Annotated in this window: 45 protein-coding genes and 1 pseudogene; 24 read left to right on the plus strand and 22 right to left on the minus strand. The window is 40.5% G+C overall.

Annotated elements, in window-relative coordinates; genetic code table 11:
• The first annotated feature begins 198 nt into the window (after positions 1-198).
• The 5 genes from HUS62_RS17415 to HUS62_RS17435 all read left to right on the plus strand — a co-directional run bounded on the left by HUS62_RS17415 (position 199) and on the right by HUS62_RS17435 (position 7,957).
• A complete protein-coding gene (locus HUS62_RS17415) occupies positions 199-1,287 on the plus strand; it encodes a 6-phosphofructokinase (protein WP_175080599.1) in 1,089 nt (362 codons plus the stop codon).
• Between the two features lie 213 nt (positions 1,288-1,500).
• Positions 1,501-2,664, plus strand: coding sequence for an efflux RND transporter periplasmic adaptor subunit (locus tag HUS62_RS17420; RefSeq protein ID WP_063529955.1), 1,164 nt, complete (start codon positions 1,501-1,503; stop codon positions 2,662-2,664).
• A gap of 12 nt (positions 2,665-2,676) precedes the next feature.
• Positions 2,677-5,808: an efflux RND transporter permease subunit gene (locus tag HUS62_RS17425; protein ID WP_175080600.1), complete on the plus strand. Its 3,132-nt coding sequence runs from the start codon at positions 2,677-2,679 to the stop codon at positions 5,806-5,808.
• On the plus strand, positions 5,808-7,211 hold the full coding sequence (locus HUS62_RS17430; protein WP_175080601.1) for an efflux transporter outer membrane subunit: 1,404 nt from the start codon (positions 5,808-5,810) through the stop codon (positions 7,209-7,211). Before HUS62_RS17425 ends, HUS62_RS17430 begins: the two co-directional genes overlap by 1 nt.
• Before the next feature lie 128 nt (positions 7,212-7,339).
• Positions 7,340-7,957: a TetR/AcrR family transcriptional regulator gene (locus HUS62_RS17435; protein WP_058584303.1), complete on the plus strand. Its 618-nt coding sequence runs from the start codon at positions 7,340-7,342 to the stop codon at positions 7,955-7,957.
• Between the two features lie 8 nt (positions 7,958-7,965).
• Here the strand turns inward: HUS62_RS17435 and HUS62_RS17440 are convergent, their stop codons facing one another.
• The 6 genes from HUS62_RS17440 to HUS62_RS17465 form a co-directional block, all read right to left on the minus strand.
• A complete protein-coding gene (locus HUS62_RS17440) occupies positions 7,966-9,063 on the minus strand; it encodes a HupE/UreJ family protein (protein ID WP_175080602.1) in 1,098 nt (365 codons plus the stop codon).
• Positions 9,064-9,071: 8 nt separating this feature from the next.
• On the minus strand, positions 9,072-10,064 hold the full coding sequence (locus HUS62_RS17445) for a lipopolysaccharide assembly protein LapB (protein ID WP_175080603.1): 993 nt from the start codon (positions 10,062-10,064) through the stop codon (positions 9,072-9,074).
• Positions 10,065-10,103: 39 nt separating this feature from the next.
• Positions 10,104-10,625: an Ig-like domain-containing protein gene (locus HUS62_RS17450; protein WP_309473922.1), complete on the minus strand. Its 522-nt coding sequence runs from the start codon at positions 10,623-10,625 to the stop codon at positions 10,104-10,106.
• 11 nt (positions 10,626-10,636) lie between these two features.
• Entirely contained in the window at positions 10,637-12,229 is a 1,593-nt protein-coding gene (locus HUS62_RS17455; RefSeq protein WP_175080604.1) for a DUF4331 domain-containing protein, read from the minus strand.
• Between the two features lie 121 nt (positions 12,230-12,350).
• On the minus strand, positions 12,351-13,040 hold the full coding sequence (locus HUS62_RS17460) for an anti-sigma factor domain-containing protein (protein WP_175080605.1): 690 nt from the start codon (positions 13,038-13,040) through the stop codon (positions 12,351-12,353).
• A complete protein-coding gene (locus HUS62_RS17465; protein ID WP_175080606.1) occupies positions 13,037-13,567 on the minus strand; it encodes a sigma-70 family RNA polymerase sigma factor in 531 nt (176 codons plus the stop codon). The genes HUS62_RS17460 and HUS62_RS17465 overlap by 4 nt, the downstream gene beginning before the upstream one ends.
• A 335-nt stretch (positions 13,568-13,902) precedes the next feature.
• On the opposite strand from HUS62_RS17465, the gene HUS62_RS17470 reads away from it, so the two are divergent.
• A complete protein-coding gene (locus HUS62_RS17470) occupies positions 13,903-15,525 on the plus strand; it encodes a diacylglycerol kinase family protein (RefSeq protein ID WP_175080607.1) in 1,623 nt (540 codons plus the stop codon).
• Positions 15,526-15,529: 4 nt separating this feature from the next.
• On the opposite strand, the gene HUS62_RS17475 is transcribed toward HUS62_RS17470, so the two are convergent.
• Positions 15,530-15,796, minus strand: coding sequence for a VF530 family DNA-binding protein (locus HUS62_RS17475; RefSeq protein WP_054552185.1), 267 nt, complete (start codon positions 15,794-15,796; stop codon positions 15,530-15,532).
• A gap of 56 nt (positions 15,797-15,852) precedes the next feature.
• Positions 15,853-16,152 (minus strand): DUF1496 domain-containing protein, encoded by a 300-nt coding sequence (locus HUS62_RS17480; RefSeq protein ID WP_175080608.1) that lies wholly within the window; start codon positions 16,150-16,152, stop codon positions 15,853-15,855.
• 77 nt (positions 16,153-16,229) lie between these two features.
• Here HUS62_RS17480 and HUS62_RS17485 point away from each other — a divergent pair, with 77 nt between their 5' ends.
• Complete coding sequence (locus tag HUS62_RS17485) at positions 16,230-16,460, plus strand: TIGR02647 family protein (protein WP_054563059.1); 231 nt, start codon at positions 16,230-16,232, stop codon at positions 16,458-16,460.
• A gap of 53 nt (positions 16,461-16,513) precedes the next feature.
• Here HUS62_RS17485 and maiA read toward each other — a convergent pair whose 3' ends face one another.
• Together maiA and hmgA are read right to left on the minus strand one after the other, a co-directional pair.
• A complete protein-coding gene (gene maiA, locus HUS62_RS17490; RefSeq protein ID WP_063530108.1) occupies positions 16,514-17,143 on the minus strand; it encodes a maleylacetoacetate isomerase in 630 nt (209 codons plus the stop codon).
• On the minus strand, positions 17,143-18,447 hold the full coding sequence (gene hmgA, locus HUS62_RS17495; RefSeq protein WP_175080609.1) for a homogentisate 1,2-dioxygenase: 1,305 nt from the start codon (positions 18,445-18,447) through the stop codon (positions 17,143-17,145). Before hmgA ends, maiA begins: the two co-directional genes overlap by 1 nt.
• A gap of 103 nt (positions 18,448-18,550) precedes the next feature.
• Here hmgA and HUS62_RS17500 point away from each other — a divergent pair, with 103 nt between their 5' ends.
• The 5 genes from HUS62_RS17500 to HUS62_RS17520 all read left to right on the plus strand — a co-directional run bounded on the left by HUS62_RS17500 (position 18,551) and on the right by HUS62_RS17520 (position 23,474).
• The gene (locus HUS62_RS17500) at positions 18,551-19,006 is read left to right on the plus strand and encodes a MarR family winged helix-turn-helix transcriptional regulator (RefSeq protein WP_175080610.1); all 456 of its coding nucleotides are present in this window, start codon (positions 18,551-18,553) and stop codon (positions 19,004-19,006) included.
• A gap of 94 nt (positions 19,007-19,100) precedes the next feature.
• Positions 19,101-19,913: a hypothetical protein gene (locus tag HUS62_RS17505; protein WP_062565497.1), complete on the plus strand. Its 813-nt coding sequence runs from the start codon at positions 19,101-19,103 to the stop codon at positions 19,911-19,913.
• A complete protein-coding gene (locus tag HUS62_RS17510) occupies positions 19,913-20,953 on the plus strand; it encodes an extracellular solute-binding protein (RefSeq protein ID WP_054563064.1) in 1,041 nt (346 codons plus the stop codon). The genes HUS62_RS17505 and HUS62_RS17510 overlap by 1 nt, the downstream gene beginning before the upstream one ends.
• A complete protein-coding gene (locus HUS62_RS17515; RefSeq protein ID WP_175080611.1) occupies positions 20,953-22,452 on the plus strand; it encodes an iron ABC transporter permease in 1,500 nt (499 codons plus the stop codon). Before HUS62_RS17510 ends, HUS62_RS17515 begins: the two co-directional genes overlap by 1 nt.
• Positions 22,453-22,463: 11 nt before the next feature.
• Positions 22,464-23,474, plus strand: a complete 1,011-nt coding sequence (locus HUS62_RS17520) for an ABC transporter ATP-binding protein (RefSeq protein WP_175080612.1) — start codon at positions 22,464-22,466, stop codon at positions 23,472-23,474.
• Positions 23,475-23,851: 377 nt separating this feature from the next.
• Here HUS62_RS17520 and HUS62_RS17525 read toward each other — a convergent pair whose 3' ends face one another.
• The gene (locus HUS62_RS17525; protein WP_175080613.1) at positions 23,852-26,968 is read right to left on the minus strand and encodes a TonB-dependent receptor; all 3,117 of its coding nucleotides are present in this window, start codon (positions 26,966-26,968) and stop codon (positions 23,852-23,854) included.
• Positions 26,969-27,002: 34 nt separating this feature from the next.
• Positions 27,003-27,866: a S1/P1 nuclease gene (locus tag HUS62_RS17530; protein ID WP_175080628.1), complete on the minus strand. Its 864-nt coding sequence runs from the start codon at positions 27,864-27,866 to the stop codon at positions 27,003-27,005.
• Between the two features lie 218 nt (positions 27,867-28,084).
• On the opposite strand from HUS62_RS17530, the gene HUS62_RS17535 reads away from it, so the two are divergent.
• Positions 28,085-28,987 carry a hypothetical protein gene (locus tag HUS62_RS17535; protein ID WP_175080614.1) on the plus strand — a complete coding sequence of 301 codons (903 nt, stop codon included), beginning with the start codon at positions 28,085-28,087 and terminating at the stop codon, positions 28,985-28,987.
• Entirely contained in the window at positions 28,974-29,921 is a 948-nt protein-coding gene (locus tag HUS62_RS17540; protein ID WP_258536808.1) for a hypothetical protein, read from the plus strand. Before HUS62_RS17535 ends, HUS62_RS17540 begins: the two co-directional genes overlap by 14 nt.
• Positions 29,922-29,979: 58 nt before the next feature.
• Here the strand turns inward: HUS62_RS17540 and ushA are convergent, their stop codons facing one another.
• The 3 genes from ushA to HUS62_RS23520 form a co-directional block, all read right to left on the minus strand.
• A complete protein-coding gene (gene ushA, locus HUS62_RS17545) occupies positions 29,980-31,587 on the minus strand; it encodes a bifunctional UDP-sugar hydrolase/5'-nucleotidase UshA (RefSeq protein WP_175080615.1) in 1,608 nt (535 codons plus the stop codon).
• 75 nt (positions 31,588-31,662) lie between these two features.
• A complete protein-coding gene (locus HUS62_RS17550; protein ID WP_054563072.1) occupies positions 31,663-31,860 on the minus strand; it encodes a hypothetical protein in 198 nt (65 codons plus the stop codon).
• Positions 31,861-32,091: 231 nt separating this feature from the next.
• Entirely contained in the window at positions 32,092-32,160 is a 69-nt protein-coding gene (locus HUS62_RS23520; RefSeq protein ID WP_350338400.1) for a hypothetical protein, read from the minus strand.
• Here HUS62_RS23520 and HUS62_RS17555 point away from each other — a divergent pair.
• Positions 32,138-32,845: a peptidylprolyl isomerase gene (locus HUS62_RS17555; protein ID WP_350338401.1), complete on the plus strand. Its 708-nt coding sequence runs from the start codon at positions 32,138-32,140 to the stop codon at positions 32,843-32,845. The genes HUS62_RS23520 and HUS62_RS17555 overlap by 23 nt on opposite strands.
• A 61-nt stretch (positions 32,846-32,906) precedes the next feature.
• Here the strand turns inward: HUS62_RS17555 and HUS62_RS17560 are convergent, their stop codons facing one another.
• Positions 32,907-33,320, minus strand: coding sequence for an MAPEG family protein (locus tag HUS62_RS17560; protein ID WP_175080616.1), 414 nt, complete (start codon positions 33,318-33,320; stop codon positions 32,907-32,909).
• Positions 33,321-33,486: 166 nt separating this feature from the next.
• On the opposite strand from HUS62_RS17560, the gene HUS62_RS17565 reads away from it, so the two are divergent.
• Complete coding sequence (locus HUS62_RS17565) at positions 33,487-36,372, plus strand: insulinase family protein (RefSeq protein ID WP_175080617.1); 2,886 nt, start codon at positions 33,487-33,489, stop codon at positions 36,370-36,372.
• Positions 36,373-36,421: 49 nt separating this feature from the next.
• Here the strand turns inward: HUS62_RS17565 and HUS62_RS17570 are convergent, their stop codons facing one another.
• Positions 36,422-37,804, minus strand: coding sequence for a Na+/H+ antiporter NhaC family protein (locus tag HUS62_RS17570; protein WP_175080618.1), 1,383 nt, complete (start codon positions 37,802-37,804; stop codon positions 36,422-36,424).
• On the opposite strand from HUS62_RS17570, the gene HUS62_RS17575 reads away from it, so the two are divergent.
• The 3 genes from HUS62_RS17575 (at position 37,689) to HUS62_RS17585 (ending at position 38,989) form a co-directional block, all read left to right on the plus strand.
• Positions 37,689-37,991 (plus strand): hypothetical protein, encoded by a 303-nt coding sequence (locus HUS62_RS17575; protein WP_175080598.1) that lies wholly within the window; start codon positions 37,689-37,691, stop codon positions 37,989-37,991. The genes HUS62_RS17570 and HUS62_RS17575 overlap by 116 nt on opposite strands.
• A 98-nt stretch (positions 37,992-38,089) precedes the next feature.
• The gene (locus HUS62_RS17580; RefSeq protein WP_175080619.1) at positions 38,090-38,494 is read left to right on the plus strand and encodes an NUDIX hydrolase; all 405 of its coding nucleotides are present in this window, start codon (positions 38,090-38,092) and stop codon (positions 38,492-38,494) included.
• Positions 38,495-38,497: 3 nt separating this feature from the next.
• Entirely contained in the window at positions 38,498-38,989 is a 492-nt protein-coding gene (locus HUS62_RS17585; RefSeq protein ID WP_175080620.1) for a GNAT family N-acetyltransferase, read from the plus strand.
• Here the strand turns inward: HUS62_RS17585 and HUS62_RS17590 are convergent.
• The 3 genes from HUS62_RS17590 to HUS62_RS17600 are packed head-to-tail and all read right to left on the minus strand — an operon-like array spanning position 38,972 to position 42,473.
• On the minus strand, positions 38,972-39,583 hold the full coding sequence (locus HUS62_RS17590) for a membrane integrity-associated transporter subunit PqiC (protein WP_175080621.1): 612 nt from the start codon (positions 39,581-39,583) through the stop codon (positions 38,972-38,974). The genes HUS62_RS17585 and HUS62_RS17590 overlap by 18 nt on opposite strands.
• The gene (gene pqiB, locus HUS62_RS17595) at positions 39,583-41,238 is read right to left on the minus strand and encodes an intermembrane transport protein PqiB (RefSeq protein ID WP_175080622.1); all 1,656 of its coding nucleotides are present in this window, start codon (positions 41,236-41,238) and stop codon (positions 39,583-39,585) included. The genes HUS62_RS17590 and pqiB overlap by 1 nt, the downstream gene beginning before the upstream one ends.
• The gene (locus HUS62_RS17600) at positions 41,235-42,473 is read right to left on the minus strand and encodes a PqiA/YebS family transporter subunit (protein ID WP_175080623.1); all 1,239 of its coding nucleotides are present in this window, start codon (positions 42,471-42,473) and stop codon (positions 41,235-41,237) included. The genes pqiB and HUS62_RS17600 overlap by 4 nt, the downstream gene beginning before the upstream one ends.
• Before the next feature lie 140 nt (positions 42,474-42,613).
• On the opposite strand from HUS62_RS17600, the gene HUS62_RS17605 reads away from it, so the two are divergent.
• Positions 42,614-43,390, plus strand: coding sequence for an ABC transporter substrate-binding protein (locus tag HUS62_RS17605; protein WP_282658489.1), 777 nt, complete (start codon positions 42,614-42,616; stop codon positions 43,388-43,390).
• On the opposite strand, the gene HUS62_RS17610 is transcribed toward HUS62_RS17605, so the two are convergent.
• Positions 43,379-44,179 carry a thioesterase family protein gene (locus HUS62_RS17610; protein ID WP_175080624.1) on the minus strand — a complete coding sequence of 267 codons (801 nt, stop codon included), beginning with the start codon at positions 44,177-44,179 and terminating at the stop codon, positions 43,379-43,381. The genes HUS62_RS17605 and HUS62_RS17610 overlap by 12 nt on opposite strands.
• Before the next feature lie 239 nt (positions 44,180-44,418).
• On the opposite strand from HUS62_RS17610, the gene dnaK reads away from it, so the two are divergent.
• The 3 genes from dnaK (at position 44,419) to HUS62_RS17625 (ending at position 48,257) form a co-directional block, all read left to right on the plus strand.
• The gene (gene dnaK, locus HUS62_RS17615) at positions 44,419-46,341 is read left to right on the plus strand and encodes a molecular chaperone DnaK (RefSeq protein WP_055021216.1); all 1,923 of its coding nucleotides are present in this window, start codon (positions 44,419-44,421) and stop codon (positions 46,339-46,341) included.
• Between the two features lie 233 nt (positions 46,342-46,574).
• Positions 46,575-47,714, plus strand: a complete 1,140-nt coding sequence (gene dnaJ / locus HUS62_RS17620) for a molecular chaperone DnaJ (RefSeq protein ID WP_175080625.1) — start codon at positions 46,575-46,577, stop codon at positions 47,712-47,714.
• Positions 47,715-47,828: 114 nt separating this feature from the next.
• Entirely contained in the window at positions 47,829-48,257 is a 429-nt protein-coding gene (locus HUS62_RS17625; protein ID WP_345894731.1) for a transposase DNA-binding-containing protein, read from the plus strand.
• A 248-nt stretch (positions 48,258-48,505) separates the two neighbouring features.
• On the opposite strand, the gene HUS62_RS17630 is transcribed toward HUS62_RS17625, so the two are convergent.
• Positions 48,506-48,742 (minus strand): hypothetical protein, encoded by a 237-nt coding sequence (locus HUS62_RS17630; RefSeq protein WP_130167504.1) that lies wholly within the window; start codon positions 48,740-48,742, stop codon positions 48,506-48,508.
• Positions 48,743-48,892: 150 nt separating this feature from the next.
• Here HUS62_RS17630 and HUS62_RS17635 point away from each other — a divergent pair.
• Positions 48,893-49,045, plus strand: a pseudogene (locus tag HUS62_RS17635) (Cys-tRNA(Pro) deacylase); the annotation flags it as partial.
• Positions 49,046-49,126 lie beyond the last annotated feature (81 nt).

Raw genomic sequence — 49,126 nt, forward strand, 5'->3', positions numbered from 1 at the left:
GTTGAATCAGCTCGTGAAAAACTTGAGAGGGCTTATGGTGCCCTCAACTAGTCAGAACTTGTGTGATGGAGTACTAGTGCTATTTGTGGCGCTTTTTTCTACGCATAAAAAACCAAGTTTTAGTTGATGTAAGTCATACGCGAAACTTCAACATATAAGCTAATCTGTAATTAATCAGTGAATGAAGTTGGTAACACAATGAAAAAATTACTGCTATTAACAAGTGGGGGTGATTGCCCTGGGCTCAATGGGGTGATCAGAGCGGTGGTTAAAGCAGCCGAGCATGATGGCAATTGGCAGGTGTATGGTAGCCGAAGAGCATATTGTGGTGTGCTTGAAAAGCCAAATGATATTATACACTTAACTAGTGAAGTTGTGGCGGGTATTCATGTTCGTGGTGGAACAATTCTCGAAACCGTTAATAAAGGGAACCCAACCGCATTTCCTGCTGAAATAGCGGGCGAACAAGTGTTTATTGACCGCTCTGATGAGTTAATCAGTATTATTAAGCAACTTGGATTTGATGCCGTAATTAATATTGGTGGTGATGGTTCACATAGGGTATCTCAGCACTTATTGGAACATGGCTTAAATATCGTAGGCGTGCCAAAAACTATTGATAATGACTTATATGGCACTGATTACACAATTGGTTTTCAGACTGCTGTCGACACCGCCACCGAAGCCATTGATCGTTTAATACCAACAGCGCAAAGTCATAACCGGGTAATTGTGACTGAGGTAATGGGGCGCGATGCCGGTTGGATTTGTTTGCACTCTGCTATTGCAGCTGGCGCAGAAGTCGCACTTATTCCAGAAATTCCTTACGATATTGAAGCGATTAAAGCCAAATTAACATCACGTTTTGATAAAGGCCATGGATTTGCCAACATTGTCATTTCAGAAGGAGCAAAACCTGTTTCTGGTGGTGTTGTTAGTAAACAATCAAATGAACTTGGTTACGAAAACCCAGTGCTTGGTGGCATTGCTGAGCAGCTTGCTTCACAAATACGTGTGGCGCTTGATCTTGATGTAAGAGTAACCGTATTAGGGCATATTCAACGTGGAGGCACACCTAATGCGTTTGATAGGGTGCTTGCAGCAGAGTTTGGGGTGCAAGCATTCGAGCTAGTAAAGAAAGGCCAGTTTGGTTTTATTCCTGTCAGTAAAGACGGTGAAATTAAACCAATCAGTTTAAAAGAAGCTACTTCTGAATATCGCGTCATCCCTCTAGAACATTCTTTAATAACAAGTGCCCGCGCAATGGGCATGTGTTTAGGCGAATAATCTGCGAATTGATATAACTTCAATTCGCATAACTAATAGTTTTAAAACAACTTTCTCAGTTACGTTCGTAATAATTCAATTAGCAATTTATTTATTGCACAACATTCATGCGTTAAAGCAAGCATTTTATTTAATGTAAAGTTCTTTAAAGATGGTTGATCTGTGCCTTTTTTAGTTTAGAATGATCGTTCACTCTAAACTAAGGAACTACACATGCAGCGCTCTCGCATTCCATTTTTTGCAGTGTCAGCTTTGGCTGGTGCTGTTTTATTATCAGGCTGCGGCCAATCAGAATCGGCTCAAGGGCAAACGCAGGCAGCTCAAGCTGTTCCTGTAGGCGTTATTGAGATGCAAAGCAAACCACTTACACTAACTAAAGAATTACCGGGTCGTGTGGCTGCTTCACGTATTGCGCAAATTCGTCCGCAGGTTAACGGTATTATTCAGTCTCGTATGTTTGTTGAAGGTGCTGAGGTTGAAAAAGGCCAAGCTTTATATCAGATTGACCCATCTACATTTGAAGCTGAAGTAGCAACTAGTAAAGCCGCTATTACTAAAGCTCAAGCAAGTATTGCAAATGCCAAAGCAAAAGCAGAACGCTATAAAGAGCTATTGAGCATCAAAGCAGTAAGCCAACAAGATTACGACGAAGCTGATGCAGCATACAAAGGTGCAAAAGCTGACTTACTGACAGCTCAAGCGCAGCTTAAAACCGCTGAAATCAATTTAAACTACAGCAAAGTGTTAGCGCCAATTAGTGGCCAAATTGGTAAATCAGATGTCACTGCCGGTGCCCTTGTGAGTGCAAATCAAGCAACTGCATTAGCAACCATTACTCAATTAGACCCAATCTATGTTGATTTAACCCAGTCAAGCAGTGAACTAACACGTTTGAAAAAAGCCATTGCTGCAGGTGATCTTGATAAAGATGCCGCTTTGCATTCAAAAGTTGAATTAAAGATGGAAGACGGCAGTACTTATCAACATAAAGGTACATTGCAATTCTCTGAAGTGACTGTTGATCCAAGCACAGGCTCAGTAACCTTACGTGCTGAATTTCCTAACCCTGAAAAATTACTGCTGCCAGGTATGTATGTTCGTGCAGTGATTGTTGAAGGTGTGAAAAGTGATGCGATTTTAGCACCGCAACGTGGCGTAAGCAGAAACACAAAAGGTGAGCCTACTGCCATGGTTGTAAGCAAAGACAATACCGTAGAAGCACGTGTGCTTAAAACTGATCGTACTGTTGGCTCAAATTGGTTAGTGACAGACGGCCTAAACAATGGCGATAAGTTAATTGTTGAAGGTTTACAGAAAATCCGCCCAGGTGCACCAGTCAATGCAATGCCTGCAGAATCAGCAGCTAACAGCCAGTAACGGAGAAACTTAATGTCACGATTTTTTATTGATCGGCCCATATTTGCATGGGTGCTTGCTATCGTTGTGATGCTGGCAGGTATCTTAGCAATTAGAAGTTTGCCGGTTGCGCAGTATCCATCAATTGCACCACCTGCAATTAGTATTCAAGCCACATACCCTGGTGCGTCGGCCCGTACTCTAGAAGATACGGTTACACAGGTTATTGAACAAAAAATGAAAGGGCTAGATGGCTTGCTCTACATGTCGTCAACCTCAGAGTCTAACGGCTCAGCGACGTTAACCTTAACCTTTAGTGCAGATACAGACCCGGATATCGCACAGGTTCAAGTACAAAACAAATTGTCGCTTGCAACACCGTTATTACCAGAAGAAGTACAACGTCAAGGTGTCTCGGTTGCAAAATCGGCTCGTAACTTCTTAATGGTTGTAGGCTTTGTATCTGAAGACGGCAGTATGAACAACATCGATATCGGTGATTATGTTTCATCAAACGTGCTTGATATTATTTCTCGTGTAAACGGTGTCGGTGAAGTGCAGCTGTTTGGCTCTCAATATGCAATGCGTATTTGGTTAGACCCAGCTAAATTACTGAAGTACTCATTAACTCCTGCTGATATTAGTGCTGCAATCAGTGCTCAAAATGCACAAGTTTCAGCAGGTCAATTAGGTGCGTTGCCAGCAGTAAGTGGCCAACAATTAAATGCAACGGTAACTGCACAAAGCCGCTTACAAACACCTGAGCAATTTAGAAATATTTTTGTAAAAACCAATGCTGATGGTTCAGTTGTTCGTTTAAGTGATGTTGCTGATGTTGAATTAGGTGGTGAAAACTACGGTGTTGTTGCGCGTTTTAACGGCAAACCGGCATCAGGTTTAGGTGTTAAGCTTGCCAGTGGTGCTAATGCACTTGATACAGCTGATGGCGTAAAAGCGGCCCTTGCTGAACTTGAGCCTTTCTTCCCTGAAGGTTTAACAACAGTTGTTCCTTACGATACGACGCCATTCGTCTCACTTTCGATTGAAAAAGTTGTCAGCACTCTAATCGAAGCTGTTGTGCTGGTGTTCTTGGTCATGTACTTATTCTTACAGAACTTCAGAGCAACACTTATTCCGACTATTGCAGTACCTGTTGTATTGCTTGGGACGTTTGCCATCTTGCAAGTGTTTGGTTTCTCAATTAATACCCTAACCATGTTTGCGATGGTACTTGCCATCGGTCTACTGGTAGATGATGCAATCGTCGTGGTTGAAAACGTTGAACGTGTAATGACAGAAGAGAACTTATCTCCTCTTGAGGCTACACGTAAATCAATGGATGAAATCAAAGGTGCCCTTGTTGGTATTGCGATGGTGCTGTCGGCAGTATTCGTGCCTATGGCGTTCTTCCCTGGCTCAACAGGGGTTATTTATCGCCAGTTCTCAATTACCTTGGTAACTGCGATGAGTTTATCAGTACTGGTTGCATTGATTTTAACACCAGCTTTGTGTGCGACAATGCTAAAACAAAGTCATGTACATAATGATAAATCTTTATTTGGTCGTTTCTTCCTTGGCTTTAACCGTGGTTTTGACAGAACGAACTCGGGTACACAAGGTTTTGTGTCTCGCATGATCAAACACAGTAAACGCTATTTACTTATTTACGGTTTAATCGTGGGTGGCATGGTGTTTATTTTCTCACAATTACCATCGGCATTCTTACCAGATGAAGACCAAGGTATTTTGTTTAACCAAGTAAGCCTACCTGCCGGTGCAACAACAGAGCAAACGTTAAAAGTTGTTGAAAAGATGGAACATCACTTCTTAGAAGAACAATCAGAAGCGGTTAAGTCTATCTTTACGGTAACAGGTTTCAGCTTTGCAGGTTCTGGTCAAAACGCGGCAATCGGCTTTGTGGGTTTAAAACACTGGGATGAACGTCAGCGTCCTGATCTAACCGTCGGTGCGGTTGCGGGTAAAGCCATGGGATACTTCTCAACGATTAAAGAAGCGTTCGTATTTGCATTCCCACCTCCTGCGGTTGTTGAGCTTGGTACTGCAAACGGTTTCACCTTGTTCTTACAAGATAGGGTTGGTCTAGGTCACGAAAAACTACTTGAAGCACGTAACATGTTTTTAGGTATGGCTGCACAAAACCCGGTGTTATCAGGTGTGCGCCCGAATGGTCAAGAAGATAAACCTGAGCTAGAGCTTGATATTGATTTAGCGAAAGCCGAAGCATTAGGTCTTACTCAAGCAGATATCAATAATACGTTATCAACGGCTTGGGGTAGTAGCTATGTAAATGACTTTATTGACCGTGGTCGTGTGAAAAAAGTGTACTTACAAGGTACGCCTGAATCACGCATGGTGCCAGAAGACTTAGATGAGTGGTATGTACGTAACGCCAATGGTGACATGGTGCCATTTACAGCCTTTGCTCATTCTTATTGGACATATGGCTCACCTCGTCTTGAGCGTTATAACGGCTTTTCAGCGATGGAAATCCAAGGTGCGGCTGCACCGGGCTACAGTACTGGTCAAGCGATGGCTGAAGTTGAGAAAATGGTTAAGCAGTTACCACCGGGTGTATCGTTCGAATGGACAGGTATTTCATATGAAGAACGTTTAAGTGGTGGTCAAGCGCCATTACTTTATGCACTTTCATTGTTGGTTGTATTCCTTTGTTTAGCGGCGTTATATGAAAGCTGGTCAGTTCCTGCTGCAGTTATGCTAATTGTACCGCTTGGTGTATTTGGTGCGTCGATTGCGTCATTTGTATTTAATTTATCAAACGATATTTATCTCCAAGTGGGTCTATTAACCACCATAGGTCTGGCATCAAAAAATGCCATCTTAATTGTAGAGTTTGCTATTCATAAAATGGATGAAGGTATGAAACTTGTCGATGCCGCGGTAGCAGCTATTCGTCTACGTTTACGTCCAATCTTTATGACATCAATGGCATTTGTGTGTGGTGTACTACCATTGGCAATTGCATCAAGTGCAGGCTCAGGTGCACAAAACGCACTAGGTATTGCTGTTATTGGCGGTACTCTTGCGTCATCGACAATTGTGGTAATTTTTGTGCCGCTGTTCTTTGTACTAGTGCGCCGAGTATTCCCAGGCAAAACAAAATCAACTAATGAGGAGCAGGCATAATGAAAGCTAAACTTATCTCAGTGTCTGTTGCTGCACTTATGTTATCTGCCTGTAATATGGCGCCAGATATGGAGCAACGTGAATTACCCGTTGCTCAAAACTATGATATCCAAGGTACAGCGGGCGATATAAATGCGCTCAATTGGCAGTCATTTTTCAGTAATGCGCAACTTCAACAGTTGATTGCGCTCACACTTGAAAACAACAAAGACATAAAAACTGCTGCACTGAATGTGCAGCAGGTTAGAGCAATGTATCAGATTGAAGATTCAGCGCTTTACCCAAGCATTGATCTCAATGCATCGGGTACCCGTCAGCGTCTTCCGGCAGATTTATCTGGTACTGGTCAAGCAACTATCTCTGAAAACTATACAGCAACTGTAGGCCTAACCGCTTATGAGATTGATCTTTGGGGCAAAGTACGTAACCAATCAGAGCAAGCATTACAAAACCTATATTCGGCTGAATACAGTTTAACTAGTGTGCGAATTAGTTTGATCTCCGAATTAGTAAATGCATGGCTTAACTATGCGACGGATAAAGAGCTTTTGGCACTTGCAAACGAGACTTTGAAGTCTCAGCAGGAGTCTTTAGAGCTAACTCGTAAGACATTTGCTCTAGGTGCTGCTTCTCAGTTAACGCTATCGCAACTTGAAAGCACAGTAGCAACCGCTAAAGTCGATATTGCAAACTATCAGCGTTTACTAAAGCGTGATAAAAATGCCCTCGATTTTCTAGTAGGTAAAACCGTCACTGCAGATTTATTACCAAGTGAAAGTATAGATGATGTACTTAATTTGCCTGATGTGCCAGTAGGGTTACCGTCTGAGCTATTGACTCAGCGACCTGATATCAAAGCTGCAGAGCATGATTTATTGGCTGCCAATGCAAACATTGGTGTGGCAAAAGCGGCATTTTATCCAAGCATCAGTTTAACAGCGAATGCGGGGACAGCTTCAGCTGACTTGAGTAATCTTTTTGATTCAGGTTCTGGGACTTGGAGCTTTGTGCCTTCGGTAAACTTGCCTATTTTTAACATGGGTCGTAATCAAGCTAATCTCGATGTTGCAAAAGCTCAACAAGAAATGGCTATAACCAGTTACGAGCAAACCATTCAACAGGCATTCAAAGAAGTATCTGATGCCCTTGCTGACCGTGAAGGTTATATGCATCAGCTAGATGCCCTGAATGACTTGTATCAAAGTAATGAGCTATCTTTTACTTTATCGGATGCACGTTTTCAAAAAGGCGCCGACAGCTACTTGCAAGTATTGGATGCACAGCGAAATTGGTACAGTGCAGGACAACAGTTAATTTTGGGTAAGCAAGCGTATCTGGCGAGCCAAATTAATTTGTATAAAGCACTTGGTGGCGGCTGGAATGCACAAAAATCTGTGCAATAAATCAGCAAAAGCATAATTTATTTAAGGTTTTGCAGGTTCTTAGTTGTTTTGACTCTCCTCAAAGATTAAGATCCTGTAAACCTTGTTTAAATTAAAGTTAACCCTAGTCAGTAAAGCTTGGAGAAACCATGACGCAAAAAACGAAAAGACACAATGATCCTGCGCTTGCTGAGGCAAGACGTAATCAAGTGCTTTGTGCCGCAGCGGATTGTTTTCGACGTAAGGGTTATCATGGCGCGGGAATGGCCGAAATTTCTAAAACCGCGGGTATGAGTGCTGGCCACATCTACAATTATTTCGCCAGTAAAGAAGCGATTATAGAATCGATTGTTGAGCGTGATATGGAAGAAATGTTCTCAATCTTTAAAGAGTTTGCTGATAAACCCGGCGATCGTGTCACTGTATTACTAGATGGTCTAGGCAGAGGGGTTGAGCGCCATACCGATTTGAATCAAGGTGCGCTTGATTTAGAAATGCTCGCCGAAGCTGCTCGTAACGAAAAAGTGGCTAACTTATTACGAGAGTCAGATAGCCACGCTCGTGATTCTATGCGTGAATTATTAGTGGGTGAAAGAGGGCCATTACAAGGCACAGCACTTGAAGAAGTCAATGCCCGTATTGAAGTGATGTTTTCAGTAATGGGTGGCCTGTTACTGCGTAAAATGCTCAACCCAGATTTAGATATTCATGAGTTACTTAAAGCGCTACGTCCAACAATGAAAACCTTATTGTTACCATTTGAATAAAGCACTTATTAAAAGCGCTCTATAGACCATTGGATTGCCATAATTGCAATTACCACTGAGCCTGCTGGCATAATAGCTTTTTTGTACCAAGTGTTATTTCTAAGTAGCATTAGCAGTGGTAAACAGATTGCTAAAATAACCAGTTGACCAATCTCAACCCCTAAATTAAAGGCTAAAATACTCATTAGCTGGTATTCATTTGATAAACCAAGCTCACCTAAAACACTCGCAAACCCCATACCGTGTAGTAGACCAAAACAGAATGTGATCCAGCCTAAGCGCACAATCATTGGCCAAATATTATTTATTGCAGCAAATAATACTGAAAGCGCGATACCTAATTCTACCCATCGGGTGTTTGGCGATATGATATTCATAGCAGTCGCTGTGAGGGTAATTGAGTGAGCAAGTGTAAAAGCGGTGATGATCCAAGCTGTATCAATTAGAATTTGTTTTTTAGACTCGACACGTTGCCACTCGCCTTGCTTACGAACTAACACACAGCCCAGTAATAGCGCGATTAAAAACAAGATATGATCTGTGCCCATCCAAATATGTAATATGCCTTGATGTACATATTCAACAAACGTTTCTGAATAGCTCGTTTCATCAAAACTAAAAGTTTGGGTTTGTTCATTTAAAGTAAAAACTCGGCTTATATTTCCAATTGAAGAAATGGCTTTGTGATTAGCATCGACTTCGAACAGTGCGCTGTAATTTATAGAAAAGCTTTGGCTATTTGGGCAGCTAATTTGTATAGGGGTTACGATATATGATTCATTAAAATGTGAGTCAACCTTTAAATCCCCCTCACTGTTAATTGCACATATTTCATTATTTTGCTGTGCGCTAATCTTTTCAACTAGGTATTGATGAATAGTTCCTTTTTGATTTTTAATTTCTTGCCAAGTGATCACGTCATCTGCATTTTTATCAAATTCGACAACGTGTTCTAAGTCCATCACAGCCACTTTCCATTGACCATTTAAAGTTAATTGTTCATTTTCGGACTTCGTTAATTCTAAGTATGCCGTACTAAGTTGATGAGCATTTAGTTTAAAACTAAAGACCAAAAGAATTAAAAAGACAGATGATAAGTGTTTCATAAATTTCCTCAATTAATGAGCCCTGTGAGTTCAAGCAGACGTTTATCGCTTTGTAGTTTCGCTTGTTGCCAATTTATTCGAGCCCAATATTTGGCCTTGGTCATATTTCTATTTATAGTTAAATAATACCAAGCCAAATCACTTGCGTGATAGGTGTCTTGTCTCAATTCCCTTAGTGTTACTCGCTTTGTCATCTGTTCTTGCCATTTAGTCGATTTGCTTTTAACTTTTTCAGCTTGTGCTAAACGCAGTAAAATAGCATCTTCAAGGTTGGCATTTTCAGCTGTTAAAACGGCTAAAGTAGAAAGCACTGCCGAGCCATTTTTTTGAGCTAATTGTGCATCAGCCCAAAGAACCACTAGACTTACTGGTGCCGTTTTTAAATCAACGTTACTAAGATACGATAAAGCTTGTTCTGAGTAGCCTAATCTATATGCCATTTCAGCGAGTACATGACGAGTATTAATACTCATAGATGAAGAGCTCGCTATTTTTTGAAGCCCTTCATAGCTTTGTTTTAGTTCTCCATTTTGACTTTTAACATCTAGAGAACATGTCGATATTGTTTCAATGCTTGCTAAGCCAAACAATGATAAGCACTGACCTAGCGCTTCATCAAATTTACCCTTTACCATCAACAAATTAGCTTTAAGTAAAATAGCATTAACGTGCTGAGGAGCTTGTTCGGTTACATCCGTGAGGATCCGAATTGCCTCGTCAAATTGATGTTCACGTTGTAATACTCGTGCATAAAAGTAATGTATATCAGGATCATCGGAAAGTGTAACTTTATGCTCTAAGTAACGCTTTAAAATACCTTGATTGCTTTCGGTGTTACCAACATGTTGGCTTTCTGACAAAAGCTTGTTCAGCTGCGCTTTAGTAAAGTCGGTTTTGATCTTCTTGCTGGAAACGGCTATGACATCTGAATCTTTTGGAGTATAAGGTTCAGCATGAACACAGACACTAATAACCATCGCAATGTAAAATAAATATTTCATGATTTCTCCAAAGAAAAGCCATCCGTGGCCAAGATTTAACTAATTCCCGTTCACCAAATCATCAAAATTTGCTTCATTACCCGTATTTATAAATTCACGGCCATTGAGTCTTAAAGGCTGCGCACTAGAGTCCTGACTAAATGCGGCCCGTCCTATTGATGCAAAATCAACTTGCAATGTTTCTATGGTGATACTAACAGTCGCTGTAGCCTGACTATTAACGCCATCACTGACTGCAAATTGAAAACTATCCGAACCTACGGTCTCAGGGTTAGGTGTGTAGCTATAGCTGCCATCAGAATTAACATTTACGGTGCCTAAATTTGGTTCACTCACTAAACTGTACGTTAATTCATCGCCATCAGGGTCCGAGCCTTCAAGCATGTCGTTAATGACGACTTCAGTTTTGGTAGTAACCATTGCATCAACAGCGCTTGGTGCATTATTGACAGGTTCAGGCTTCATCGTATTTTTGTCATCTTTGTCATTATCACTACAGGCTGTTAATAATCCTGTGATAATAATGAGTGTGATGCTTGAGAATTTAAAATTACGCATCATTAATTTCCTCATTACTTAGAGCCGGCAATCGGGGTAGCAAGATAAGGAAAACTGCTCTCCATCATACTTGCATCAAGTGGTGCACCATCTGTAAATGGAACATTACCTACACTTGCATCCTCTGCTGTACACAAGCCAAGATCAGTATCTGTGCCATTAACTGGGATTGGGTAACATAAGCGACCCATTACTACACGTAATGCAATGTCGACTACGTCATCACCAGGTCGACGACCATTAGGGAAACCTGCTAAATCATCACCAGCTACACCAAAAGCTGATTGCTCACTTTGTGGAGTTGCAGCGATAGCTGTATTTAAACGCAGCATTTCAGATGGCGTAACAGTTGAAAGTTGATTAACACCAGGGAAACCCGTTAAAAATGCTGTAACTAAATCATTTCTTGGGAAGTTAGTAGGCGCCAATGTTTCAATATTGGTACCCAGCGTTGAATTCACAGCATCTTTAAATAAGATGTTTAAAAGCTCAGGTAGTGAAGGGTGGGTTACATAATCAGCAAATTGTGTATCATCAGATGGCGCTGATGTTGAAAATGTATCTTTATCTTTCAAGCCAATAACTAACTCATTGACCAATGGGTTACCAAGGCGAGAAACCTGTGTTAACGCACCGCCATTTACTGCTGGTTTAGCAAATGATGCATTCGGGTTTAATATACGTGCTTGTGGTAAGCTTGCAGTTGTCCAACTACCAATTGTGCCATTACCTTCACCTGTTACACAGGCTTTTGGTACTTCGACAGCAATTGAAGTGACATTTTTCATTGCTAAATCATCATTATCGGCTGATTGCGTGATACCTCCAGGGAACCCTTCACCATCGCCCGCGCCAGGCGAACTGTCACCTTCGACTGGAACATAATTAACAAGGTCAAATGTTTTGCCCAGATTCACTACAAATGGGTCTTTTCTTTGACCTACAAACACTTTACCCATGCCATCACAGCCTGGAAGTGCGACATTATAAATAAATTGATCAGCGTATTCTTGGTATGAAGCCATCGATGAGAATGTCTTATTACCAATGTAATCGAGTGGTTTATAAAAATCATTGCTGCTATTTGAGGTGTTAGTCAGCATGCTTTTTGTGCCAGAACGTTGTGGGCCAGAAATAACACTCACAGTATATGACTCACTGAAATTAACGGCAGAATTATTACCTGCAGAAACTCCACCGACATTTTTTAGAGGAACAGCAACTGTTCTTTGATTACCTTCAGGTCCAACAGTAAGTGCTACACCCATATTATTGTTTGGCAACATACTTTTGAAATTAAATGCAAATGTCATATCTTCAATAGCATCACCATCGTTATCAATATGGATGCTATAAGTCGCGTCTGGATCCATCGCAAAGTAGTTTGGCCCGCCATAGGCATCTTGCAAAGGAATATAATTGGCAATAAAGGTTACGTAGTCACCTCGGCCTTCTTCGTAACTATTAAAGGCATAAAAGTCTGTCGAATCTAACGTTGGAAAGCGCGTAATATTTGGCGCTTCACGATGGCTAGATGCTTCAGATATAGAAGTAAATAAGGTACTACAAACTGCAATCGTAATTAGAGATGGTATTACTTTCTTCATGACTTTTTCCTTAGTTTTAATTTAAGTCATTTCTAGTAACGTACTGGCAATCTTATTGGATGCAAAAAAGTTAATATTTTCTATAAAAAGTAAAAAGCCGTGTTTGAACACGGCTTTTAATTTACAAAATAATGAGTTCTGCAGTGAAAAGTACCTCGGTTGGAGAGCCATTTGGCGAGCCTCCTAGAGGCTCTAAACTGATAGCCAGTAGTGAAATTTCTGTCGCATCAAACTCTATGTGTTTTGATAATTCAAGTGTTCCCGATTTTGGAAGTAAACCTAAAGAAACCGGCGCATCTTTACCTTTTAAGATCATCCATAGCTCATAATCTTTATCAGTGCGCGGAACAAGTGCTGTTGCAGCTCGAATCGATAAGTTTTCATCTTTTACATCAATAAACCAAAGGGGTTGTTCAGCCTCATTTTTAAAAAGGGCTATTTGTTCTGATTTAACTTTCGTTATTTCCTGAGGTTGCCAAATAATTAAAGCTAACACTATACATGCAGCCGAAGCGATGAGTGACCAAGCTTGTAATATCGATGATTTAGATTTATTTGGCTTGTTTGTTATAGGTATTACCTGAGGATCGATCCTGCTAACAATTTTCTGCCAAACATGTTCATCTGGAGGCACAGATTCTATTGAACTTGCAAGATTGTTCAAGTGTTGTTCCCACATCCAAGTTGCTTCACGTGCCCGCGTTGAAGTTAGCATTAACCGAGTGAATCTATCTCTTGCTGAACCACGTAATGTCCCCAGTACATATTCAGCCGCTAACATATCAATGAGTGTTTGATTTTCATAATTCATAGCGTTAAGCACCTTTGTAGTTGCTGTAAACCACGTCGGATCCAGCTTTTGACTGTTCCAAGCGGTGTCGCGATGTGGTCAACTAATTCGTGATGAGTCAAACCTCTATAGTATGCTAAATGAATAGCCTGTCTTTGCTGAGGATCAAGCTGTTCGATACAATCTACCAATTTGCTGTTGTCTTCATAATTAACATCAATATGTAAATCATCTAAATCCTCATTTTCATCAACAAGAGTTTGTTCTTTACGGACTTTGTGATGGCGAATCATATCTAGGCTTCGATATCTAACTATGCTGATCATCCAAGACATAACAGCGCCTTTAGATGATTGATATTCACTTGCGTTATGCCAAACTTTAACAATTGCATCTTGTAAAGCTTCCTCGGCGTGCGCACGATTGCCAAGCATCTTAAGACTTATTGCGAAAAGTGTTGCGCTGGTCTTCTGATATAAGTGACCAAAAGCAATTTTATCGCCTTTAGCTGTAGCACTTAATAGGGTTAATAATTCATCGTTTTCCATAGATTTCCTTTGTTATTATTAATAACGATTAGCTGACAGTTTTAGATGCAATTCATTTATGTTTTTACAAAAAGAATGGTTTAATTTTGTAAAAGTAATTCTTTTCCATTAGTTAGCGTAGCAGGGTTGCAAGACAAGGCAAACTTACATGTGAATATTATGTAAATTTGTGTAAGTTATTCATAAAATTGTGAAAAAATGTCCTAAACTAAAATAGTAAGCTTTTTTATAAATGCTAAGTTACTGATTTTAAATAGCTAGTAGGGTTAATTTAACGGCTTTTACTGGAGTGAAACTTGCAACGTAGTATGCAATTAGAATAACAAGGAGTGATTATGTGGGCAGCATTTAGTTACTTAGCTTTAGCGATTGTATTTATAATTGCGGCTATTCGGGTAGAAACTGTTTACTTTGCGCTGTTTTTTTATTGGACGGCTTTGTCGTTGCTATTGGTGAGTGGCGCATACTTTTTTAATATCGCACGTATTTTCAGAAAACGTGAAAATGGCGTTATTCCTATCTATATTCGTTGGGCTTTTATTCCATTTTTATTGGGTGCACAACTTTACAATGCTTGGTCGAGAAAGCACGACAAAGTGCCACCATTACAACAAATTAATGAGCATTTATTTTTAGCTTGCCGTTTATTTCCTTCAGATATAGACACCATGAAAGAAATGGGTATCACGGCTATTCTAGATGTAACTTGTGAGTTTGATGGCCTTGAATGGTCTTCTACGCAAGAGAATATTCGTTATTTAAATATCCCTGTACTTGATCATAGCGTACCTACACGTGCGCAATTACACCAAGCGATTAATTGGATTGACCATCAAGTAAAAGCAGATAGACGTGTTGTAGTTCATTGCGCTTTAGGGCGTGGCCGTTCAGTATTTGTGATGGCAGCTTACTTACTTAGCCAAAACAAAGATGCCGATGTGCACCAAGTACTCGCACAAATTAAAGAGACACGAGAAACTGCAAATTTAAACAAGCGCCAGCTGCGTCATCTTGTGCGTCGCCATCGTAGAGGTGACTTACTAATCAAAAATAAAGCTGTGCTCATTGCTAATCCTGTTTCTGGCACAAAACTGTGGGAAGCTAAACGTAAGCAAATTACATCTCGTTTGTCTGAGTATTACGATTTAACTGTTTACACCACGTCAGAACAAGTAAATGGTACTGAGTTAGCCAAAGAAGCACTTGAATTGAACCCTGATGTAGTCATCGCATGCGGTGGCGATGGCACAGTAACAGAGGTGGCAAGTGTACTTGTTAATACAGACTGTAAACTGGGTATTATTCCTTTAGGTACTGCCAATGCCCTCGCTCATGTGTTGATGGGTATACAATCGAAGCTTATTCCGGTAGAGCAGGCGTGTGAGCTAATAATTGAAGGGCAGGCGAGTCGGATAGATACCGCTGTATGTAATGGCGAGCGTATGTTATTACTAGCAGGGATTGGTTTTGAACAAAAGATGATTGAAAAAGCCCATCGTGATGCTAAAAATGAGTCTGGGCAATTAGCGTATTTACAAGGATTTTGGCAAGCATTAGGTGAGCATGAAGCTCAAGAATACGTTGTTACTCTTGATAATAACGATGAGCAAACAATCAATACCACCAGTTTAATCATCGCTAACGCAGCGCCATTTACTACTTTACTTGCTCAATCTGCAGGGCAGCCAGATCATCAAGATGGTTTACTCGATGTAAATTGGCTAACACCTAGTGCCGATTCTAAAGCGAGTACTTTAAGTATTGCGGAGTTAGTGTTCTCAAGTATTACGCAAACTAGTTTTGCCATTAACAGTCACCACACAAATGCTAAACGAGTGACAGTAAGCGCAGAAAAAGGATTGAGCTATGTTATTGATGGTGAAGTGAAAACCGCAGATAAACTAGAGGTAGAGATATCACCGAAATCGCTTTCGGTGATGGTAGCAGCTGAAGATTAAGTGGTTACTTTTTGATGCTTTTCCATTGGAAAGTGCCATCATCAGCTAGGTCATTATTGATAAAGGTATCAATATATAACTGCTCTACTTTTTCTCGTGCCCAAGGGGTCTTTCGTAAAAATTTAAGACTCGACTTTACACTTGGGTCATTCTGAAAGCAGCGTACATCTACGTGCGCTGCCATACCTTCCCAACCAAGTTTTTCTTCAAGTTTAGTAACGATGTCGGCTAATTTAACGCCATGTAACGGATTATTTGGTTGATTGTCCATGATAAATCTTAGGTTATTTGCAACAGCGCAATAGTACTCTATCTGTGCGTTTTAAGCTAATTGACGTGAATCGTTTTCGCTTGTTTAGGGTAAATAATCTCGCCATTAGCACTTAGTCTGAGCCAAGCCAAATCACTGTTTGAAAAATTAGGCTGTTTGGCAGTGCAAATTAACCTAATATCGCCAACGGCAATATAGGCACCTTCGGTATAGCGTTTATTTTCATACCAACACACTTTTTGATTGTTTAATGCCTCTTGACCATCAAGCACGATTAGTGGTTTTTCCTTTGCTAGCGCTTGGTTTAGAAACGCTAAAGTAAACAAAGTACTTAACAGTAAAATTTTCTTTAACAAAATACGCCTCCCGTTGGGCAGATCTGTATAACTACACTAAGCTTATGACAAGGAATAAATAATAAAAAGGTGAACACATGCAATTTGATAAAAATATGATCGACGAACTAACCCTGCTTGCAAAATTTCCTCGCAACTCTCAAATGCAGGGAATTAAAATTCACTCTGATGCCGAAAGCTCAATTAAAGATGCAGCAAAACGTCTTTATGATAAAGGTATTACAGATAGTCCTGATGGTGGCTACTTAACCGACTTAGGGCTCGATTTAATTAACCATGTGAGTGTGATTAACTCAGCGCTTAGATAAAAAATAAAAAAGGCCCGAAGCGTTCGGGCCTTTTTAACTACAAATCTTAAAGCCTAAATTGCATCTGGCTGATTTTGTGGTGCAGCATCAATAAAGGCATCAAGCTTATTACATTGCTCATATACAGCAGCAATTTTAGGGTACTTGGTCATATCAACCTTAAAGCGCAAGGCATTAAATACTTGCGGCACTAAGCACACATCAGCAAGCGTTGGTTTGTTGCCCACACAAAAAGTATTCGCTTCATCAAGTAGTTTTTCGATACTCTCAAAGCCAACTTCTACCCAATGCTTATACCAGGTCGTTTTTGCTTCTTCATCAACACCAAGATCGTTAGCCAAGTACTTTAATACACGCAAATTATCGATAGGGTGAATATCGCACGCTACGGCATAACATAAATTACGGATCTGAGCTTTTTGCCATGCATCACCCGTTAAAAGAGGCGTTTCTGGATGAGTTTCTTCTAACCACTCTAAAATAGCCAGCGATTGCGCAAGTACACCTTGCTCAGTTTCAAGTGCAGGCAATAACCCTTGTGGGTTTTTAGCTAGGTACTCGTCGCTTTGTTGTTCTGATTTTAATAAATTAACCGTCACCAACTCGTGATCAATGTTCTTTAAATTAAGCGCAATGCGAACTCGGTATGCAGCTGATGAACGAAAATAGCTATAAAGTTTCATTATACGTCCTGTTTACCTGTGAAATGTTTTTTAATAGTGCGCCAACAGTCTGTGTAGTTAGGCTGACGCTCTTTACCTTCAAGGGCATATTTAGTTGGTGAAATAACGTAACGCGATTCGAACATAAATGCCAAAGTGTTTTCGTAGCGTTGTGGTTCAAGCTCAGCATTTGATGCTTTTTCGAATACATCTGCTTCTGGACCATGTGGCGACATACAGTTATGTAAGCTAGAACCACCAGGTACAAAGCCATGCTCTTTGGCATCGTACACACCTTCGATTAAGCCCATAAACTCACTCATAATATTACGATGGTAATAAGGTGGGCGGAAAGTGTTCTCAGCCACCATCCAACGTGGAGGGAAGATAGCAAAATCGATATTAGCGACACCTTCTGTACCCGATGGTGATGTTAATACAGTAAAGATTGATGGATCTGGGTGATCGTAACTTACTGTATTCATAACATTGAATCGAGCAAGGTCATACTTGTAAGGTGCACTGTTACCCGTCCAAGCAACCACATCCAATGGCGAGTGGCCAATATCACAACGGAACATATTGCCATTGAATTTAGCAACGAGTTCGAAATCACCTTCTACATCTTCGAAAGCCGCTACAGGGTAGTGGAAGTCACGGTCATTAGCATAACCATTTGCACCCACTGGGCCGCGCTCTGGTAAAATATAGGCATGGCCATAGTTTTCACAGATGTAGCCACGTGCTGTATCAGTAAGCAAATCGACAGCAAATTTAATACCGCGAGGAATTACGGCAATTTCTCCAGCACGAACGGTGAGTTTTCCGCACTCGGTTCTAAGTAATAGCTCACCTTGTTGCGGCACAAATAACATTTCACCATCAGCATTATAAAAGTAACGGTGTTGCATTGATTTATTAGCGACATAAATATGAATACCAATACCTGTTTGTGCATTGGCACTACCGTTGGCAGCCATAGTGACTAAACCATCTATAAAATCAGTTGGCTGTGCTGGAATTTCAATTGGATCCCAACGTAGCATTGTCGGTGGTGTTGGCACTTCTGTGATAGGAGCTGTACGAATAAGGCCATTATCAATTGGCGTGTAATCACCTTGTATTACTGACGGGCGAATGCGGTAAAACCAAGTACGACGGTTATCAGCACGGGGCGCTGTAAATGCCGTTGTGCTGAACTGCTCAGCATATAAATCGTATTTAACTTTTTGCGGGCTGAATTGACCGATAGGTAATGCACCGGGTAATGCTTCGGTTTCAAATTCATTACCAAAGCCTGTCATATATTGTAATTCGTTATTCATCACTAGACTCCTGAAAGGTTTTAGGTAAGATACTCTCATGTGAGACTAAATTCAAACTACACTGAATTTACTTGTGTAAATATTCTTTGACAGTAGTGCAGCCATGACGACAGATAATCAAACAACGCTCGATTTAAAACAGTTCTTACCTTATTCATTAACCAATATTGCAATGCAAATGAGTGAGCAGTTTAGTGAGCTATATCAACAGCAGTTCGATTTAACCGTGCCACAATGGCGTATAATTGCGAATTTGGCCCAATATGGCGAGCGTACTGCCAAAGAATTATGTGATATGGCACAAATGGATAAATCAACGGTGTCTCGTGCAGTAAAGTCGCTATTGACCAGAAACCTTATAATAGCCAAAGAAAACCCTGAGGATAAACGCGCAAATTTATTATCACTATCCGTTGAGGGGAACCGTTTGCATGAGCAAATTGTGCCATTAGCAAACGAGTGGCAAGCCGGTTTAGTGAGTGACTTAGATAGCCAAGAACTTAAACAATTTATGAACACTCTTAGTAAGCTTTCCAATCACTTAAATAAAAGTGTGTAATTCTGTAATCAAGGCTTTATAGCAATTGATTTAGACAATCGATACGTATATGATAATGGCTATCATTTACAATTAGAAACTTGGATGTCCCCCTATGAAATTAGCGTTAAACACCGTTAAAACACTAGGTCTTAGCCTAGTATTAGCATCTACTTTTATTGCCCAACCTGTATTGGCAAATGGCCCAATTGGTGAGCACGTTAATCATCTAAAAGAAAATTTAAAAGATTACTCAGAAGACGTTGAGTGGATGATCGGTAAAGTTGACACCATGGTTACCGATTATGAAACAAAAGGCGCAAAAGCAGTTAAAAGCGATGATTTAATTGAATACTGGGAATCAGTAAAGTTTCACAGTGCGATTGAAACGAATTATGTACCGGTTTATGCATCAATCTGGCAAGGCATTTATGGTATCAAAATGGCCATTGATGACAAAAAACCAGCAAGCGAAGTACGTGAGCACCAAAAGGCCTTAAATGCTGCCTTGTGGCAGGGTCTTGGAGCTGTTAAACTTGCTGCCGACTTCCAGCAAAAAGGCTTATTAAAAGCTGTAAAAGCAACTGCTTCTGAAACAATGACGCAAAGCGCTACTATCGATGAGATCAAACATAAATTAGACCGTGTTGTTGCAAAATACGCAGAACGTTTAAGCGATGAAGCAACGCAAATTGTACACGATACTTACCTTCACTTATTCGAAGGTGTTGAAGGTACACTTATCGAAAAAGATGCGAAGTTAGTAGAAGTTCTCGAAAAAGATTTTAACGTAACCCTGCCTAAAGCTATTTCTGATAAAGGGTCTGTTGACCAAGTACGTGCAGTGGTTGTTGATATGCAAGAAAAACTAGATCGCGCTAAGGTGTTACTAGAAGAAGCCGAAAAAGCACGTAAGGATGTATTTTAGTGAAGCGTAGGACCTTTATTCAAGGCCTGGCTGCGTTTGGGGTAGTGGGCGCAATGCCACTACCTCTTTCTCGTGCCTTTGCAGCCTCTGCTGCAAGCCCAATTTCAGTGAAAGACTTACCCGCCCTAGAGGGTGACTTAACCTTATATTTAGGCCGTGGTGAAGGTGGTTTGTACGAAAACGTACTGCAATCAATCCAAAAGAAAAACCCAAAACTTAATTTATCAATTCGTCGTGGCCCAACTGCTGCACTTGCCAACATGATTGTGGCTGAAGCGAAAGCGGGTGTTAAACGTGCTGATTTATTTTGGGCCGTTGACTCAGGCGCGATTGGCTTAGTCACAGACGCAGGTTTAGCTAAACCGCTACCAAGTGACTTAGAAGCGCAATTACAACCGCAGTTCCGCTATCCGGGCTGGGCACCAGTGACAGGTCGTATTCGTACATTACCTTACAACACTAAGCGTTTATCAAAAGATCAGATCCCAGATAGCATAATGGCCATTGCTGATAGCGATTTATCAATTGGTTGGGCACCTGCTTATGCTTCTTTCCAATCATTTGTCACGGCAATGCGTATTCTTGAAGGTGAAGATAAAACCGCTAAATGGCTTAAGAAAGTTCAAAAACGTTCGAAAACCTATGCCGGCGAGCTTGGTGTAGTGATGGCCGTTGAACGTGGTGAAGTGGATATTGGTTTTGCAAACCACTATTACACGTTACGTCTTAAATCAGGTAAACCAGATGCAAACCTTGATCTTGCTTTCACCAATCAAGATGCCGGTTGCTTAGTTAATGCATCAGGTGTGTTATCGCTGACAGACAACCCGAATGCAATGAACTTTATGCGCTACTTACTAAGTTCTGAAGTACAAAGCTACTTAGCACGTGAAGCCTACGAAATTCCATTGATCCAAGGTATTGACCAGCCAGCTGGATTACCAGCCTTAACGGATGTGTCACCGCCGAAAATCGATTTAACTCAATTGGCAGATTTAAGGCCAACACTCGACCTTATGCGCAGCAGCGGTGTTTTATAATGCGCATACCTGCTTCTTATCCCATGGCGCTGCTTGCAGCACTTTTGGCGTTAGTGCCAGTTTATATTCTGATCACTTTAGCTAGTGATGCGACGGCTGTTTTTGATAGTCACAATTTAAAAATTCTTGGTAACACTTTATCACTTATGGTGTTAACTGTTTTAGGCTCTATTTTAATTGGCGTGCCTCTGGCGTTTATTAGTGCCTATGTTCAACTTCCTTTTAAAAAGCTTTGGCTTGTTTTGTTTGCATCTCCACTTGCTATTCCAAGTTATATTGGCGCGTTTACTTTATATGCAGCTTTTGGCCCCGGTGGTGAAATTAATCAACTGTTAGGCTTTGAAACCCCGCCTATGTATGGCTTAACGGGGGCCGCTATTGTAATGACGCTGTACACGTTTCCATTTGTAATGCTTACAACGCGTTCGTCTTTACTTAGTCTAGATGCCAGCATGGTAAACGCGGCTCGCACTTTAGGTATGTCGATGCCGATGAGTGTGTTTAAAGTCATATTACCGCGTGTAATAAACGGTATTGCGGCGGGCTCATTACTGGTTGCACTTTATACTCTATCCGATTTTGGTACACCGGCGATGATGCGCTTAGATACCTTTACTCGCGTGATCTATGTTGAATATAACGCCTTTGGTCTAAGCCGAGCAGCGATGTTATCGCTACAATTAATGGTGATAGTAGGCTTTTTACTGTTCATCGAATCACAAATTAAAACTGCTTCTGAGCGCCACGGTAGACCGCTAATGTTATTTCCATCAAACGGGCAAAAGTTAGCCATGCTAGTGACTTTTCTACCGGTTTTATTACTTGCTATTTGTTTACCGTTAGCCATTTTTACCCTTTGGCTTGCCCGGGATGGTGTTGCTGATTTTGATTTCAGCATTGCGTGGAATTCTGCTTATGCATCTGGTATTGCGGCTATTGTTGCTGTTGTCGTTGCTGTGCCTGTAGCGCATGCTGCTTTAAGCGGTAAAGTAGGGCGCATTATGGAACGAGTCACTTATTTCGGATTTGGTATTCCGGGTATCGTAATGGGGACGGCGCTTGTTTATGGTAGCTTGCAATTACCTCTTTTATACCAAACTCTGGCATTATTAGTGATAGCCTACGTGCTACGCTTTTTACCGCTGGCAGTTGGCTCTGTGCGTACCAGTACAGAACACTTAGACTCGAGTTTAATCAAATCGGCACGTGTATTAGGTGCCAGCCCTCGTGAAGCATTTATGCGTATTACCTTGCCTTTAACACTACGCGGTATCATTGCTGGTGCAGCCTTGGTATTTTTAGAATCAATGCGAGAGCTTGAAGCGACCTTGTTACTTGGCCCAACAGGGTTTGAAACCCTATCAACTTATTTATGGCGAGTTTATGAAGCAGGTTATTTCGGTCGCGCAGCCATTCCTGGCCTATTGTTGGTAGTGATATCAGCATGTGGCTTAGCTATAATGCTCTCAGGTGAAAAGCGCAGTCAATTAGAACATTAAGGATCAGTTTAATGCTATCAGTTAGTAAGCTGTCTATCGATTATGGTAGCAATCGTGTGGTAAGTGAACTTAACTTATCACTTGGGGAAAGTGAGATCCTCATGCTAGTTGGTCCAACTGGCTGTGGTAAAAGTACAATTTTACAAGCGTTAGCTGGGCTTATTCCTATCAGCGAAGGCGAAATTAATTTAGGCTCATGGCGTGCAACACCCAAGTTAAAAGTACCACCAGAAAAGCGTAAAGTGGGTATGGTATTTCAAGACTTTGCGTTATTCCCGCATTTAACAGTGCAGCAAAATATTTGCTTTAGATTAACAGATACCTCAAAAGCAGATCACTGGATTAAGTTACTGGGTCTTGAAGCATTTCGTGATAAAAAGCCCGCTACCTTATCAGGTGGTCAAAAGCAGCGTGTAGCTCTTGCCCGTACACTCGCTCACGAACCTGACTTCGTATTACTTGACGAGCCGTTATCCAACCTAGATGCCGCTTTAAAAGACACCCTTCGTTGGGATATACGCAATGCATTAAAAGATGCGGGTGTACCTGCAATTTGGGTAACCCATGACCAAGAAGAAGCCTTATCTGTCGGTGACCGAGTTGGTGTACTTAAAGAAGGCATTATTCAGCAAATCGATACTCCTGAACGCTGTTTTAACTTACCAAGCAATCGCTTTGTAGCTCGCTTCTTAGGTGAAGCAAGTTTCATTGCCGGTAATTGTGAAGGTGATATTGCCACAACTGATTTAGGTAATGCACCAGCGATTAGGGTTGATCATGATACTGCGAAGGTTGATGTATTACTTCGCCCTGATGATATTCACCTTATTCAAAATGCAGCTACTAGCAACGGTAAAGTGACATGGGTACGTTACGAAGGTGGCAGCCGCTTATGCGCTGTAAAATTAGCGTGTGATACTGTAGTGACAAGCCGAGTAAGCCATGAAGTGATGGTACGCCCAGGTGATGCAGTGCATGTTTCTATCAATACAACACACCCACTTGCGGTTTACGCAGCTTAAATAAAAATATCTGTGCAGGTCTTACTGGCCTGCATTTTTTAGAAAGCTTTCGGCCCTCAGACGCGATGTAAAATATGTTACCTAGTAACTTGCTTCCTTTCCTCTTAAAGCTCGTAACTACTATTTTTCCCGGCTAAAGCCAGTCCTACGAAAGAATTTTTCAGGTTTTAGGATTTAGGCACTAGTTTCAGATACAAGGACGCGATGTAAAATCGCGGCTATTAGTAACTTGCTAACTTTACTCTTGAAGCTTTACTCTTGCTAACTTTCCCTTAGTAGCTTTACTCTCTTAACTAGTAACTCGCTAACTATCTCCAAAACGTATAAAGCCCGCCAGTAGGGGCGGGCTTTTGCTTTATAACAAGGTTAACTCGTTATTAGAATGTGTAACGAACACCTACACGCATTTCCCAAACTGATGCACCGCTTTGAGTTGCAGTTTTACCATTGTTAGGGCTGAAGTCAGAGTATACGTAACGACCTTGGTCATCGATTGATGTTTTGATCATACGGTTACCAACGAAGTTACCTTTCTTAAGTACACCCCAGTCATCGTTTAACATGTTTGTTAAGTTATCGATAACGAAGAATACTTCACCTTTGTGACCAGGCATGAAACCAGGTAACTCTTGAGTCATCTTAAAGTTAACTTTAGTGAACCAATCAGCATTTTGGCTGTTACGACCAACGATTTCACCGCGTTCAAGGCCTTGAGCAGAAATCCACTCGTTAAACTCAGTTACTTCTTCAGGAGTCATGTCGTAAACAACGTTAGGGTCATTTACCTCAGGGATATACATTAGCTGACGGCTACGGTTTGAGTTGCTATCACCCCAAACACCATCGCTACCGTTATATGTATAGCTGTAAGGAAGACCTTTGAATGTTTCGCTGAATAGGTTGAAACGTGTGTTGTAACCATCAAACAACTCAGTTGTGTAACCTAATGTCATAGTAAAGCGATGCGGGATCTCGTAATCAGATGTGCGTGCACCCGGGTTAGTTGGATCGTATGTCGCCATGTTACCGTAGTTAGAGCTCGCTACAGAGCTAGTCATTGGGTTAACATCTGTTGAATCTGTGTAAGCGTAAGCTAGTTGTACGCTAATACCGTTATCAAAACGCTTACTCATTGCAGCAGAAATGATGTGAGATTCACCACTGTCGCCACTCACATTAGTAAGTAATAAGTCACCGCGACGACCTTCTTTAGACTCAAGAATTGGACGACCATCAAACGTTGTGTTGCCAGAATCTTGCAACGCGATGTCTTGGATAATTGCAGCATCTTTACGTTTAGTGAATAAATAATCTAGTGAGAATACATACTCATCTTCAGTTGTGTATGTTGCACCTACTGAGTATTTCCACTCTGAAGGCATATCGAAGTCAGGGTCAACAGCATTTACTGATGAATCGCCTGCACCGATAGTTGTATTAGCAACTTCATCAAACATATCTTGTGGCACTTCGTAACCTGGTGTACCACCATTCACTGTCGGTGTATTGAATAAATCAACATCTTCACGATAAGTACCAATGTTTGTGATACCGTCGTTCGAGTAAGAGTTAGATAACCAAACATTCGGATTACCACCAGAGAATAGGCCAACACCTGCACGTACTTCTAATGCATCAGTTGCATACCATTCAAAACCAACACGTGGTTGAATTAAATCGATACCGTCGAATGTTGATTGGTTGCTGAAACCGTAGCGGTTAGTGAAGTTTTCATTGTAGTTAGGATTGTCGTCACTTGTGTATTTGTCGTAACGAAGACCAAACGTTAATGTTGCATCCAAATCTGTAAAGCTGTACTCATCTTGAACATAGAAAGTGTGTTGAGCATATGAGAAGCTTGCAGCAGCATCAGTTGGATCGTTAGTACCAGCAGCATTGTTATAGTAAATACGTGCAGCTTGACCAGCTTCAAAATCATCTACAGAATCAAAACGCCACTCACCTTGAGTGTGCTGTACGAATTGGTTAAATACGTCTAGCTTTTCGTACTCATAACCACCTGTTATCGTGTGTTGATCAAGGTAGTATGTACCTGCAAGTTTTACAGTCGTTGTTTCATAGTCTAGGTCATTTGATTGACGCGAGTCATCTGGACCGATATAGATAGTACCACCGCCTGCAGCATCAATTTGCATTTCACCAAAGCCGCTCGCTGCATCTAAAGATTGTACTGTTGCATCTAGCTCAGATTTACCAATACGAACTTCAGTTGAGAAGCTATCTGACCAATCTGAGTAAAGTGAACCGATGATTGATGTAAACTCAGCACCTTGCTTGAAGAAGTGATTATCTAAAGCTACTGTATCGCTGTATGCATCTGATTGAGATAGCGTGAAAGCGTCATTGTAGTTATAGATTAAGTTTGCACGGTGATCGTCATTAATGTTCCAATCAAGTTTAACTAAGATTTTTTCATCTTCAACTGGTGCGCTTGATGGCATGCCACCTGCGTCATAACCGTAAACGTCTTGTGCGATTTGTTGTACACGAGCAACGTCTGCAGCTGAAACACTACCTGTATTTAAACCGCCGTACTCGTACTGTTTAACACCTTCAACTTTCTCATAAGATGTGAATAAGAAAAGGTTATCTTTGATTAGTGGTAAACCAACGTTGAAGCCGTAACGTTTTTCAGTGTAATCACCGTTATCGTAGTCTTCGCCTTCGATTTTGTCGCCTTTCATTGAATCATTTGTGTAATCGAAGAAAACACCACCGTGTACTTCGTTACCACCAGATTTAGTAACTGCGTTGATGTTACATGATGTGAAACCACCGTATTGAACATCAAAAGGTGCTAGCTCAACTGCAACTTGCTCGATTGAATCAAAAGAGAAAGGAGCGCCAATAGTAGGGTAACCGTTTGAGCTCAAACCGAAGTTATCGTTCATACGAACGCCGTCTAGCGTTAAGCTGTTGAAACGTGGGTTACCACCACCACAGTTGATTGAACCGCGGCTATCATCGATTGTTACACGTGGGTCGATACGAATGATATCTTTTAAGTCACGGTTGATAGCTGGTTGGTTTTCTAAATCTTCAAGTGTGAACGTTGCAGCTGGGCCTGTACCACCAGACATACGGCTGATTGGACGACCAGTAACTACGATTTGTTCTACATCAGATTGTCTCTCTAACGTAACATTAACTGGGTAGTCAGCACCCACTTGTAGGTTGATGTTGTTGAATGTTTGATCTGCGAATACGTCAGAATCTACAACAACGCGGTAAGGACCACCTACACGTAGGCCTTTTGCTGTGAAGTAACCCGCATCGTTCGTTTCAGTTTCTTTAGTTGAACCTGAAGGTAAGTGAACGATAGTAATCTTAGTTCCTGCAGCAGGGTTGCCGCTAGGACCTTTGATTTGACCCTTGATAGCAGATGTTGTTTCATTTGCTAACGCTGCACCACTCACACCAACACATGCTGCAATAGCAAGTGATAGAGCTGTTTTGCGGAGTTGGATTTTCATTATGTTATTTCCCGTGTTAGAGGTTATGTTTCATTTATAGTTTGCTGTCAGTTGGCATCTTAAGTGCCTTTACTAACGGTTTTGCTGATTTATCAAATAGACTATTTAATAAACCTGCCAATCTTATACCGCCCTGTTGTAGGCGAGTTTTAACAACTGGTAAGTTTTTATAGATATAACTATAACTTACGTTTGTTTCATTTTCTTTATACAGAGAGTTTGCAATGTTATTAGATTCGATTAACCAATCGCTAGGTGAACTGGCAAGATAGTCCTTTATTAACGCTTGATTTGTTGTATTTATAAATTGCGCAAACTCAGTATAGGACAAATTTTCATTTTCAATGAGTTTTGTGTCCCACAAGCTATGTAAATTGGTATCTTGACCGAAGAATGTGACAGAAATATTGTTGCCGCCACGATCTTCACCACGACCAGCATGAAAAGGTTGATGGCTATCACCAACAAGATGAACTAAAAAGCGCAGTGCGAACTGTTTTTCACCTAGAGAAGCTTTTTGGTTTTGTAATACTGAGATTGAATATTCCATGCCTTCGAGGATATCTGACACGGTTTCTTTGTTATGGTGGGCATGTGAGTCGTAATGAGGTTTAGCATCGCCTTCTTTAAAGTTAATGTAATGCCAGCGCGAAGATTTCTTTTGCCAGAATTTTTCTGGAGCAGAACGCATTTCATCAGCCCACGTTGCTACCTGTGGTAAAGAATCACCATCAAGTAAAGGAACTAATGCTTGCTTGGTGGTGTCTGTAATATGCTTAGATGCAATTTCACCAATAATACGGTGACCATTCTGACCCCATGCATTAGCCGGGTTACTTAACACAGCTGAAATAACTGGTGTCGATAACAGCAACATTTTTATTGTTTTTTGTAACATTGACTCAGTGTCCAAAATGAATGTGCCCTGAAGCACGATTTCTTGATGCATATTTTCCTGAATTTAAAAGCAAATAGAAAGGACTCAATAAGATTCATAATTTCTTGTTCATATATGTTATTTATCAATAGCTTAAAATATTTAGGTAAAATTACTTGTTGTAATAAGTAAGAATAATTGTTCAAATAGAGACAACGGAGCATTGTTGGCTATTAAAATTGAATTTAAGAACAATACTAATAAAAAAATCGTCGATTGTTACATTTTTGTTTCTAGCAGTTATTTTGTTTTTTTATATCGGAATTTTGCAGGGTAAACCGGCTGTTTCTGACATCGATGCATTTATTGAAACGTCTTTCCAATGTGATACTAAATCAGAGGTTAATCTCAACGAGTTGGTGGTGTATTCATCTGGCAAAGTATTGGCTGAGGATGTTGCTAAAACTTTGTGCGCTGATGACATCATTAGTAAACAATACGGCAAGGTCACCTCTTATTGGGGTTATAAAACATCTGACACAATTGAGTTTTTAGGTAAAGGGATTGCAGATTTGATCCTGGCTAAAGAAAACTTGATTAATGCCTTTATGGCCGAGTCAACCTATAACTACCAAGCGGTTGTTGGCTTTCCTGACTACACAGCTTATTTAATTTCTAGTAAAGAAAAGCCACGCATTGAAAAAAGCTACTTTTTAGATAAACATATTGGTTTGCTTGATTACCCAACGAGCCGCTCTGGACACATTTTACCTAAACAATTATTTAAAAAATTAGATATCAACCTAGAAAACCTTAATATCACTTACGCAAGTTCCCATACTGAATTAAGAGAGCTGCTTGCAAGTGGTAAGGTCGATTTAATTTCTTCTTATTGGCAAGACAGCGACCAGCAACGTTTTTCTAAAAACTACATTACGCCTATACGTGACAATATAAGTGGTAGTCGTTGGTATTTAAAAATGCAGGATGAAAACACAGACCTTTTATGTGCAGTTCAAGCGCAGTTAACCCAATTAGCACACAATCAAAATTCTCATTACTTTAATCATGTTGAGTCTTTTTGGGAATGTGAGTCGACTCATCAAACAATGAAAGTAGGGGATAGCAATGCTGCCAATTAGAGTAAAACTTGCTTATGGCGGAGTATTTATAAGCTGTTGCTTGGTTTTATTTGCCAGCTTTATTACAGCAAAAGCTTATAAGACAACAACTAATGATGCCCTGACTCTAGCAAAAGTTGAAAACCGCATTGCCCTTGATTTAAACCATTTAAATTTACCTGATGATTTTTTAAAGCATTCAGGTAGTAAAGATATGGTACTCAATTATATCGCGCGTCTTAATGCACAATTAGCTGACTCTGGCGTGATGGTTTACTCCATTGAGGGGATCTCTGATTATCCTGCTCGTGCAGATTTAATCACTAAGCAATTGCATGCACCACAAAAATCATTAACTGTTAGCTTTGTTGTGGCTTCGTCTTTATTTGCTAAAGATGATATCGCTGTGTTGATTTTGGTGTGTTTATTTGCAGCTGCATTTACTTATTTATTATTTATAAGTGAACGCACTAAAATCCAAATTGCTAAACATGAACCAGAAGTTGCAATTCAGGCAGAAGAAAAGCCTAAATTGATAGTCGATCTTCAAAGTAAGACTTTAGCTGCTAGCTGTGCTGTTGATAAAACAGTGGCGCTTGCTAATAAACCGCTGTGCTTTTACCTTGCATTGGTTGAGTTCTGTATTGAACATCCGGATGTAGTGCTTAATCAAAATAAAGATGTACCAGAAGAATTACTGACTTTAGCAAACAAGTATTTTTACCGGTTAGTAGAGCTTGGTCACACAATACGTAAGCGCCCAAACTTTACCAATAGTTTAGAAAAAACATTAAGTGAAATTCGGGCAGCACTTGATGAAGTTTGGCAAGAGCAGCCTGAGATAAAAGAAACCTATTATCCACCTAAGGCCCATGGTGAAGGCTCCCGTTCTAGATTACATCATTATGGATTGAAAGCGATTGAGATTGCCGATATTGAAGTCATTGGGAAGTAATCTAGTTTAAAAGTAAAAAGGGAAGTCACTGACTTCCCTTTTTCTATTTAACTAGTCTTTATTTAGGAGCGTATTCAGCCGCTTTAACAGGACTATTTTGCTCAAAGAAACGTTTTAATGCCTGTGCATCTGTATCATCTGTACTCACAAAGCCTTTTTTATTGGTAAGAGTAGGGTAACCATCACCACCAGAGGCATTATAGCTGTTAATGCTCATACGATAAGTTTTAGCCATATCAAGTGGTTTACCGGCAATTTTAACATCAGATAAAGTGTCGTTATCGCGCTTAAAGCTTAGCTTATAGTATTGTAAGTAAGCACCTGAATCAGGTGGGAAAGAAGTAACAACTTGTAAATAGTCAAATAGCTCTTGGCCTGTCATATCAATATAGGTGATACGGTTTTTAAAAGGATGAACTTTTAAAATATCTTTATAACTTACATCGCCTGCTTGAATGCTATCGCGAATACCGCCACCGCTTATCAAACCAAAATCAGCACCCACTGACTGCATTTGTGCAGCAATAATAACGCGTGCTAAGTTTACTTGCTCATAGCGTACTTTATTGCGGTCACCTTCAAGTTTTGCATCCACGTTACCTATTTTACCAGCAATTTGTGCTGCGCCTTTTTGCTGATAAACCGCAAGGATGTCTTGTAAGTTTTTGTTTGGTTCAATGTATTCAGCCGCTAGCTTTTTATTACCGTTTTCATCATCGATATAAAGATTTACAGGAATAAGTGAGTAATTGAGCAAAGTTAATTCATCGTTTTCTAATTTGAATTCAGCTTTACCAACATATTTACCCCACTCATGGGCTTGCATGATCCAAGTACCATTTTGTTGGTCAGGCTTACACTCTTTACCTGGCATAAAGCTTTTGTCAGCAACATTGGCTTCTTTCATACACACAGGCTCTTGTGAATGACCGCCAACAATAATATCAAGCATTCCTTTTGGTAAGTTGCGTGCCATAGTTACATCACCGGGTGCATTAATACCAAAGTTAGCATCAACATAGTGACCCATGTGAGTAACAGCGATGGTAATATCTGGGTTGTACTGTTTATCAATTTCTGGAGCTAACTTTGCAGTAACGTCTGTAGGGTCTTTAAATTCTAGGCCACCGATATATTGCGGGTTACCGATTTTAGCGGTATCTGTGGTAGTTAAGCCGATTACAGCAATTTTAAGCCCATTCTTTTCGAAGATTTTATAGCCTTGGTAACGAGTTTCACCAGTTGTTTTATCGATGATATTAGCTGATAGAAAAGGGAAGTTTGACCATTTTTGTTGTTGATCAAGTACTGCCAGTGGATTGTCAAACTCATGGTTACCAATTGCCATGGCATCATAACCAATTAACGACATACCTTTAAAATCGGGCTCCGCGTGTTGTAAGTCAGACTCTGGAATACCCGTATTGATATCGCCACCAGAAAGCAGTAAAACAGCATGGCCTTGTGCTTTAGCTTCGGCTTTTAGTTGATCAATTAAAGTCTTACGAGCAGCCATGCCATATTCACCTTGTTCGTTATGCCAAAAACGACCATGGTTATCATTAGTATGAAGCAGAGTTAAATATTGGGCTGAATCAGTATTATTAGAAGAGGAGCTACATGCGGTTAGGGTAACCAGTAGCGATGTTAGTAAAAAAAAGCGCATAATTGTTTGCCTGAATAGAGCAGTAGGTTAATTATGCGCTTAGTTTAAACGACTTAAGTTTAAATTAAATGTATTTTATAAACTTTTGTCGCTATTTTCTGTATTTAGTTGTCCTGTTGCGGCAAGTTGTCTGCGTTGTAGTTCTTGTTCTGCGTAATGAGACTTTTGATGATTATTGCCGACCATCCAATTTAAAAAACTAGCGGGTAACTTACTATAAGGCTCACCTTGGTGTAGGCCAAAATCGCATATTGCGTTCTCTTCATTCGCCATGGTTCATTCCTGTGTGTTCATTATTGTCGTGCTGATACTAACAAACTGAGCCTATTTGATAAGACGATTTTGATTTATTCTTTAAATTTTTTATAACCATAATGAATACATGGTGTAAATTAATGTAACTGAGATGTAATTGCTTTGGCGCGTTTTGTGTAACTGTTTTGTTTGCTATTTAAGCGTCTGTCTATTTTGTTTAAGCTTCTTGCAGTTTTATAATAAAAATTATCAGGAAAGATAAACAATGAAAAAACATCTACTTGCAACTGCTTTATTGGCTAGCTGTTTTACAGCCAATGCTACTATTGTTGAAATGCAGACAGATCTGGGCAGTATTACTGTTCACCTTTATGACCAACATACACCTGTTACCGTTGAAAACTTTTTAAACTATGTTGCAGATGGCAGCTACGACGGTACGGTTATCCATCGCTCAGTTGATAACTTTGTATTGCAAGGTGGTGGTTTTAAATTTGATACTGATTTTGAGGCGATAGAAACTGCTGACGCTATTACCAATGAGCCAGAGCTGTCGAATGTTAAAGGTACCATTGCAATGGCCAAGCTTGGTGGTAATGCTAATAGTGCGACAAGTCAGTGGTTTTTTAATTTAAAAGATAACAGCGCTAACCTCGACTTACAGAATGGTGGCTTTACTGTTTTTGGTGAAGTAACTGTACAGAGTATGGATGTTTTAGAACAAATCACCTCTTTAGTTCACTGTGGAGAAATCCCAGTAGTAAACCTTAATGAAGAGCAGTGCCCAGATACAACATCAGGTTTCAGTGGTGAAAACTTATTTTACATTAACAGCGTGACTGTGATTGATGATGATCCGAATTCGTCTGCTTCTTTGTCACCAAAAGAGAACACGCTAATTGATGAAGATAACTCTTCAGACAATGGCGGTGGTAGCTCAGGCGGGAGTCTTGCGTGGATGCTATCTTTATTAGCTCTTGCAGGCTTTAGTCGTCGTAAATAATTCCAATCAATAAAGTTAATAAGGCGCTAAAAAGCGCCTTATTTCTTTGTATTGATGTTTATTAGAAGATTCTAACTAAAATCAGCACCCACATTATTAGCATTATAAAGCTACTGACAACAAAACTATAATAGCGCGCCTTCAAGGTGTTTGAAGTTAAGTGTATTACGCTATGAATAATTCTTAATGCAACATAAACCCAAGCAAGGGCAACAAATACAGTACCTACAGCATTGACTTGCAGAGCTGTTAAACAGGCAATAAAAAACAGCACAGGCATTTCGAATTGATTGATAAAGTTACGATCTGCTACGCGAACATTATCCCCAGCCTTTTCAAGCTCCATTGTTAAGAAGTCTTTCATCTCGATGGTTTTTTGTTTTGCCGCACGAAAACGACGCTTACCCATAATGTACATGACTGCAAAAGTCAGAAAGACCTGAGTGAACATTGCTACAATTAGCCACTTTTCCATAGCTCATCCTTTGTTATAGTTATTGCTATTAATCTTAACCGTAAGTATTACATTTTCACAATGTGTTACAAAGTTTTACTGTAACTTAGCTGAAAAGCATTGAATTGCGGCGTTCGAAAACACATGATAAATAAAAATTTATTCAATTTCTAATGGATACAAAATAATGAAAAAAATAATGGGACTCAGTGCAATCGCTTTTGCAGTGTTAGCAGGTTGTTCTTCTACTTCTACCACAACGCCTCCTGCAGCTAATACTAACCTTATTCCTGACTCGTTAGTTATCAGCCCAAACGACACCCGTGAGTACAAAACATTAAAACTAGATAACGAAATTGATGTAATTTTAATTTCAGATCCTAGTGCTGAAAAATCAGCTGCTGCTTTGAGTGTAGGCGTTGGTTTATTGCACGACCCTATGTCGCAACAAGGCATGGCGCACTACCTAGAGCATATGCTGTTCCTTGGTACAGACCGCTACCCAGACACTAAAGGTTACAGTGATTTCATGACCAAAAATGGTGGCGCGCATAACGCTTACACCTGGTTAGATATCACAAACTACATGTTCAAAGTGAACAATGATGCTTACGATGAAGCACTTGATCGTTTTGCGGATTTCTTTAAATCTCCAAAGCTTTATCCTGAGTACACAGACAAAGAAAAAAATGCGGTAAACGCAGAGTGGTCAATGCGCCGTGAAATGGACTTTTTTGGCCAATTTAAACTAGCGCGTCAAATGATGGGCTCACACCCTGCAAACCGTTTCTTAATTGGTAACCTAGAAACTTTAGGGGACAAAGAAGGCAGCAATCTGCATAAAGAAACCGTTGCTTTCTATAACAAATATTATTCATCGAACATTATGAAAGTGGCGATGATCTCAAATCGTCCACTGGCTGAAATGGAAGCAAAAGCTAAACAGTATTTTGCTGATATTGAAAATAAAAAAATCGAAAAACCAACGGTGACTGATAAGTTAGACTTTTCTGTTGCTGGCGGAAAGCGTGTTTACTACTCACCAAATGAAGATGTAAAACAACTACAGTTAGAGTTCACAATTGCTGATAACAGTTCACAGTTTGCGGTTAAACCAAATCGTTTTGTTTCTTACCTTTTAAGTAACGAAATGCAAGGTAGTCCTGCGCAAATCTTGCGTGATAAAGGCTGGGTGTCACGTTTATCTGCTTCTGATGCTCCAACACAATATGGTAACTACGGCAGCTTAACGGTAAATATTGAATTGACTGATGCTGGCATGCAAAACCGCGAAGAAATTGTGGCTATGGTTATGCAGTACATTGCGCTTATTAAAGAGCAGGGTGTTGATAGCAAATACTTTAATGAAATTCGTACATCGTTAAACAATGAATTTCAATTCCTAGAAAAAGGCGATGAGTTTGGTTATGTAAGTAACTTAACTGATAGCATGCAAAAGTTCCCTGTGAACAATGCAATTAATGCACCTTATTATTATGCTAAGTTTGATGCAGACGCGGTGCAAAATGTGCTGTCGCAATTAAACGAAGATACGCTACGTATTTGGTATATTTCAAAGCAAGAAGAAACAGATTCACAGCTGCATTTTTACGATGGTAAATACCGCATTGAAGATATCAGCGAAGCAGAAGTTTCTAGCTGGAATAAACCAAGTGAATACGCTTTAGCATTACCAACAGTAAACCGCTTATTACCTGAAAGCTTCTCAATTAAAACCGCTGAGTTTAAACAACAGGCGCACCCTGAACTAGTATTTGATAAGCAAGGTGTAAAAGTTTGGCGCCAAGCAAGTCAGCAGTTTGCTGAACAGCCAAAAGGCCTTGTTGAAGTTTACATTAATACGCCGGATGCCCTTGTGAATGTAAAATCACAAGTTCTTTATGCAGTGTGGGCTGATCTTTATAACTTACAACAAAGCAAACTTAGCACAGAAGCAGCTGTCGCTGGTATGAGTTTAGGGCTACAGCCAAGTAACGGTCTTGTGTTATCGCTAAGTGGTTTCACTGATAAACAAGATGTACTTTTAGCTCAGGCGCTTGAAAATCTAACGTTAGATGTGTCTGAAGAAGGTTTTGCCCAAGCAATCGACCGTTTTAAGCGTGATTTACTCAATCAACAAAAGCAGTTCCCATTCTATCAAGCATTTGGTGAGTACTCTAAGCTTACTCGTAGTGGTAAATTTGACACTGAAACCTTGATTGCAGCGGCAGATACACTAACCCTTGCTGATTTCGCGGCTATTAAACAATCTACACTTGCTGCAAATGATTTACGCGTATTCACTTTTGGTAACTATAACCAAAACGATGTTGAATCTATTGCGAGTAAGCTAACCGCTATACTACCTAAAGGTCATCAAGCGACTGAGTTTGCCAGAAGCAAAGCCTGGTTACCTCAGCCTGGTGAGCGTATTGTACTGCAAAAAGATATAGATGTAGCGGATGTAGCAATTATTGATATGGTTGTACACCCAACCCCTGGCTATAAGCAAAAAGCACAGGCACAAATTTTACAAAGCCACTTTAGAACCGTAGCGTTTGATAAGTTACGAACTGAAGAGCAATTAGCTTATGCGGTTGGTGCATTAGCGCGTCCTATCGAAGACTACTCTGCATTGGGTCTTTATATTCAAACACCGGTTAAAGGCCCTAAAGAAATGCAAGCGCGTTTTGATGAGTTCAAAAAGCAATACGCTGTTGAGCTTGATAACATGACAGAAGAAACATTTGCACAACTTAAAAATGCAACGCTTGTGTCTTTAAAAGAGCAACCTAAGAATTTAAGTGATGAAATGTCACCGCTTATTTCTGATTGGTACCGTGAAAACTTCAACTTTGACTCTAAAGAAAAGCTTATCGCAGAAGTTGAAAAAGTAACCTTGGCTGATCTGAAAGATTACTACAAGAAAACCATGCTCAATAGTGAAGCTGCACGTTTAAATATTCAAATGCGTGGTAGTAAGTTTGCAGATAAGCCATTTGCAGATCTGAAAAACCAAACAAAAGTTGAAAACTTAGAGAGTTATTACAAAGGCATTAAATTGCAAAAGTAACCTAATAGTTGATAAACAAAAGCCCAAGCAATTGCTTGGGCTTTTTAATTTATGCGATAATCAAAAACCCTATAAATGCAGCGCTTGCTGCAAGTAAGGTATAAGGCAGTTGTGTGATAGCATGGCCGACTAAATCACACCCTGAGCCTTGTGCAGCAAGTACCGTGGAGTCAGAATAAAAGCAGGCTTGACTACCAAACGATGACGCCGACAACAAAGCACCAATCACTAAAGGAATATTGGCATCAATTGCGTAAGCCAGTGGCATTACTATAGGAATCGTTACCGCGAAAATCCCCCAGCTTGAACCCGTTGCAAAAGCAAGGACTGCCATTGCTAAAAACACCACGGCAGGTAAGTACTGTGCTGTCATATAAGGGCTTAATGTATTAATGACATATTGCGGAAGCATTAATTGGTCACACACATCTTTAAATATAAATGCAGCAACCACAGTCCCAATAGCGGGGATCATACTTTTAAAACCATCGAGCATACGCTCAACGAGTTCTGACAATGTCATTAACTTTTGTAACATGTAAAAAGGTAAAACAACGGCAAAAGTTGCAAGCAACCCTTTATATACGTCAATGTCAAAGTAAACAGTAAACGCAACAAGTAAAACTATCGGCACTAAAAAGTTATAGAGTTTGCCGTTTGATGCTGCTGTTTCAAAGTTTTCTTCCGCTGCTTTCACTGCGTATTCATCTGCTGTTTGAATATCTGTGTATTGGCTATTCGAGATCTCGATTTGATTATTCATGGCACGTAGTTGTGCTTTTTTCATCGGACCAAAAGCAGGGATCACATTTAAGCTAACCAGTAATACCACAATGACTGCAAACCAAGCGTATAACATATAAGGGATTGCTTGAATGTAGACGGCAATACCTTGGCCTTCTGGTGCAACATTATTATCAACTAACAAGCCGCCAAAAAAAACGGCCCATGTAGAGAGTGGTACAAGCACACAGATAGGCGCAGCAGTTGAGTCAACAACATAAGCGAGCATTTCACGGCTAATTTTAAACTTATCGGTGATACGCTTCATGGTTTCACCAACGGTTAATGCATTTAAGTAATCATCAATAAAAATAATCACACCTAGCACAAAGGTCATCACCAACGATGAGCGCTGGCCTTTTGCAAATTTTAACGCTAATTCGGCGAAGGCACTTGCACCTCCGGTTCTCACTAATAAAGCGATTAATGCACCAAACCCACCACAGACTAAAATTAGCCAAGCAATGGTTTCGTCTTGCATTACTTTTAATGAAATATCAGCAAAATTGGCTAACACAGCGGTTGGGCCTAGCATGGCTAAACCAAACAAAGATCCAATTAGTAAAGATAAAATAGGGCGGCGTAAAAATACGGCCAAAACCACCACCAATACTGGCGGCAGTAAACTTAACGCAGAAGGTTCTTGCATTATATTTTTCACACAGTTAAGCAATGCGAGATTGCTTACAGAAATCAGAAGTCTATCGACTCAAGTAACTGCTTTACGCGAACACACTTTTATGGACCCATTAGGGAAAGTGCCTGCGTTGGCTGGCGCCAGACAGTATAGAGGGTATACTGCTTTTGTTTTGCCCAAAACATCGCAAGAAAAATAATCCTGAATATTAATTTAGTCAATAACAATTTTTATTGCGATGATAATTATTTTACACTCATCAATAACGTCACTTTTTATTAAATGAGCAAAGGGATTATGGCATTTTCAGATACTTACAGACTCAGTAGCCATGCGGTTATCACCAACAACCAAGGGCAAGTGTTATTACTAAAAGCTGATTACGGTCAAAAAAGTTGGGGGTTACCTGGCGGCGCTTTAGATAAAGGTGAAACCATTCATCAAGCGTTACTTCGCGAATGCCAAGAAGAACTTAATTGTGACGTAGATATCGCTTATTTAAGTGGTGTTTATTATCACACAGCGTTTAACTCTCATGCGTTTATTTTCCGTGCTCATATGGCTGAGGACGCTGAGATAATGTTGAGCGATGAGCACACAGAGTTCGGCTACTTCGATATAGACGAGTTATCTAAAGTACAAAAAGAGCGTGTTCTTGACTGCCTTAATTTTAGCAATGATGTCGTTAGTAAGGTGTTTTAATAAATGTTAGATATATATTTACGTGCCGGGCAGCCTGATGATGCGACTTTTATCGTTGAGCTTTTAAACCAAGCAACATTTTTAGAGCACATTGGTAATAAAAATATTAATACGCCCGTACAAGCTGAGCATTATATTCAACAAACGTTTATAAATAGCCACCAGCAATTGGGCTTTGGCAGTTATATTGTTTGTTTAGCTGATGATACACCGGTTGGAATGGTGGGGCTCTTTCAGCGCGATGCGTTAGCTATCCCCGATTTAGGATTTGCATTGTTAGCTAAATATGAAGGCAAGGGTATTATTACAGCTGCTGCTCGGTTATTGATGGCAAAAAAACACGTATTAGAGCTTGGTGTGCTTGCTGCAATAACCTCGCAAACAAATATTGGTTCACAGAAGGTGTTACAGAAACTTGGTTTTGAGTTTATAGGCGATGTCATCATTAATGATGACAATCAGCCTCTAAAACTCTTATTAAAGAGCAAGCTTTGATACTTCGTTTGCAACCTGTTTGTTGACCTTTAGCCACGTTGACTCAAGTGTTGCGACAAGCCCTTCGTAATCACTGTCTTGAAGTGGTGTAAGCTCATTAAAATAATTGACCGCCTTTAACTTTCGGCCAGATTCAGGGTTTGTATAGTACAAACGCCAAAGCCCGGCAATGTTGGCATTGCCTTGTTCATCGCCGTTGAAGTGATGTAGCTCATATTCTAATTCATAGAAACTTTGCTGATCTAAATCGGTGATCACTGGCAAGCCGTTTATTACCATCCAATTATCAAGTTCAGTGTAAAGCTGTTGATGGGCACTGGCGGTTAACATTAAATCAGGTGATTCGCTCCATAAATGGTAGTTAGCAGCATTGACTCGGTTGTTGTCGAGAACCATAGCAATGCCACGATTATTAAGCGCACCACGTAGCTGTACGGTGTTAATTCTGAGCTGAGCTTGCGTATTTTCTGCTAAGCGTTGCATCGCAGTAATTGGCTGCGAAAATTGATAATACTCAATGGTCGAGAATGACGTTTGACTGCAGGCCGAAAGTAACAGCACTGATGCCACTGAAGCACAGAGTTTATAGTTCATTATTGTTTCCTCGGCGTTGGATCGGCAGGTAGCTCTTTATCAAAGATCAACATATTAGGTTGCTGGTTTAAACCTCTTGTGAATGGCTGTAGCTCTTCACTTAAACGTTTAAATTCAGATAAAGTCGTTTGTAACTGCTGGTGGAATGTTGAACCTTGCTCATAACTTGCCATGGTCTTTTCAAATTGTTTCATGGTTTTATCGAACTGTTGCATGCTCTTAGTCATTTCTGCAAAGTTGCGATTTATATCACCCGGTAAGTCTTGTGTATCTTGCTTATTTAGTAACTCTCTCATGTCATGAGCAAGCGCTTGGTACTCGGCAAAGGTGGTCTGCATTTGTGCCAAGCTATCTTCAATTTTAAGGTTATTTACTTTATTTAGCACATCAGAGACCTGGTCGGCTATGACTGTAATACCGCTTGATACACTCGGGAATACAGTGTACTCGGCTATTGTCTTTAATTCGGCAGGCTCTGCATTATCGTAAATATCTAAGTCAACGTACACGGCGCCAGTGAGTAAGTTACCCGGCTTTAAAGAAGCACGAAGACCATTTTTGATCCAACCATCTAAACTCGAGTACCAAAACTCGCGTGCTGCTGCACTGTCGTGGTAGAGGCGCCCATATTCAATTTTTATCAGGGCAGGTACTGCGGTATTATCGGTTCTAAAGTGTGCGGGCTTACCATCTATTATGACACTTGCAGGTGCTTCAACCACACTACCGATACGCATACCTCGGTATTCTACAGGAGCGCCAGCGCGTAAGCCGCGAATTGATTGCTCAAAGTCGATTAAGTAATAGTCAAAATCGTAAAAGCGTTCTTCTAAGGCGGCTTTGTAGCTATTACTTAAAGAAAAGCTATGGCCGTTACTGGCAACTTCACCGGGAGCTTGTTGCTCAGGAATACCAACAGAAATACCGCCTTTGAGCAATTTACTTAAGGAGCCTGTATTAACATTAATACCATCTGCAGAGAGGTCTATTTCGATGCCCGAGTTTACCCAGAAAATAGAGTTTAAGGTGATCAAGTTTTGGTATGGCTCATTGATAAAAATGCCATATTTCATCGCTTGATTCTTCCAATCAAAGGTGGCGGTTTCTATTTGGCCAATTTTGTAATCTTTAAAGTAAATACCGGTACTCACATCAAGCACTTCTGCGTTATAACTTAATAGGGTGAAGCGCCCACCTTTTACATCTTTACCAATTAGAGCCGGTTCATCTTGTAGCTCAAATCTTTCGGCCAGCTTTTTACTTTCACCCGGTGCAAATTCTAAATACACACCAGAGAGTAGGGTGCTCATGCCGCTTATGCCGGTATCGTCAATCCGTGGTTTTACAACCCAAATTTTCGCATCATCTGTGAGTAAATCGTCGTAATGTTTATCGATTTGCGCCCGTGCGATAACGCTATTTTGTTTATCTGATAAACGAACATGGTCGATTTGGCCAATCTTCACGCTACGTACTTTTATTTCTGTTTTACCCGCCACAATACCTTCTGCATGAGGCATTTTGATGAAGATGGTGGTGCCTTTATTTGCTTGATACTGGTACAACATCCATGCGCCAATTAATAAGGCAATAACTGGAATGATCCAGATGGCCGATATATTTGGCGCTGTTTTTATTTTAGCGGTTTCGCTCATGCCAAGGTCTCTTGTTTCGCAGTACTTAAGTTATCTGGGTTATCCCACAATAAACGGGGATCAAACGCATGGGCTGCCAACATTTGGCAAATAACCATGGTTGTAAAAAATATTGTGCCAATGCCAGGTGTTACTGACATTAAGTTTCCTAGTTGTACTAAGGCTACTAGAATCGCCACAACAAATACATCGATCATTGACCATTTACCAATAAATTCAGTCAATTGGTAAATACGTGTATAGCTTTTAGTTTGTCTGTTTGCTGGCCTCATCACCATAAAGCATAAAAAACTTAATATTAGCGCTTTGGCAAGGGGTACAACCACACTCGCTAAAAAGATGATCATTGCGATAGGGTACGAGCCACTATTCCATAAAATCATTACGCCACCAATAATGGTCGATGGAGTTTCATCGCCAAGGCTTGTGGTGTACATAATAGGATAGACATTAGCAGGAATATAACAGGCCACTGAGGTTAATAACCATGCTGCGGCTTTTTGCACACTAAAAGGGTTACGACTGTAAGTTTTAGAGTCGCAGCGTGAACAGATTTCGGTCGTACACAGTTGTCCACAAACATGACATGCTCTTAATCCTTGATCAATAGCACGCGTATTTGGCTGTGTTTGCTCTATATATTCTGGTTCTTTTAATTGTTGCCATAAGGTGTGCTTATTTAATTTTGCTGTGGCTGCCACATAACAGATAACAAAAGCGCTATAGGCCCAAAAGCTTACACCAAATTCAATATCGGCCATCGACATGATTTTAACCATACTGACCATCACACCAATTAAAAAAATCTCAGACATGATCCAAGGCTCTAACGCAAAGGTGGTTTTTAACAGTCTTTTTCCCCATTGATACGGCAGCGCTTTTAGTAAGCCTAAATGCAGAGGAATTATGAGTACTAATAAAAGTAGTGGCAGACCAATAATACTGGTGTCGATGAACAAACCTAAAAAGTCGTTGTCGTAATTAAAGAGAATACGTGCGGCATCTGGTAAGGTGATTGTTTGGGTAATACCACTACTGGTAAAAGACAGAAATGGGTAAAACATACTACTCAGTAGCATAACAATAGCACTTAAACTTAGTGCGACCACCATACTATCTTGGTTAGCTTGCGATGCCGAAAGCTTTGTATTGCAATGAGGGCATATTGCCACTTGTTTTGCACTTAAGTGTGGGATCTCAATGACAAGATCGCAGCTAGGACAGGCTGTTTGCAAACTTAGGGTCTCTTAAACAAGAACTTAGTTAAGTTTGCATCAAATAGTGTATAAATTCAAATGCACCTTTGTTTAATATAAGCTAATATTTGTACAAAGCGATAACGCTTTTTAATACATTTAATTCTTTAAGGTGAGCAGTGAAGCAATTATTTATCCTTTTAATGTTGTTTGTTAGTGCTAAAGGTGAGTGTTTATCTGAGCCAAATACGCAAAAGCCTATAGTTGTTGCTGCAAGCGCCTCTTTGCCTCCTTACGTCATTCAAGACACTAACAGCGGTATTCAACTCGAAATATTGAAAGCTGCTTTTAAATCGCAAGGCATATCTAATATCGATATCCATTACATGTCTAATAAGCGTGCTGAGCAGCAGCTTATGCAGGGCAAAGTAGATATTGCATTAAATTTTCCACCCGTACTCACGCCGCATGTTTATAAAAGTGACGAGCTACTGAGCTACCAAAATGTGGCGGTTAGCCTTGCCAATAAAGAGCTGAAAATTAATAGTATTTACGATTTAGCAGGTAAAAGCGTGCTTGCCTTTCAAAATGCGACGAATTTCATTGAAGCACCTTTTAAATCGGTTACCAATATTTTGCGTTCTTACGAAGAAGTAGTTAACCAAGAAGCACAAGTTGATCACCTTATGAAAGGCTGGGTCGATGTAATTATCCTAGAGCGCCGAGTGTTTTTATATTATTTAGAAAAATATAAACAAAGCGCTGAGGTAAAACCTTTTATTGTGCATGCAATCTTTAAAGAAGCACCAAGACCTGCGTTTTTTTACAGTAAAACTTTAAAAAACACCTTTAATTTGGGTCTTGGTGAGATCATTGAGTCAGGCCAATACCAAGCAATTATTCGCCTTGATGGTACTGAGTACGCGCAACTTTCAGAGCCCGAGTTACGCGAATAACGCGACGGTTTGGCGGCTTAGCGCAATTAGCTTACCATCTTCACTCCAAATGCAGCCATCTTCTAGCCCATAGCCATCCTTACTATGGTGTGTAACCGCTTCGTAGCCAATCCAAGCATCATGGGCAATTGCAGGCTCTTCTACAAATTCTATGTACCACGACATACTACTTGCTGGTGCAGGTTGCTTATACATTTGTAATAAGGTTGGTGGCCATGCATCTGTTAGGGCGATGATATGGGCTTCAGTCATTTGCTCTGGCACATGTTTGAATTTCATCCAGCCACCTAAATGTGAGGTATCTGCTCCAGAGAAAGGCATATTGCCGTCTTGTAAACACAATGCCACATGCTGGAAAAATGCCGGCATGACGCCTTCCTTATAAGGTAGAGTGAAACGCTCATCAACCGGTTTTAGCTGCATGGTCTTAGTGACATCTACACGAACATCGGACTGTCTCTGTGCACCAAAGCAGGCTTGTGTAATAACACAAACATTGCCATTTTGAATCACTTTTGCTAGTACCTGCGCACTGTTTTTACCTTCACGTAAGACTTCAACGTCGATTGAAAAATCATTGTCAGCGATTAACGGGCCAACAAAGTTAGTGCTTAAAGATAATAAACGGCGAGAGCTATCGATATGCTGACGTATTGCTTGATATAATAAAGCTGCAGATAATCCACCAAACGCTGTGCGACCTTGGCACCAGTTTTCTGGAAACTGCATTACTTTTGTTTTGTCTTTGCCTAGTTCAGCTGCCATGACGAGTAATTGTTCAAAATGCATAATTTTCCTTAACATTTATTGTTATGGTGTTTGTTATAGCATAGCTAAAGTCATCAGACCAGTTTGTTTATCCTGCAAGCAGGCTGAGAAAACAGCTCTTTTTGTGGAAAAAACGCCCATTTCGAAAATATTTCAAAAAAAAGTAATTTTTTTTCATTTTTACAGTTGAATTCAGTTTCCTGCACCCCTATCTACTAGTCATCGAACGTTTTAACGAATTTTGAAGTTGGAGAAGATTCATGGGTAGAATTATTGGAATCGATTTAGGTACTACTAACTCTTGTGTAGCAGTACTAGACGGTGATAAAGCACGCGTTATCGAAAACGCGGAAGGCGATCGCACAACACCATCGATCATTGCATATACGCAAGACGGTGAAACATTAGTTGGTCAACCTGCAAAACGCCAAGCAGTAACTAACCCAACTAACACATTATTTGCAATCAAGCGTCTAATTGGTCGTCGTTTTGAAGACGAAGAAGTACAACGCGATATCGGTATCATGCCTTTTAAAATTGTAAAAGCTGATAACGGTGATGCATGGGTTGAAGCACGTGGCGAGAAACGTGCTGCACCACAAATTTCAGCAGAAGTGCTGAAAAAAATGAAGAAAACAGCAGAAGACTTCCTAGGTGAAGCGGTTACTGAAGCAGTAATCACTGTACCTGCATACTTCAATGACTCACAACGTCAAGCAACTAAAGATGCTGGTCGTATTGCTGGTCTTGAAGTTAAACGTATCATCAATGAGCCAACTGCCGCTGCACTTGCATACGGCATGGACAAAAATAAAGGTGAAAACGTTGTTGCAGTATATGACTTAGGTGGTGGTACTTTCGATATCTCTATCATCGAAATCGACGAAGTTGAAGGCGAGCACACATTTGAAGTTCTAGCAACTAACGGTGACACTCACTTAGGTGGTGAAGACTTCGATAACCGTGTTATCAACTACTTAGTTGAAGAGTTTAAGAAAGATCAAGGTATCGACCTTAAAACTGATCCACTTGCAATGCAACGTGTTAAAGAAGCTGCTGAAAAAGCGAAGATTGAACTTTCTTCTGCACAGCAAACAGAAGTTAACTTACCGTACGTGACTGCTGACGCAACTGGTCCTAAGCACATGAACGTTAAAGTTACTCGTGCAAAACTTGAGTCACTTGTTGAAGACTTAGTAACTAAGTCAATCGAGCCACTTAAGCGCGCACTAGCTGATGCTGACTTATCAGTAAGCGACGTAAATGACATCATCCTTGTTGGTGGTCAAACACGTATGCCTTTAGTACAAAAAACAGTTGCTGAGTTCTTTGGTAAAGAGCCTCGTAAAGACGTTAATCCAGATGAAGCAGTTGCAGTAGGTGCAGCGATTCAAGGTGGTGTACTAGCTGGTGACGTTAAAGACGTACTACTACTTGACGTATCTCCGTTATCACTAGGTATCGAGACTATGGGCCAAGTAATGACAGCTCTAATTGAGAAAAACACGACGATTCCTACTAAGAAATCACAAGTTTTCTCAACAGCTGAAGACAACCAATCAGCGGTAACTATTCACGTACTACAAGGTGAGCGTAAGCGTGCAAGCGATAACAAATCACTAGGTCAATTTAACCTAGAAGGTATACGCCCAGCACAACGTGGTACTCCACAAATCGAAGTAACATTCGACGTAGATGCGGACGGTATCTTACATGTATCTGCTAAAGATAAAGATACAGGTAAAGAGCAGAAGATCACAATCCAAGCTTCTTCAGGTTTAAGCGATGATGAAGTAGAAAAAATGGTTCGTGATGCTGAAGCGCACGCTGAAGAAGATAAGAAATTCGAAGAGCTAGTAGCGACTCGTAACCAAGCTGATGCAATGGTTCACGGTACACGTAAGCAAATCGAAGAAGCGGGTGATGCATTACCTGCAGAAGATAAAGAAGCTATCGAAGCTGCGCTTACAGAGCTAGAAGCGGCGATTAAAGGTGACAACAAAGAAGAGATTGAAGCGAAAACACAAGCTCTTGCCGAGAAGTCACAAAAGCTAATGGAAATTGCACAAGCTAAAGCACAGCAGCAACAAGGCGGTGCGGATGCAGGTGCTGAGCAATCTTCTGCAAAACAAGACGACGATGTTGTTGATGCAGAGTTCGAAGAAGTGAAAGACGACAAGTAATTGCTTGTTTCGCTTCTGCCTAACGTAATAATGGCTGCTTTGTTTAGCCAATTAAGTTAGGATGAAATGATTGAGGCGCGCCAGCGATTTCGCTTGACGCGCCTTTTGCATGTATATAAATGGTAAATTGATAAGTTGCTAATCTTCTTAAATGGTCATGACCATTATACGATTTGTATCAGTCGATTTACCTTACGCAGTGTAGCTGCAGTAAAAAGAGTAGTGTGATAGATATGTCAAAAAGCGATTATTATGAAGTTCTCGGCGTGAGCAAAGATGCCAGCGAACGAGACATAAAAAAAGCGTATAAGCGCTTAGCGATGAAATATCATCCAGACCGTACCGCAGGCGATAAAGACCTTGAAGCTAAATTTAAGGAAGTAAAAGATGCCTACGAAGTACTAACTGATCCGCAAAAGCGTCAAATGTATGATCAGTATGGCCATGCAGCCTTTGAACAAGGTGGTGGCGGTCATGGCGGTGGCTTCGGCGGCGGTCATGGTGATTTTGGTGATATTTTCGGTGATGTGTTTGGAGATATCTTTGGTGGTGGCGGTGGTCGTCGTCAATCGCGTCAACAACGTGGTTCGGACTTACGTTACAACATGGACTTAAGCCTTGAAGAGGCTGTTCGTGGTAAAGATGTCGAAATTAAAGTACCAACCTGGGTTAGCTGTAAGCCATGTGACGGTAGCGGTGCAAAAGCTGGTTCTAAACCAAAAACATGTACTACCTGTCATGGTGCAGGCCAAGTACAAATGCGCCAAGGTTTCTTCGCGGTTCAGCAAACGTGTCCTACGTGTCAGGGCACAGGTCAAATTATTTCTGATCCATGTGACAGCTGTCATGGTCAAGGTCGCGTAGAAAAAACTAAGACCTTATCAGTTAAGATCCCAGCGGGTGTTGATACAGGTGACCGTATTCGTCTATCGGGCGAAGGTGAAGCGGGCATGCATGGAGCACCAGCTGGTGATTTATACGTTCAGGTTTCTGTACGTGAACATCCGATTTTCCAACGTGATGGTAATAACCTGTATTGTGAAGTGCCTATTGGCTTTACAACAGCAGCACTGGGCGGTGAAATTGAAGTTCCGACACTGGATTGCCGTGCAAAACTGAAGATCCCATCAGAAAGCCAAACGGGCAAGATGTTCCGTATGCGTGGTAAAGGCGTTAAGTCTGTACGTAGTGGCGCTCAAGGTGACTTGATCTGTAAAGTGGTTATTGAAACGCCGGTTAACCTTAATGATCGTCAACGTGAATTGCTTGAAGAACTTGAGCAAAGCATGGGTAAAGATGGCTCTAAAAACCGTCCAAAAGAAAAAGGTTTCTTTGACGGTGTGAAGAAATTCTTCGATGACCTAACTAAGTAACTCTAGTTAAGCAACTTTAGTTAGAGAGTAAAAAAGGCGCTAATAAGCTGTCTCTTATACACAAATCCCTGCTAAGAAATTAGCGGGGATTTTTTTGAACTAAATTTCAACATCATGATCAGATCTTCAAATCTTGTTTGGAGGCACATTATGATTAACGACCATACTCATTGGGCAACACAACAATTCGGTAAATCGGACTTAGGTGATCCCAGAAGAACAGCCCGTCTGGTAAAGTTAGCGTCAACTCTTGCAAAATTGCAACTAAAGTTCGCCAATGCGCTACCAGACTCGCCAAGTTGTGAACAACTGTTATCTCCCAAAGCATGGAAGCTATTATGGTTAAAGAGAATAAAAACCCCCTTGCCTGAAACCACCCCAAATATGTCATGGGCATATGAAGAGCTGGCAAAGCTAGGAGGCTGGAAAGATACCAAGCGCACAGGGTGTGCATCGGTCAGCGTGTTATGGCAAGGATGGCTTAAACTACAAGCCATCCTAGAAGGCTACGATTTAGCTAAATCTCTTGAGTCAGACTTGTGATCAAGAGACAGCTGATAAGCGCCTTTTTTATGCTTAAACTTTGGCTTATACCAATCTACAATAATACTTAATCATTTTTAGGGATTAAACCTGTCGCTACCTGCGTTAAAAATTTCTGATTTACGACTGCTTGGATGCAGGAGCAATTGCCGAGCACAACTAAATAACGAAATTTTTGCCCTGTTATCAACGAAGTTTTATTGCCTAAAAATAGACCACTTTATTAAGCGAAGTCTGTATTTTCATTTTTAGTTCAGCACAACGTAGTAGTCGGTATCAGCAAGGCAACGACATAAAGTCACATCCTCTGAAAATGTAGTGTTTTGTATTCGGCCTTTTTCTAAGCCAAGCGTATGGCATTTGCTCTGACAATCCATGTAAGCATTCCATGCTAGGTATTCGTTGCACACAAAATTCACTGCATACAATAGGGTGAGTATGATAAATAACTGTTTGGCTAGATAGAGCCCTGTGTGTCTAGACATGCTTGATACCCTGCCCAGGATTCATTACTTTAGTGTAGTCGAATTAGGCCTATTTAGTGTGTTTTGTAGCGGTTTTTCTATTGCCTTATATTCCTTGTTCACGGTATGTTTCATAAAGTCACTGCTAATTAATTAGTTATAGGAAAATCAATGACGCCGGCTATAAACTTACTGAAGAAGAAAGGTATTAGCTTTGATGTGCTCAGCTATCAGCATGAGCCTTCGCAACAACAGTTTGGTCTTGAAGCGGTTGAAAAGCTAAAGCTACCAGCAGAGCAAGTATTTAAAACATTAGTACTTGAAGATGCACGGCAAGATCATTATAAATTGAACTTATAGAATATGTAGTGATCAGATCAAGGCATAATAATCACCTTGGTCACG

It is taken from the genome of Pseudoalteromonas sp. 0303, from assembly GCF_013349995.1.
Lineage (GTDB): Bacteria > Pseudomonadota > Gammaproteobacteria > Enterobacterales > Alteromonadaceae > Pseudoalteromonas.

What these genes read in the sequence shown, in the direction of transcription:
- HUS62_RS17415 (WP_175080599.1), top strand. Translation starts at nt 199, where the DNA reads ATGAAAAAATTACTGCTATTAACAAGTGGGGGTGATTGCCCTGGGCTC.
- HUS62_RS17420 (WP_063529955.1), top strand. Translation starts at nt 1,501, where the DNA reads ATGCAGCGCTCTCGCATTCCATTTTTTGCAGTGTCAGCTTTGGCTGGT.
- HUS62_RS17425 (WP_175080600.1), top strand. Translation starts at nt 2,677, where the DNA reads ATGTCACGATTTTTTATTGATCGGCCCATATTTGCATGGGTGCTTGCT.
- HUS62_RS17430 (WP_175080601.1), top strand. Translation starts at nt 5,808, where the DNA reads ATGAAAGCTAAACTTATCTCAGTGTCTGTTGCTGCACTTATGTTATCT.
- HUS62_RS17435 (WP_058584303.1), top strand. Translation starts at nt 7,340, where the DNA reads ATGACGCAAAAAACGAAAAGACACAATGATCCTGCGCTTGCTGAGGCA.
- HUS62_RS17440 (WP_175080602.1), bottom strand. Translation starts at nt 9,063, where the DNA reads ATGAAACACTTATCATCTGTCTTTTTAATTCTTTTGGTCTTTAGTTTT.
- HUS62_RS17445 (WP_175080603.1), bottom strand. Translation starts at nt 10,064, where the DNA reads ATGAAATATTTATTTTACATTGCGATGGTTATTAGTGTCTGTGTTCAT.
- HUS62_RS17450 (WP_309473922.1), bottom strand. Translation starts at nt 10,625, where the DNA reads ATGATGCGTAATTTTAAATTCTCAAGCATCACACTCATTATTATCACA.
- HUS62_RS17455 (WP_175080604.1), bottom strand. Translation starts at nt 12,229, where the DNA reads ATGAAGAAAGTAATACCATCTCTAATTACGATTGCAGTTTGTAGTACC.
- HUS62_RS17460 (WP_175080605.1), bottom strand. Translation starts at nt 13,040, where the DNA reads ATGAATTATGAAAATCAAACACTCATTGATATGTTAGCGGCTGAATAT.
- HUS62_RS17465 (WP_175080606.1), bottom strand. Translation starts at nt 13,567, where the DNA reads ATGGAAAACGATGAATTATTAACCCTATTAAGTGCTACAGCTAAAGGC.
- HUS62_RS17470 (WP_175080607.1), top strand. Translation starts at nt 13,903, where the DNA reads ATGTGGGCAGCATTTAGTTACTTAGCTTTAGCGATTGTATTTATAATT.
- HUS62_RS17475 (WP_054552185.1), bottom strand. Translation starts at nt 15,796, where the DNA reads ATGGACAATCAACCAAATAATCCGTTACATGGCGTTAAATTAGCCGAC.
- HUS62_RS17485 (WP_054563059.1), top strand. Translation starts at nt 16,230, where the DNA reads ATGCAATTTGATAAAAATATGATCGACGAACTAACCCTGCTTGCAAAA.
- maiA (WP_063530108.1), bottom strand. Translation starts at nt 17,143, where the DNA reads ATGAAACTTTATAGCTATTTTCGTTCATCAGCTGCATACCGAGTTCGC.
- hmgA (WP_175080609.1), bottom strand. Translation starts at nt 18,447, where the DNA reads ATGAATAACGAATTACAATATATGACAGGCTTTGGTAATGAATTTGAA.
- HUS62_RS17500 (WP_175080610.1), top strand. Translation starts at nt 18,551, where the DNA reads ATGACGACAGATAATCAAACAACGCTCGATTTAAAACAGTTCTTACCT.
- HUS62_RS17505 (WP_062565497.1), top strand. Translation starts at nt 19,101, where the DNA reads ATGAAATTAGCGTTAAACACCGTTAAAACACTAGGTCTTAGCCTAGTA.
- HUS62_RS17515 (WP_175080611.1), top strand. Translation starts at nt 20,953, where the DNA reads ATGCGCATACCTGCTTCTTATCCCATGGCGCTGCTTGCAGCACTTTTG.
- HUS62_RS17520 (WP_175080612.1), top strand. Translation starts at nt 22,464, where the DNA reads ATGCTATCAGTTAGTAAGCTGTCTATCGATTATGGTAGCAATCGTGTG.
- HUS62_RS17525 (WP_175080613.1), bottom strand. Translation starts at nt 26,968, where the DNA reads ATGAAAATCCAACTCCGCAAAACAGCTCTATCACTTGCTATTGCAGCA.
- HUS62_RS17530 (WP_175080628.1), bottom strand. Translation starts at nt 27,866, where the DNA reads ATGTTACAAAAAACAATAAAAATGTTGCTGTTATCGACACCAGTTATT.
- HUS62_RS17540 (WP_258536808.1), top strand. Translation starts at nt 28,974, where the DNA reads ATGCTGCCAATTAGAGTAAAACTTGCTTATGGCGGAGTATTTATAAGC.
- ushA (WP_175080615.1), bottom strand. Translation starts at nt 31,587, where the DNA reads ATGCGCTTTTTTTTACTAACATCGCTACTGGTTACCCTAACCGCATGT.
- HUS62_RS17550 (WP_054563072.1), bottom strand. Translation starts at nt 31,860, where the DNA reads ATGGCGAATGAAGAGAACGCAATATGCGATTTTGGCCTACACCAAGGT.
- HUS62_RS17560 (WP_175080616.1), bottom strand. Translation starts at nt 33,320, where the DNA reads ATGGAAAAGTGGCTAATTGTAGCAATGTTCACTCAGGTCTTTCTGACT.
- HUS62_RS17565 (WP_175080617.1), top strand. Translation starts at nt 33,487, where the DNA reads ATGAAAAAAATAATGGGACTCAGTGCAATCGCTTTTGCAGTGTTAGCA.
- HUS62_RS17575 (WP_175080598.1), top strand. Translation starts at nt 37,689, where the DNA reads ATGGCTAAACCAAACAAAGATCCAATTAGTAAAGATAAAATAGGGCGG.
- HUS62_RS17570 (WP_175080618.1), bottom strand. Translation starts at nt 37,804, where the DNA reads ATGCAAGAACCTTCTGCGTTAAGTTTACTGCCGCCAGTATTGGTGGTG.
- HUS62_RS17580 (WP_175080619.1), top strand. Translation starts at nt 38,090, where the DNA reads ATGGCATTTTCAGATACTTACAGACTCAGTAGCCATGCGGTTATCACC.
- HUS62_RS17585 (WP_175080620.1), top strand. Translation starts at nt 38,498, where the DNA reads ATGTTAGATATATATTTACGTGCCGGGCAGCCTGATGATGCGACTTTT.
- HUS62_RS17590 (WP_175080621.1), bottom strand. Translation starts at nt 39,583, where the DNA reads ATGAACTATAAACTCTGTGCTTCAGTGGCATCAGTGCTGTTACTTTCG.
- pqiB (WP_175080622.1), bottom strand. Translation starts at nt 41,238, where the DNA reads ATGAGCGAAACCGCTAAAATAAAAACAGCGCCAAATATATCGGCCATC.
- HUS62_RS17610 (WP_175080624.1), bottom strand. Translation starts at nt 44,179, where the DNA reads ATGCATTTTGAACAATTACTCGTCATGGCAGCTGAACTAGGCAAAGAC.
- dnaK (WP_055021216.1), top strand. Translation starts at nt 44,419, where the DNA reads ATGGGTAGAATTATTGGAATCGATTTAGGTACTACTAACTCTTGTGTA.
- dnaJ (WP_175080625.1), top strand. Translation starts at nt 46,575, where the DNA reads ATGTCAAAAAGCGATTATTATGAAGTTCTCGGCGTGAGCAAAGATGCC.
- HUS62_RS17625 (WP_345894731.1), top strand. Translation starts at nt 47,829, where the DNA reads ATGATCAGATCTTCAAATCTTGTTTGGAGGCACATTATGATTAACGAC.
- HUS62_RS17630 (WP_130167504.1), bottom strand. Translation starts at nt 48,742, where the DNA reads ATGTCTAGACACACAGGGCTCTATCTAGCCAAACAGTTATTTATCATA.